Genomic DNA, 57,671 nt, shown 5'->3' with positions numbered 1-57,671 from the left:
GCTTCTGCGATAAGAAGAAGGCGGATCCATAAGGTAATCATAATGGTGGACCTTGGGGATTACAGGGAAGGCATCAGGTACCACAAGGTTCCTGAATTCTGCAGGGAAGCGGTAAGGATAGACGGTATTCAGATAGCGGGCTTCGGTGTCAACCTTACCTGCTTCGGGGGTGTGATTCCGGAAAGTGACACCCTGAAAAGGCTTGTTGAAATTACAGAAGCCATGAAGAAGGAACATGGCCTGAAGATTGAGATAGTTTCAGGAGGAAGCTCCTCAAGTGTATATCTGCTCTATGAGAATGAAGGCTTCCCTGAAGGGATAAACAACCTCAGGCTGGGCGAGGTGATCCTTCTCGGCAAGGAGACAGCATTTGGAAAACATCTTGACGGGCTTCATGATGATAATTTCATACTTAAGGCACAGGTAATCGAGGTGAAGGAGAAGCCATCTGTACCGCATGGCAGGATCGGGATGGATGCATTCGGGAACAAGCCTGTATACCGCGACAGAGGAATAATAAAAAGAGCCATTGTTGCGATCGGGAAGCAGGATGTGGACCCGGCTGCAATATATCCCCTTGAAGCGGATGTGGAGATCATAGGAGCAAGCTCAGACCACATGATCCTGGATGTATCGAGGGCGGTCAGGGAGTATAATGTAGGTGATGTGCTGAGGTTCGGACTCAAGTATGGCGGACTGCTCAGCCTCATGACCTCAATGTATGTGGATAAGGTATATCTTGAGGATGGATCTCCGCTCAGTATCGATGAGATGAGTGTCAATCTCGAGGTTACAGTATGATGTTGTCAGATTTATCTGTAAAACGTACGATTATTTGAAAAAGTGGTTTTACTTTCGTGTATTTGCATGCAATAATAGTAATACGACATTGAATAGTTAAATAATTGTCAGAATTGATTATCAGAAAAGGAGATGCAAAATGACTAGAATCTACAATTTTTCAGCCGGCCCTTCAATGCTGCCAGTAGAGGTCCTCGAGAAAGCTGCATCAGAAATGCTCGATTACAACGGTTCAGGTATGTCCGTAATGGAAATGAGCCACAGGAGCAAGGTATATGACGGTATAATCAAGGAAACCGAAGCGAAATTCAGAAAGATAATGGGAATCCCTGACAACTACAAGGTCCTTTTCCTGCAGGGAGGAGCGACTCTCCAGTTCGCCATGGTCCCACTGAACCTTCTGACAGGCAGCGGAAAGGCTGACTATGTTGTCAGTGGTAACTTCTCGAACAATGCCTACAAGGAGGCTCAGAAGTTCGGAACGATAAACCTTGCCGGAACTTCGAAGGCAGACAATTTTGCCCATATCCCTCAGCAGGATGAGCTGACGCTGGACCCTGAAGCAGATTATGTGCACCTCTGCACGAATAACACCATATATGGAACGACCTGGAAGTACATTCCTGAGACCGGGAACGTACCGATAGTGGCAGACATGTCATCATGCATCCTTTCGGAGCCTGTTGATGTGACGAAGTACGGACTGATATATGCAGGCGCCCAGAAGAACATGGGACCAGCTGGACTTACAGTAGTTATAATCAGAGAGGACCTGGCCGGAAAGACCCAGCCAAAGACCCCTGTTATGCTGGACTACAAGGTGATGATCGACAATGACTCAATGTACAACACTCCTCCAACCTACGGGATATATATACTGAAGCTGGTACTTGAGTGGATAGAGAAGTTAGGCGGCCTTTCAGAAATGGAGAAGATCAACAGGGCTAAGGCAAAGGTGCTGTATGACTTCCTCGATGAGAGCAAGATGTTCAAGAGCACGGTCCTTGAGAGAGACAGGTCAATGATGAATGTAACCTTCAAGACCGGTGATGAAGCTCTGGATGACAAGTTCGTAAAGGAATCGAAAGCGGCAGGATTCGAGAACCTTAAGGGACACAGGGCAGTGGGAGGAATGAGGGCGTCGATATACAATGCGATGCCGACCGAAGGTGTAGTAAAGCTCGTTGAATTCATGAGGGAGTTCGAAGCAAGGAATTCATAAAAATCGAATATTTCCGGAGGGTATGATGATAAGGATACTGGCTGCAGACGGCCTTGAACAAAGCGCTGTCTCAAAACTTGAAAGTCTTGGCATAGAGGTAGTTTCAAAGTTTTATGAACCAGAGGAGCTGAAGGAAAGGATCAAGGAGTTCGATGCTTTGGTAGTGAGGTCTGCAACAAAGGTAAGGCAGAACCTCATAGACGAAGCCCTGACGGCAGGCAGGCTGAAACTCGTGATAAGGGGCGGTGTAGGCGTCGATAACATAGATGTCGCCTATGCTGAAGAACACGGCATTGCGGTGAGGAATACCCCGAAAGCCTCAAGCGTATCTGTTGCGGAGCTTACGATCGCACATATGCTTAACGTGGCAAGATTCATGCACATCTCAAACCATACGATGAGACTTGGCCAGTGGAACAAGAAGAAGTACGAGGGAATTGAGCTTTCAGGTAAGACCCTGGGGCTCATAGGAATGGGAAGGATAGCCAAGGAAGTGGCGATAAGGGCCCGGGCACTTGGAATGGAAGTGGTCTATACCAACAGGACCGGACCAAAACCGGAAAATGAGCCATACACGTATATGGATCTGGAGGAGCTTCTAAGGACCTCCGACTTCATATCGATCCACATGCCTAAGCCATCCGATAAGAAACATATCATTGGAGCTGAGGAGATTGCTCTCATGAAGGATGGGGTTTATCTCGTCAATACCTCAAGGGGTGGACTCATAGACGAGGATGCTCTTTGTAATGCCCTGGATTCAGGGAAGGTATCAGCTGCAGCCCTTGATGTATTCAGCGAGGAGCCGACAAAGAATGAGAGGGTCTATACTCATGACAGGATATCCCTCACTCCTCATATTGGCGGAGCTACAAAGGAGGCGCAGGAGAAGATAGGCGCTGAGATTGTGGCTATAGTAACAGATTTCTTTGCAAAATGACCATGAAAGCGCACGTTCCATAATTGGAGCGTGCGCAAAGTCTAATAGATGAATTTACGGAGGTTACTGAAGAGATATGGCAATAATCAGACCATTTCGGGCGCTTAGGCCCAGAGAAGACCTTGCTGACAAGGTTGCGGCACTTCCTTACGACGTAATGAATTCCGAGGAGGCAAGGGAAGCCGTCAAAGGCAATCCATACTCCTTTTTGCACGTGGACAAGGCGGAGATAGACCTTCCGGTGGGAACAGGCCTTTATGACAGGGCTGTGTACGAGAAGGCCAGGGAGAACCTGTACGGATTCGCAGACAAAGGTGTATTCATCAGGGAAGACAGGAATGCGCTCTACATATACAGGTTAATAATGGATGGCTATGCCCAGACAGGACTTGTTGCATGCACGTCCATTGACGACTATCTGAACAATGTCATCAAGAAGCATGAATTCACGAGAGCAGACAAGGAAGAGGACAGGATAAGGCACGTTGACACTACAAACGCCCACACAGGACCTATCTTCCAGACCTATGTCTCGAAGGAATCAATAACCGGAATCATCGAGGCATACAAGGCGGAAAACAAGCCCTGCTATGACTTCGTGTCCGACGATGGTATAACCCATACTGTCTGGACCATAAGGGATGACGAGACAATAGGAAAACTGGCCGATGAGTTTTCATCAGTCGAATCCCTGTATATCGCTGACGGTCACCACAGGGCAGCTTCAGCAGTAAGGGTTGGTGTAATGAGGAGAAGTGCAAAGCCGGATTATACAGGGGAAGAGGAGTTCAACTATTTCCTCTCAGTACTTTTCCCGAGCAATGAGCTTAGGATAATGGACTACAACAGGGTTGTGAAGGACCTTAACGGAATGTCTGAGGAAGAGTTCATAGCCAGAGTGTCAGAGAATTTCGAAGTGACGAAATTTGAGGGCGAGGGACAGCTGAGGCCAATGAGGAAGCATACTTTCGGAATGTTCCTTGGCGGAAGCTGGTATGAGCTTGAAGCGAAGGCAGGGACATATGATGAGTCGGATCCACAGAAGAGGCTTGATGTGGCGATCATGCAGAACAACCTTCTGCACCCTATACTTGGCATAGAGGATCCCAGGACCGACAAGAGGATTGACTTCGTAGGAGGGATAAGGGGACTTGACGAGCTTGAAAGGCGAGTAGGCCTTGACATGAAGGTTGCGTTCTCGATGTTCCCGACAACCATTATGGACCTGATCGATATAGCTGATGCCGGAGAGGTGATGCCTCCGAAATCCACATGGTTCGAACCGAAGCTGAGGAGCGGACTCTTCGTGCATACACTCGACTGATATAATGCAGGATCTTTATGGTCCTGGCCGCCGTGAAATGTCGGAAAATTCTGATGTTTTTATAAAGAACACAAAACAAGTCCTTCTGTCAACCTGAAGCGGAATGGCAATTCATCTGAGATATTTGGATTTATATGCAAAAATCTGATAAATATCAGAGCAAATTTATGAAAAAGTCAATGTTATAAAATAATATTAATGATTTGATATTATTTAATTTGCGGGAATACCAAATCGATAGCCCGGATTTGTTCACCGTGAATATACATTTGACTTTGGGTTGCGGCAGCATTAGACTTAAATAACAAATATTCAATAGTTTAGTCACTCTTTATTAACAAATACACAATCGACATGGGAGGGAAAAACATGAAAAAGAAGCTTATCGCTGCGGTAATGACGGCAGCAATGGCAATGGCAGTGGCATCAGGCTGTGGAGAGAAGGCACCAACTACCCCGACTACACCGAACACCCCTACAACTGCCGGAGTGATCAAGATCGGCGTATTTGAACCTTTGACAGGCGCAAACGCTGCAGGCGGAGAGATGACACTTGAGGGAATAAAGCTTGCGAACGAAAAGGTAAGCGAGGTCCTTGGAATGAAGGTCGAGCTTGTTGTAGTTGACAACAAATCTGACAAGGTAGAGGCTGCAAACGGAGTATCAAGGCTCATAGAGAGCGAGAAGGTCGTAGCGATAATCGGAAGCTACGGAAGCTCCCTTTCAATGGCTGCAGGAGATATCGTAAAGACTGCAAAGGTACCTGCGGTTGGATGCTCACCCACAAATCCTCTTGTTACACTTAATAATGACTACTACTTCAGAGTATGCTTCATAGATCCCTTCCAGGGAACTGTAATGGCGAACTATGCGATACAGGAGCTTGGAGCAAAGACTGCAGCGATAATACAGGACGTGCAGCAGGATTATTCAGTTGGGCTTTCGACCTACTTCGTAAAGGCGTTCAAGGAGAAGACAGGAGACGCCAACAGCATAGTAGGCACCGCTTCCTATAACACAGGAGACCAGGATTTCACAGCACAGCTTACAAACATCAAGGAAAAGAATCCTGATGTCATATTCGCACCTGGTAACTACGGCGAATCAGCACTTCTCATAAAGCAGGCGAGAGAACTCGGAATCACTACTCCAATACTTGGAGGAGACACATGGGAAGCTCCTGATTTTCTCCAGATCGGCGGAGCAGCAGTTGAAGATGCAGCCTACAGCTCACACTTCACAGCTGCAGCACCTGTAACCGAAGTGTCCAAGACTTTCCTCGCAGACTTCAAGGCAAAGTACAACGAGGATGCAAATGCATTCGCAGCTCTCGGATATGATGCATATATGCTCATTATCGATGCTATAACAAGAGCTAACTCAACTGACTCAGTCAAGATAAGGGATGCCATAGCAGCTACTAAGGATTTTGTAGGCTCAACTGGAAACATCACCCTTGATGCAAACGGCGACGCAGTCAAATCAGCAGTCATCAACAAGGTTGTTGATGGTAAATTCGAGTATTTCACGACAATAGAACCATAGGACTAAATTGGAGGTTGAAAGATGAGTATTCAGGGATTGTTCCAGCACCTGGCAAACGGCATATCCCTAGGGAGCCTTTATGCCCTGATAGCAATAGGCTATACGATGGTGTATGGGATCCTAAGGCTGGTTAACTTTGCGCACGGCGACATTTTCATGCTGGGAGCGTATCTCACATTCTATGGCATGACCTATCTGCCGCTGCCATGGTGGCTGATTTTCATATTAGCTTCCGTGACAACAGGCTTTCTTGGATTCGTCCTTGAAAAGCTGGCCTACAAGCCCCTCAGGGGACAGCCCAGGATAACGATACTCATATCAGCCATCGGAGCTTCGTTTCTTATAGAAAATGTTGCGATACTGGTATTCGGGGGGAGGCCTAAGGCCTTCCCTGTACCTGATGTCTTCAAGGGCGTTCTGGTCATCGGCGGAGTTTCGATTTCAACTGTCACCTTTGTCATACCGGTGGTTACTTTGGTGCTTCTTTTCGCACTTACCTGGTGGATAAACAAGACCAAGACCGGAATGGCCATGAGGGCTCTTTCAAAGGAATATGAGGCGGCAAGCCTCATGGGAATTGATATCAACTCGATAATATCCGTTACCTTTTTCGTGGGCTCATTCCTCGGTGCGGTAGGTGGAATCATGTGGGGCATAAAGTACCCGCAGCTGGTTCCGCTCATGGGTATAATACCCGGGATAAAGTGCTTTATCGCCGCAGTCATCGGAGGCATAGGGAACATCAAGGGTGCGGTTGTCGGGGGCTTCATCCTGGGACTTGGAGAGATACTTATCGTAGCTTTCCTGCCAGCTCTTACAGGGTACAGGGATGCATTCGCATTCATTCTACTCATACTCATCCTCCTCGTGAAACCTACGGGTCTCATGGGTGAAAAAATGGCAGAGAAGGTGTGATGACATGAAAAGAGGCAAATTAACAAAATATGTTGTCATGCTCGTTGTCGCCATAGCATTGCTAATCGCCGCCAACCTCACACTCGACAGCTATCAGCTGAGGATAATAAACCTTTGCGGAATCTACGTGATCCTGGCATTGTCCATGAACCTCATAAACGGTTTTACAGGACTGTTTTCACTGGGACATGCGGGATTCATGGCAGTAGGAGCCTATACGGTAGGACTGCTTACCATGAGTCCGACAACAAAGCAGATGAACTTCTACATGAAGCCTATAGTCCCATGGTTGGCAGAGGTTGAGCTTGGATTCCTTCCTGCACTGATAATTGCGGGAATCATGACAGCGATTGTAGCGCTTCTCATAGGAGCTCCTGTGCTCAAGCTCACAGACGACTACCTGGCCATAGCGACTTTGGGATTTTCCGAGATAATAAGGATACTTCTCACCAACATGCAGAGCGTGAGCAATGGAGCCCTCGGACTGAAGGGTATCCCTAACAGGGCGACAACTCCGTGGACATGGGGGATAGCCATAATTACGATAATCGTGATGACACTGCTCATCAACAGCAGCTATGGAAAGGCCTTCAAGGCAATCAGGGAGGATGACATAGCGGCAAGGTCAATGGGAATAAACATATTCAGCCACAAGCTCCTGAGCTTTGTCATAGGAGCGTTCTTCGCCGGAGTCGGAGGCGGACTTATGGGTTCACAGCTTGGTACGATCTCGCCTGACTTCTTCAAGTTCACCTATACCTTCAACATACTTCTTATTGTAGTTCTTGGTGGAATGGGAAGCATAAAGGGGAATGTGGTCTCTGCCATTGTAATAACAGTGGCCATGGAGGTCCTGAGATTCCTTGACGGGCCGCTGAACCTTGGATTTACTGTTCTGCCGGCACTTCCAGGCTTGAGGATGGTGGTATTCTCCCTGATCCTCATGTTGGTAGTACTTTTCAGGAAGGACAGCAAGATATCTAAAAATATCATGCTGGCGGTGAAGAAGCATGTTAAGACTAAATAATGTAACCATGAAATTTGGCGGTGTAGTAGCCGTCAATGAATTCAATGCGACAATTGATGACGGCTCAATAGTAGGTCTTATCGGTCCCAACGGAGCGGGCAAGACCACAGTATTCAATATGGTAACTGGCGTGTACAAGCCAACCTCAGGCGACATAACCTATGTCAAGGGAGGAAAGGAGCTGAAGGTCGCTGAAAAGAGGCCTGACCAGATAGCTAAGGCAGGCATATGCAGGACTTTCCAGAACATAAGGCTTTTCAAGGAGCTTACTGTCCTTGAGAACGTCTTTATAGGAAACCACCTGAGGATAAAGTCAGATGTGATCTCAGCGAGCCTCAGGCTGCCGAACTACGTCAAGGAAGAGAAGGCGTTTATCGACAAGTCGGAATACCTGCTGAAGAAGGTAGGACTCTATGAGGAAAGGAACGAGCTTGCATACTCGCTTCCATACGGAAAGCAGAGACGGCTTGAGATAGCAAGGGCACTTGCCACAGACCCTGAGCTGCTCCTCCTTGATGAGCCTGCAGCAGGCATGAATCCGCAGGAGACGATCGAGCTCATGGGATTCATATCCGACATACGCAAGGAATTCAACCTTACCATATTCCTTATAGAACACCACATGGATGTTGTAATGGGGATATGCGACAAGATATTCGTGCTCGACCATGGCGTCCTGATCGCTGAAGGCAATGCGCAGGAGATACAGAACAATCCAAGGGTCATAGAAGCTTACCTGGGGGTGGACTAGAATGCTGAAGATAGAGAACCTTAGTGTAAGCTACGGAGGAATCAATGCCCTAAGGGGTGTGAACCTCCAGATCGAAGAGAATAAGATAGTCACACTCATAGGCTCCAATGGAGCAGGCAAGTCCTCCACTCTGAGGGCCATCATGGGACTGGTGAAGAAAGAGGGCAGGATTACCTACGACGGGGAAGACCTGTCATCACTAAAGACCAAGGACATCGTAAAAAAGGGTATCGTCCTTGTTCCAGAAGGCAGAAAGGTGTTCTCGAACCTGACGGTAGAGGAGAACCTGATCCTAGGCGCCTACACAAGGAATGACAAGGACGGAATAAAGAAGGACATGGATAACGTGTACGAACTTTTTCCAAGGCTTAAGGAAAGGTCCTGGCAGAAGTCCGGAACGCTCTCAGGAGGCGAGCAGCAGATGCTTGCAGTTGGAAGGGCCATGATGACAAAGCCGAAGATCCTCATGATGGATGAGCCGTCTCTGGGTCTAGCCCCGATACTTGTCAAGGAGATATTCTCCATAATCCAGGAGATCCACAGGCTTGGCAACACAATTCTCCTCGTAGAGCAGAACGCCAAGAAGGCACTTGAGATAGCTGACTATGGATACGTTCTTGAGACCGGAAGCCTCGTGCTTGAAGGTCCTGGAAAAGAGCTCCTTGTCAACGACAAGGTTAAGGAAGCGTACCTCGGAGAGTCAAAGTAGCATCCTACAGATTTCGCATATGAAATTCAAATAAGACCAGGAATTGAAGCCCTGAGTTCAATGGGACCATTGAGCTCAGGGCTTTGTACTTCAAAATTTTACTTTTTTATCATAAGCCTTCCATCAGATGCTGTAATGCCCACAGCCTGACCATCAGTCACTTCGCCTGATATAAGGGCTCTTCCGAGAAGCGTCTCAAGGCTTGACTGTATGTAGCGCTTGAGAGGTCTTGCGCCATAGACCGGGTCATAGCCCTCCTCGATGATGAGGTCCTCTGCAGCCTGGTCAAGGCTGAGTGTGATATCCCTGCCCGACAGCCTTCCCTGAAGTTCCCTTATCATCAGGCCTGCTATAGTCCTGATTTCGGTCTTTGTAAGGGGCTTGTAGAGGACAATGTCGTCAAGCCTGTTGAGGAATTCCGGCCTGAAGGTAGACCTCAGCTCCCTGAATACCATGTCGGATGCTGACTTTGATATGCTGCCACTGCTGTCTATGCCTTCCATGATATACTGCGAACCCAGGTTTGAGGTCAGTATTATGACGGTATTCTTGAAGTCCACTGTCCTTCCCTGTGAATCGGTTATCCTTCCGTCATCAAGTATCTGCAGCATTATGTTGAACACATCCCTGTGGGCCTTTTCGATTTCATCGAAAAGTATGACCGAGTAGGGCTTCCTTCTTACTGCTTCAGTAAGCTGTCCTCCCTCCTCGTAGCCAACGTACCCCGGAGGGGCTCCTATCATCCTGGCCACGGAATGCTTTTCCATGTACTCGGACATGTCGATCCTTATAAGATTATCCTCGCTGTCGAAGAGAGCCTCAGTAAGTGCCTTTGCAAGCTCGGTCTTTCCTACTCCGGTAGGCCCCAGAAACAGGAAGGAACCTATTGGCCTGTCTGGGTCCTTGATCCCTGCCCTGGACCTGATTATGGCATCTGCAACCTTCGAAACAGCCTCATCCTGACCGATGACCCTCTTGTGGAGTATCTCATCGAGCCTCAAAAGCTTTTCTCGCTCACCCTCAACCATCTTGGATACAGGTATTCCTGTCCATCTTGATACTATCTTTGCGATCTCCTCAGGAGTTACGCTCTCCCTTAGAAGGGCGTTCCCTGAATCCCCTATTTTTTCCTTCTTCTCCGCAAGCTGCTTTTCCAGCTCTGGCAGCCTTCCGTACTTCAGCTCAGCAGCCTTGTTGAGGTCATAGGTCCTCTCCGCTTCAGCGATCCTGTGCATCACATCATCAATTTCTTCCTTGATTGAGCTGAGTCCCCTGATCTTTGACTTCTCGTCCTCCCATTTGGATGTGAGGGCGGCCATCTTGTCCTTTTTCTCTGCAATCTCACGCCTCAGGGATTCAAGCCTCTTTATGCTGTGTGGGTCAGTTTCCTTCTGCATGGAGACCTCTTCGATCTCAAGCACCATGATGTCCCTCTTGATCTCGTCGATCTCGGTTGGCATAGAGTTAAGCTCTGTCTTTATAAGGGCGCAGGCTTCATCGACAAGGTCTATTGCCTTGTCCGGCAGGAACCTCTCCGTAATATACCTGTGTGAGAGGACTGCAGCCTGGATCAGGGCGGAGTCCATGATCGTAACTCCATGGTAGATCTCATATCTTTCCTTGAGCCCCCTCAGTATCGACACGGTCTCCTCGACGCTTGGCTCGTCGATCATCACAGGCTGGAACCTTCTTTCGAGGGCCGAATCCTTCTCTATGTACTTCCTGTATTCGTCAAGTGTGGTCGCGCCAATACATCGTAGCTCACCGCGGGCAAGGAGGGGCTTCAGCATATTGCCGGCATCCATGCTGCCTTCTGCCTTTCCGGCACCTACTATGTTGTGGAGCTCGTCGATGAACAGTATTATGCTTCCTTCGCTCTTCTTTACTTCATCAAGGACAGCCTTCAGCCTTTCCTCGAATTCACCTCTGTACTTGGCACCGGCTACCAGGGCTCCCATGTCCAATGACCATACTGTCTTGTTCTTGAGGTTTTCCGGGACGTCGCCTCTTACTATCCTTTGTGCAAGCCCTTCAACCACTGCCGTCTTTCCGACACCAGGCTCACCGATCATGACTGGATTGTTCTTGGTCTTTCTTGAAAGTATCCGTATGGTATGCCGTATCTCTTCGTCACGGCCGATTACAGGATCCAGCTTGTTGTCCTTCGCCATCCTGACGAGGTCTGTTCCGTACTTGGCCAGAGCATCGTAGGTGCCTTCCGGGTTGTCGGTATCCACTGTCCTGTTCCCTCGTATCTTCCTCAGCATGGCAAGAAAGCTGTCCCTTGATATTCCAAAATTGGCGAAGAGCTTCTTGAGACTGCTTCCGGAATTGTCGATAAGACCGAGCATGATATGCTCGACGCTTATATAGTGGTCGCCCATCTTGTCCATTTCCTTTTCAGCTGCCATAAGGACCTTGTTTGCATCCATTGAAAGCGAGGGTTCACCTGTTGATCCGGACACCTTCGGTATGCGTGACACAAGTTCCTCAGCGGACCTTGTGAATTTCACGACATCTATTTCCATTCCCTTAAGTATGTTGGGTATGAGCCCGTCATTATCGGATAAAAGTGCGGATAGGAAATGTTCAGGCTCGATCCTTGAATTTCCATTGGCTACCGCCGACCTTACGGCTTCCTGCAGCGCCATCATTGCATTTTGTGTATATTGTTCATTGTTCATTTTAATTCACTCCTTCAAAACCTGTACCTGTTGTCCAGGTAATCCAGGATAACCTGGAAATCGTCAGTATCGCGCCTTTCTCCCACATAGCTGTTCATCGCATCCATGATCCAGCTGAAGGTCCTGTACAGGTCATTCGCTATCTGGTCCGCAGAAGCTGATTTAGGATAATCCTTCCTCAATTCGTACTGTCCGATACCCGATTCCGCGATTATGTGCAGGTATTGACGCCCCTTTCCGATTCCGTGTGCCGCTATCTCCCTGAAAAGTCCGGAAAACTTTGTAAGAAGTGGAGCTGATGTAGTCCTCGTGGCAATCCTTATGAATGCTGAAGTGCCGGAATCCGATGTCACAAACCTCACCCTGTAGACGATCTTGGGCTGATATGAGTAGGGTATGCTGGTACGGAACTCGATGGCATCCTGGAGTAGCCTCTGTACAGACACCTGCGCATCCTCGAGGCTCAGAAGTCCTGCCAGGGACTCAAGAAGGTCAGGCAGCCTTGTTGCCGGATGGTCCTTCAGATATGCGGATGACAGTATGCCGTCAATGAGGGATGACCTGCTTTTTCCGCTTCTTCTGCACTCGGCATCGATAAGGTTCATGACCTCTTCCGACAGAAGAAGGCTGTATATCTTTTTGCTCATTAGGATCACTCCTTTGAGAATATGATAGCTCGAGTCGATTAATTTGTAAATTAAATTAATATTAAAACTTGCAAATTTAATGTGCGATTTGGGAAAGATATATTGTGAATTAATGGGAAAAAATAAAAGGCACGGTTACCCGTGCCCTGATTGCTATGCTCTGTTCCTCAGCCTTTTAAGCCTTTCCATTGCTTCAATTGTGTTTTCCCTGTTGCCGAAGGCTGTAAGCCTGAAGAAGCCTTCTCCGTTGGCTCCGAAGCCAGCTCCGGGAGTTCCTACGATGTTTGCCTCCCTTAGCAGGTAGTCGAAGAATTCCCATGAGGTCATGCCGTCAAAGGCTTTGAGCCAGATGTATGGTGAATTCTTTCCGCCTGTGTACCAGACGCCGAGCGAGTCAAGGGTCTCGGCAATGATCCTTGCATTTTCCCTGTAGTACTCGATATTTGCTCGGATCTCCCTCTGTCCCTCCTCCGTAAATACAGCCTCTGCTGCCTTCTGAATGACATATGGAACCCCGTTGAACTTGGTGGTCTGCCTCCTTAACCACAGCTTGTTGAGGCTCACTCCCTCGAAGACAAGGCTGTGGGGGACAATTGTGTATCCGAGCCTTGTTCCGGTGAAGCCTGCTGTCTTGGAAAGTGAATTGAACTCAATGGCACAGGACTTCGCACCTTCTATCTCATATATGGACCTCGGAAGGTCCTTGTCCACTATGTATGATTCGTAGGCTGAATCGAATAGTATAACCGCATTGCACTTGAGGGCATAATTCACCCACTTTTGAAGCGCTTCCCTTGTATATACAGCTCCCGTAGGATTGTTAGGGGAGCAAAGGTAGATTATGTCCGCAGGGATGCTTTCATCAGGCAACGGCAGGAATCCGTTCTCCATGTTGGCATCGATGAAGGTGACGTTCCTTCCGAGCATGATGTTGGTGTCAAGGTATACAGGATACACTGGATTCGGAACCAGCACCCTGTTGTCAATGTGGAATATGTCAAGGATATTAGCCAGGTCGCTCTTGGCGCCGTCGCTTATGAATATCTCGGTGGATTCAAGCTTTGCGCCATAGCTACCGTAGTAGTCCCTTACCGCATCCCTCAGGAATCCGTAGCCCTGTTCAGGTCCGTAGCCCTTGAAGGTGCTCTTGTCGGCCATGTCGTCAACTGCTTTATGAAGGCTCTTTATGACCTCTTCTGCCAGCGGAAGTGTGACATCTCCGATACCGAGCCTTATGATTTTTGCGTCCTTGTTCTCCTTCTGGTACTCTTCTATCTTTCTGGCTATTGTGGAGAACAGGTAGCTCTCCTCAAGGTTTAGGTAGTTGCTGTTTATCTTCATCTTTATCTCCTATATCTCAACATTTCCGTTGAAGGCTTCAACTGCATTTCCTGTCATGAATACCGCATCGTCGGTGTACCTTATGACAAGGTCACCTCCAATAAGTCTTACTGTGACATCCGTATCCTTGTCGCAATGGCCGTTAAGCACAGCTGCGGTAACTGTCGCACATGCACCTGTTCCGCATGCAAGGGTCTCGCCGCTTCCTCTTTCCCAGACCCTCATCTCAAGGGTAGTGCGGTCTATTACCCGCACGAATTCTGTGTTGATCCTTTCTGGAAACAGGGGGCTGTTCTCAAAATGCGGACCTATCTTCATAAGGTCAAGGTCCTTTACCTCAGGAACGAAGGTCACGATATGAGGATTTCCCATGGATACTGTCGTGACATTCCAGGATTTTCCTGCCGCCTCCATCGGATATCCGATGAGGAATTTACCTTTGCCTTCCTCTATCGTAATTTCGTCTGATGTGAGCCCTGCTGCCTTGCCCATGTTCACTGTTGCAGAAGTTACCTTCCCGTTTTCAGCGAACACATGGATCTTCTTGATGCCGCTGAGGGTCTCTACGTTAATGTCATCCTTCCTTGCAATCCCTCTGTCATAGATGTACTTTGCTACGCATCTTATGGCATTTCCGCACATCTTTCCCTCGGAGCCGTCCGCGTTGAACATCCTCATCCTTACGTCAGCGGATTCTGACGGACAAATTAGGACAATGCCGTCACCGCCGATTGAAAAGTGCCTGTCTGAAAGCCTGATGCTCAGGCTTTCAGGGTCTTCAATCATGTTCTCGAGGCAATTGAAGTAGATGTAGTCATTGCCTGCACCGTGCATTTTTGTAAATTCCATGGTAACCTCCCCAAAATAGTTAGTTGGTATAGAAAATATATATTAAAAAAGAAAACGGCGGTGCCTTGGGCCCGCCGTTGGGTAAAACTCACTGATTGCTTCCTATTTGATACATCATCTGGAAACAAATTAGGTATATTTTAAAGCATGTAAGGAGAAATTACAACAGAAAAAAATGGCACTTAAGTATCAAATTTTCCAGTTTCCTGATTTCTCCTGGTCCCTTCAGCTGAGTGCATAGTGAAACCGCCTGAAGATACTCTGGTTTCGGGCTTGTGCAGCCTTCACCCGTATGTCTTTCAGGCGGCCTTTTTGCATGCCAGGGAAGTATTACGGGATACTTAAGACCTTCTTCCCTGACTTGATGCTTTGAAATGTCGGAAGGGCTTTACCTTCTTCTGCAACTTCCAGGCCTTCGCAGCCAATGATCCGCTTCTCCCGGCATCGTGCCTGAGTCAGGATTTATGGGGCGGCTATTCCCGATGGAGCATTGCATTTTTAGAAACATTTCCATAAAGGTACAGATGAAGCCAGAAGCTGTTTCCGGGCAACTCCAGACTTGACATCGACCCTTATGTTTAGTGTATTAATGTTAGCATTAAGGTGTTAACTCATGATGAAGCGGCTCAGAACAAACAGTAGCTTTTCCGTATACGTATTGTAAAGATAGTGTGTCATTTCAGATTCGATTTGATTTGGATGAATAGAGGGTGAACGGATTGGAAATTTTGGGTCAATATGGTGAAGTGTACCTATACAGCCTGAATAGGCAGATATACAATCGAATTGGCGGGAGAACCGTACTATATTCCAAGGAGAATCTAAAATGGCTGTACAGGTATATATCAATTTTGATGGAAATTGCCGTGAAGCTGTCACTTATTATCAGAAGGTATTCGAAACAAACGAGCCGAATTTCATGACATTTGGAAGCATGCCGCCAAGCGAAGAGCATCCGCTCCCGGATGCGGCGAAGGACCTTGTCATGCATACCGAGCTGGTGATCTCCGGTGATACTGTAATGTTCTCGGACACTTGGCCTGGAATGCCTCTTGTTGTCGGAAACAACATAAGCCTTACAGTTGTAGATACGGATATGGACAAACTCAAGGCGTGGTTCGCTGCAATGAAGGTTGACGGAACAGTGGAGATGGACCTTCAGGAGACCTTCTGGAGCAAGTGCTACGGCAGCCTTAAGGACAAGTTCGGCATAATCTGGCAATTCAGCCACAGAGGCGAATAGACATAAAATGACAGGACCGTCTGCTGACGGTCCTGTGTACTTTCTTCAATTGTATCCTCATATTTCAATCAGCGACCTCAGGTCGAAGACATAGGTATCCAGGAGGTATGTTGCTATGAATAGCAAAGTAACAAGGACTAGAAGCCTTATGAGACCTGTCTTCCTGGCTGAAGGTTCCTCCTGGCCTGCAAGTGTGCTCAGCCTGCTGAAGATAAGTACCGATACAAACAGGATTCCTGTGACAAGCGCTGCGATTGTGAGGTAGGCAGCTGCCTTTTCCGCAAATCCAATCAGCCTGAATATCGCTGCTGTGACTGACAGCTCTATGAAAAGTATGAGCAGGACGGATACGTGGTTTCTCTTTTTTCTCTCCAAGGTGCACCTCCAATCTATATCTGAAAGTATAACATAATTGAAGTAATTGGAACACGGAGCATGAAGATGATTATTCAATGCAATATTATTGTACAATGGTTAATATACCAAGACTTTTTTGCGGGGTTCAAAGCATGGACAATGAATTCAGGACGCTGCAGGATATCTCGATAATCAGCTAAGAGCCATACAGGTAGGACACCGAAACTGGACTTTACTATACCCAGTACAGATACTACAATCCGGAGGTAAATCAGATGGATGAGATTAACAGGAACAGCGGAAATTACAGTGATTCAGAGTCAATCGTAAGGGACTGGATGACGAGGGACCCGTTTACAGTAAAGCCTGAATCTACTGTGGAAGAAGCTATAAACATACTTGATATGCATGATATCTTCAGTGTTCCTGTAGTTGACGGCGACGGAATCTATCTTGGCCTAGTGACTAAGACCGTGCTGATGCAGCTATTCCTGAAGGACAAGTCACTTGATACAAGAGTAAATACCGTGATGACGAGAGATGCAACAGTTATTGGGCCTGATGACCCTGTCTCGAAGGCTATGGGAATGAAGGACGGAGCACTGCCGGTAGTGGATGGACTTGGCCATCTTCAGGGGATAATAACAAGGACCGACATCCTCAGTGCAAATTCCGGATACATCAGGAAGGTGAAGGATAAGCTTGATTCATCAGAAACGCTCAAGCATGTGCTGAATTCAGCATATGAGGGTGTGGTGGTAGTAGACAAGAACTGCACCATACTCGAGTTCAACGAAGCTTATGGAAGGTTCATCGGAAAGAGGCCTGAGGATGTCATAGGAAAGAATGTGGAGGATATCATTGAGAACACAAGGCTTCCTGTGGTTGTAAGGACTGGTATTGAAGAGAGAGGTCATATCCAGAGGATAAGGGGGCAGGACATGGTGGTCCATAGGATCCCCATCAAGAAGAACGGGGAAGTCACCGGGGCGATCGGAATGCTGATATTCGCTGATGTCAATGAGCTCTACAATATTATCGGAAGGGTAAATAAGAAGAGGGACCTCGACAAGAAGGGGAAAAATGAGCCTACAAGGAAGGAAAGGTTCCTTCTTGGCAAGATAATAGGAAGCTCCGGACCCATGCAGAAAGCGAAGGACCTGGCGAGGCGAGCTGCAAGGACACCTTCTACAGTCCTCATTACCGGTGCCAGCGGCACCGGGAAGGAGCTTTTTGCCCAGGCAATACACGATATGAGCCTCTTTTCTGAAGGTCCCCTCGTATCTGTGAACTGTTCAGCGATTCCGGGAACACTTCTGGAATCCGAGCTTTTCGGATATGAGGAGGGGGCGTTCACTGACGCAAGGAAAGGGGGAAGGAAGGGAAAGTTCGAGCTTGCCCATAACGGAACCATATTCCTGGATGAAATAGGGGACATGCCTCTCTTCATGCAGGCGAAGATACTGAGGGTGCTTCAGGACAGGATAGTGGAGCCTGTGGGAGGAATACAGAAGCGTAAGATAAACGTGAGGATCATAGCTGCCACTAACAAGAACCTTGAAGAGATGATCAAGGAAGGAACGTTCAGGGAAGACCTTTATTACAGGATAAACATAATCAGGCTGGAGCTGCCTGAACTCAAGGAAAGGAAGGAGGACATAGAGGAACTCCTCCTCGGCTTCATCAGGAGGTTCTGCAGCGAGTTCGGCTTCCATGAGAAGGTGCTGACACCTGAGGCGATGGAGATGCTTGTCTCATACGGATGGCCTGGAAATGTCAGGGAGCTTGAAAATGCCGCAGAGATGCTTGTAAGCCTTACAGAAGGGGATGTCATTGGAGTCGGGGACCTTCCGAAAAAGATATCTGATACCGGCACCAGACAAAATCATGATACATCCTCTGCGTTGAAGGACAGGGCAATGGAGGGTGAAAGGCAGGCTATCAGGGAGATGCTTGAGGAATGCGGCGGAAACAAGGCAGAGGCTGCAAGAAGGCTCGGCATACAACGCTCCACCCTTTATGAGAAGATGAAAAGGCTCGGGATGGATTAGTGTAGTTTTTATTGTACATGTAACGCTACATGCGTATGAAATATTGAACATGTTTAGGGTTGCGGTTGAAGTGACAAATACTTGTCAATCGTTGGGCCGCATGGATTTTGTTGAGGGAAGCGCGTTTTGGAGCTTTTCTCATTTTTTTGGGAAAATGTCCGGGGTGATTTGAAGTTGGCACAGTTCTTGCTTTTAAGGAATCGTATACATCAAAAGGGAGGTAGGGATATGAGTCAGATTTCAAAGTTCGAGCTGCCTGAGAAGATAGTCTATGGACAGGATGCTCTTAGCAAGCTCGGCGAAACAGCCGCTGAACTTGGAAAGAAAGCGCTTGTAGTCAGTGACAGGATAATGGAGAAGGTCGGGTATGTGGCGAGGGTTGAGAAGGAGCTTGCGGACAAGGGTATAGCCTGCAGCTTTTACCTGGATGCCAATACAGAACCGACAGACCTGTTCGTGGATGATGCGCTTAAGATCTGCAAGGACGGAGGGTGTGACCTGGTCGTTGCAATCGGCGGAGGAAGCTGCATAGATACGGCAAAGGCCGTAGCGGCACTTGCCACCAATGGCGGATACATTGGGGACTATATGGGTGGGAAAACCATGGCGAAGGAGCTTCCGCTTCCTCTCATTGCAATTCCGACCACATCCGGTACCGGATCCGAGGTCACCAACGTGACGATAATCGCAAGCACCAAAGACGATGTCAAGATGATGATAAAGCAGAAGGCATTCCTTCCGAGGGTGGCGATAGTCGATCCCCTGCTTACAATGACATCACCAAAGGGAGTCACAGCTGCAACGGGAATAGACGCGCTGTGCCATGCCGTAGAAGCTCATATCTCCAGGAAGGCTCAGCCTATAACAAGCACCTTTGCACTTTCAGCGATTTCACTCATAACCTCAAACCTCAAGGCTGCATATGACGACGGCAACAACCGTGAAGCAAGGGAGAAGATGTCCCTGGCATCCATGGAGGCGGGTACTGCATTCTCAAACGCTTCAGTCACGCTGGTACATGGAATGTCGAGGCCCATAGGAGCACTGTTCCATGTCCCCCATGGAGTGTCGAACGCTATGCTGCTCCCTGCAGTGCTGGAATTCACAAGAACCGAAGCACTTGAAAAGCTGGCCGAGATAGGCAGGCTGATAGCTCCTGAAGCAGACCTCATGACTGATGACGAGTGGGCGGACAAGGCGATATCAGAGATAAAGGCGCTCTGCGGATACCTTGGAATACCAAACATGAAGGGCTGGGGAATCAAGAAGGAAGACCTTGAGAAGTATGTTTCAAAGATGGCGACCGATGCCATAGCGAGCGGAAGCCCTGGAAACACACCGAGGGTCCCGAGCCATGAAGAGGTTGCAGAGCTCTACTGGAAGTGTTTCGACTACGATTTTTCGAAGGAATAGAGGAGGAAAAGAAATGGCAAAGCTAAAGAATTTCATTAACGGGGAATGGGTGGAGTCAACCACCGCAAGATATGACGAGGTTCCAAATCCTGCGACAGGAGAAGTGCTTGCTGAGGTTCCAATATCGACAGCTGAGGATTTTGACAAGGCGGTCGCTGCTGCAAAGAAGGCCTTTGAAGGATGGGGCACCACTCCTGTTCCCCAGAGGGCGAGGATACTGTTCAAATACCAGCAGCTCCTTGTCGAGAACTGGGATGAGCTTGCCCAGTTCATCACAATGGAAAATGGAAAGAGTCTCGGAGAAGCCAAGGGAGAAGTGCAGAGAGGGATAGAGTGCGTTGAGTTCGCATGCGGAGCCCCTACACTCATGATGGGCTCGCAGCTTCCTGATATCGCAACCGGACTTGAATCCGGAATGTACAGGTATCCTCTTGGAGTAATCGGAGGAATAACACCCTTCAACTTCCCAATGATGGTTCCCTGCTGGATGTTCCCTATGGCTATAGCCTGCGGAAACACATTCATACTCAAGCCGTCGGAAAGGACTCCGCTTCTTGCGAACAGGCTCGCTGAGCTTACAGTTGAAGCAGGATTCCCGAATGGAGTATTCAACATAGTCCACGGTGCACATGACGTGGTCAATGGGATACTCAGCCATCCTGATGTAAAGGGAGTATCGTTCGTTGGTTCACAGCCTGTGGCTGAGTATGTATACAAGACAGCCGCTGGAAACGGCAAGAGGGTTCAGGCCCTTTCAGGCGCAAAGAACCACAGCATAGTAATGCCTGATGCTGACCTTGACAATGCAATCAAGAACATCATTAATGCCGCATTCGGTTCCGCAGGTGAAAGGTGCATGGCCGCATCAGTAATAGTTGCTGTCGGAGAAGTTGGAGACAAGCTCGTAGCTGAACTGAAGAAGGCTGCAGATGAGATAAGGATGGGCAACGGACTGGACAAGGATGTTTTCCTCGGGCCGGTCATAAGGGAAGTCCACAAGAAGAAGACGCTCGGATACATTGAATCCGGAGTTGAGTCAGGCGCGACACTTGTCAGGGATGGAAGGCTGGATGAGGCCTGCAGCGGACCCGGATACTTCGTCGGAGCAACCATATTCGACAATGTCAGGACTGACACGAAGATCTGGAAAGAGGAGATATTCGCACCGGTGCTTTCTATAGTCAGGGTTGACACCCTCGAGGATGCGATAAGGCTTACGAATGAATCAGAATTCGCAAACGGTGCCTGCCTGTTCACTGACAGCGCCAGCGCAGTAAGGAAGTTCAGGGACAACATCGATGCCGGAATGCTCGGAATTAATGTGGGAGTACCTGCTCCGATGGCGTTCTTTCCGTTCTCAGGCTACAAGAAGTCGTTCTACGGCGACCTGCATGCAAACGGAAAGGATGGAGTTGAGTTCTACACAAGGAAAAAGATGGTTACTGCAAAGTACTAGAAAAGGGGCCGGGAATCCTCAGATTCCCGGCCTATGCTCTATGTCCTTGCACATTCTCCGTCTTCGCCGCGCATGATCTCTATACCGTGCTTTAGCACAGGTATTATGACATCAAGGCACTCATCCACTGCCTTTCTGCTTCCAGGCATGTTTACGATGAGGGTTCTCTTCCTGATACCTGCTGCAGCCCTTGAAAGCATGGCTCTGTTAGTAACCTCGAGGCTCTTTGCCCTCATTGCTTCAGGGATGCCGGGTACCACCCTGTCGATGACATCCATGGTAGCCTCAGGGGTTATGTCCCTTGGCGACATTCCGGTTCCGCCGGTTGTAAGGATCAGATGAAGCTCAAGCTCATCAGCCATTCGTCTGAGGTTTTCAGAAATTGTTTCACGGTCGTCAGGAACAACGATGTACTCGGCAACCTCGCCGGGAATCTCCCTGACCCTGTCCATGATGAGCTTTCCGCTCTCATCGACCCTCTCGCCCCTGGAGCCCTTGTCACTTGCTGTAAGTATACCTACCCTTATCATATCCAATCCCCCTGTTTGTAAACATAATATACAAGTGTATTCTAACATACTTTATCTGCTGGTGGGTTAGAAAGGGATAAGTGGAAGGAAGAAATAGGGATAAGCAATCGGTTTTTGTATCTAAACAGTACAAATCAAAGTGATTTCTCAGCAATTTGTTAATAGATAGCCAATAATTTATCATTGATATTGATTACAATAAGAAGTAAACTATACATGTAAGCCTCGAGCATACATGCCTAAACCGCTGTGCATGGCTGTATGCCGTTAGGGTGTCTCTGGAAACGGAAGCGCCTTCCATTGTGAAAAGGGGGATAATAATGAAAAATCTAAAGGCCATTAAAGGCACCATTCTCATGTCCTGTGCGCTGTCAGCGGTAATGCTCCTGTCAGCATGCGCAAGTACTCCTGCAGCACCGACAGCTGCTCCGACTGCAGCTCCTACGGCAGCTCCCACAGAGCCTGTCAAACCGACGCTGTCAGATACCAAGATCATACTTTCCACAACTACAAGCGTAAATGACTCAGGACTTCTTGAATATCTGCTGCCAGTACTGAAGGAAGATACAGGGATCGAAGTTGATGTGCTTTCTCAGGGAACTGGACAGGCAATACAGACCGCCGTCGACGGAAACGCCGATGTCATTCTTGTGCACTCGAAAGCGGCCGAGGAGACCTTCGTGAAGGATGGCTTCGGAGTGGAGAGGATAGAGTTCATGTACAACTTCTTTGTGGTTGTAGGTCCCAAGGATGACCCTGCCAAGATTAAGGGTGCAGGACTCACAGCTTCGGAAGCCTTCAAGAAGGTCATGGAAGCAAAAGCACCTTTCCTTTCAAGGGGCGACAAGTCCGGAACACATACAAAGGAGCTTGCACTCTGGAAGACAGCAGGGATTGAACCTGCCGGAGACTGGTATGTTGCAGCAGGAAAGGGAATGGGAGCGCTTCTGACGATGACTTCAGAGATGAAGGGATATACGCTGACTGACAAGGCAACTTATCTGTCAATGAAGGACCAGCTTGACCTTGAGATAGTACTTGAGGAGTCAGCAGACCTTAAGAACCAGTATACTGTCATTTCGGTAAATCCTGAAAAGCATCCTGATACCAATACAGAGGCGGTTGATGTTTTCATCGAGTGGCTCACTTCGGAGAAGACCCTCGACCTCATTGAAGAATATGGAAAAGACAAGTACGGCGAAGGATTGTTCATGATAAACTTCGCAAAATAATGAAAGATTGGTGAGACACAGTGATCGGCATAACAAAGGGACTCGTTGAGGCTTGGAATCTAATAGTTGGATTTGACAGTGAGTTGTATGGGATTATTGGGCTTACTCTCGTCATGACTTTGTCAAGCACTCTGATTTCAACTCTCATAGGGGTCCCTTTGGGAATGCTTGTTGGAACCACTGAATTCAGATTGAAGAGATTCGTCACAAGAGCGCTGAATGCCCTTATGGGACTTCCGCCTGTTGTGGCGGGTCTCTTCGTCTATCTTTTGCTTACAAGGACAGGTCCGCTGGGAGATTTTAGGCTCCTGTACAGCCTTCCTGCAATGGTGATCGCACAGGTTATGATTGTTACTCCAATCATAGCGAGCCTTACGATTTCCGGTATCCGGCTCAAGGTTGTCCCGATAAGGGAGACCTGCAGGGGGCTTGGTCTCGGGAAGGGTAAGACAGACCTCCTGATGCTCTTTGAATGCCGCTATCCTGTCCTTTCCGCTGTAGCTGCAGGATATGGAAGGGCAATAGCAGAGGTTGGTGCGATAATGCTTGTCGGAGGGAACATCCAGTTCAAGACAAGGGTAATGACAACTGCAATACTGCTTGAAACAGGCAAGGGAAATTATGGGATGGCTCTTGCACTAGGTCTGGTTCTGCTCCTGATTGCATTTGCGGTAAACTGGGGCATAAGCCTTATCCAGGAGAGGAGGACCAATGAAGATAGAAGTCAGGAAAGCTAGAAGGCAAAGGAATGGCAGGACCATTCTGGATGCTGAGGGCCTCGTGGTTGAAAGCGGAACAATAGCAGCTGTGATCGGTCTCAATGGTGCTGGGAAGACAACACTACTGAGAGCGGTCTCAGGACTCGAGAGTGAGGAAGGGGACTATATCCTATATGATGGTGAAAGGCAGATACCCCATGACAGGATTGCACATCTAACGCAAAGCTCATACCTCTTTGACATGACTGTCAGGCGGAATGTGCTTCTCGGACTCCATGGGAAGGGATATTCGGAGGCTGAAAAGGAAGCCATGGCACTTGAAGCGCTGAAGCGTGTTGGAATGGAGGCGTTCATCGACAAGAAGACAAGGACACTGTCCGGAGGTGAAGCCCAGAGGGTGACACTGGCCAGGACGCTTGTAATGAAAAAGGACCTTCTGGTACTGGATGAGCCATCATCTGCAACAGACATACAGGGTGCAGAGCTTATGGAGAGCCTGATACGGGATGTCAACAAAAGAAGCGGTGCGACTGTAATAATGACAACTCATAATCCCTCGCAGGCCTTAAGGCTTGCAGACCTTATCGTGTTCATGAGCGGAGGAAGGATACTTGAGTGGGGGCATCCGTCAAGGCTGCTCAAGGACCCGCAGAACGAGGAGACAATGAAGTATTTCAGGAATTGGAGAATTGAGGATGTTTGAAGTAAAGAGCGTCAAAGAGACCTTCGGGATAATATATGACAATTTCAGGGACACTGACCCCGGGAGTGAGAAAGTATCCATACTTGATGCGCTGGGAAGGCTGCTTGATGAAGACCTGGTCTCAGATAGCGACATACCTGCATTTCACAGGTCATCTGTAGATGGATATGCCGTAAAGGCGAAGGATACCTTCGGGGCGAGTGAATCAATGCCATGCCAGCTGAATATCGTCGGAGAAGTCAGGATGGGTGAAAAACCCGGATTCGCGATAAAATCCGATACAGCAGCCTATATACCTACGGGAGGAGAGCTGCCTGAAGGTGCTGATTCAGTGGTAATGGTAGAGTATACCGAGGATTTCGGTGATGGTGACATATTCATAAACAAGCCTTGTGCTCCAGGCAACGGACTTGTATACAGAGGTGATGATGTCAGACAGGGCAGCGTGGTCCTTGAAAAAGGGCAGAAACTCAGGAGCCAGGACATCGGTATGATGGCAGCCTTAGGCTATGAAGAGGTCCTTGTAAGGAAAAAGCTAAGGATCGGGATAATATCCACAGGTGACGAGGTAGTTCCGATCGGAACGATACCAGAGGGCGCCCAGGTTAGGGACATCAACAGCTATGCCGTATACGCGTCGGCACAGAGGATGGGACTTGATCCGGTGCTTTTCGGGATCGTCAGGGATGGATTCGATGAGATCAACGATACAGTCAAAAGGGCAATGGAGGTATGCGACATAGTGGTCGTATCAGGCGGAAGCTCAATGGGAACAAAGGATGTTACCGTGAAGGTCATCGATTCCCTTGGAGAGCCAGGGGTATTGGTCCATGGAATCGCAGTGAAGCCTGGAAAGCCGACAATACTTGGAAGGGTCGGAACAAAGGCTGTGATCGGACTGCCTGGACACCCGGCCTCAGCATATGTCATATTCAATGTCTTTGTAAGAAGACTGGTTGAGGTGATGGAAGGAAGGTCCGGCAGCCTTGAAGAATCTGTCAGAGCTGAAATGGATACGAATTATCCTTCGAACCAGGGCAGGGAGGAATACCTTTCCGTAACGCTCTATGAGAAGGACGGGAAAGCATATGCAAGTCCAGTCTTCGGTAAATCAGGGATGATATCTACACTAACTACCTCGCATGGATACATCCATATCAGCAGGGGCAGCGAGGGTGTGGCAAGAGGCCAGATGGTTGACGTTATGGTGTTTTAGGAGGGCTTACGATGAATTACTCTTATCTTGAAAACAAGGAGCTCGGCGAGGCTCTTGCCTACTACAAGTCCAAACTGCAGATGGAAGGCTTCAGTCTGGGGACTGAAACTGCAGATGTCCCATCCGCTCTTGACAGGATAACCAGCAGTGCGGTTTATGCGAGGATTTCTTCTCCGCACTATAACGCCAGCGCCATGGACGGAATCGCCGTGAACGCCCATGACACCTTCGGGGCTACTGACACGACTCCTGTTGTTCTGAAAAAGGGTAAGGGCTACGAGGTGGTTGATACCGGCGACCCCCTTCCTGATGGACGGGATGCAGTTATAATGGTGGAGGATGTCATTGACATCGATGAGGATACGGTAAGGATTATTGCAGCAGCAGCGCCCTGGCAGCACATAAGGCAGGTGGGTGAAGACCTTTGCCAGGATGAGATGGTCGTCCCTTCAAACACTAGGATAGAGCCCTCGACAATGGGTGCGATGCTGGCAGGCGGAATATCACAGGTTGAAGTCTGGAAGCTTCCGAGGGTCGGGATAATCCCTACTGGAGATGAGATAGTCGCACCTAAGGCTGATCCCCTGCCTGGAGAGATACTTGAGTTCAACTCAACCATATTCTCAGCAATGGTAAGGAGATGGGGAGGGATCCCTGTAACATACCCCATTGTTCCCGACAGGTATGAACTTATCAAGGGGGCTCTGGAGAAAGCTGTTTCCGAGTGCGACATAGTGATACTCAACGCAGGCTCATCTGCCGGAAGGGATGACTATTCATCCATGGCAATAGGTGAGCTTGGTGAAGTGCATGTGCACGGGATAGCTATAAAGCCAGGCAAGCCTACCATACTTGGGACAATATATGGAAAGCCTGTCATAGGTGTTCCGGGATACCCCGTATCGGGTATAATCGTGCTTGAGAAGATAGTGAAGGAGATCCTTGAAACTGTCATAAAATCGCCACTGAGGACATATCCCAAGATAAGGGCGGTGCTTTCCAGAAGGCTGATGTCAACCCTCAAGTATGAGGAATATGTCAGGATGAAGCTTGGAAGGGTAGGCGGAAAGCTTATCGCAACACCTCTAAGCAGAGGTGCGGGAGTTGTCTCATCCTTCGTGAAGGCGGATGCCCTGTTTACAGTACCGATGAACACCGAGGGCATCGAGGCTTCGGAGGAGATCGAGCTTGAGCTTCTGAAGACGGAGAAGGAGATCGAGAATACGCTTGTCATGACGGGAAGCCATGACCCTCTCATAGATGTGGCATACGACCTCATGAGGAAAAGGAATCCCGAGAGGTATGTAAGCTCATCCCATGTAGGCAGCATGGGTGGAATAATGGCGATAAAGCGCGGTGAGGCGCATGTGGCAGGAATCCACCTTCTCGATGAGGAGACCGGAGAATACAACAGGGCATATATCGAAAAGTACCTGAAGGGACAGGATATCGTAAGGATAAAAGGAGTCAAAAGAAGCCAGGGCCTCATGATAGCAAAGGGTAATCCACTCGGGTTGAAGGGAGTGGAGGACCTGTCTAGGGACGGACTCAGGTACGTGAACAGGCAGAAGGGGTCAGGTACAAGGATACTTCTTGATTACCTATTAAAGAACGGCACAATTGACAGGGATAGCATCTATGGCTATGACAGGGAGGAGCTTACGCACATGTCTGTAGCCATCCAGGTTGCGACAGGAAGCGCGGACTGCGGAATGGGTATTTTTTCTGCGGCAAAGATCTACGGGCTGGACTTCATACCGATATGCGATGAGGAGTATGACTTCATAGCTCCTGCAGAATACATGGATTCACCAATAATACGTGACTTCCTTGGTATAATCAAGTCCGGGGAATTCAGGGATAAGCTTATGGAGCTTGGAGGCTACAGCACCGAAGGATGCGGGACCATCCTTTGAAGGGGGAAATAGAATGATAGACCAGTACGGGAGATCTATAGAATACTTGAGGATATCTGTAACGGAGAACTGCAACCTGAAGTGCATATACTGCAATCCTGACGGGAAGCTTCTTTGCGACAAGGGTGCAAACTACCTGTCACCTGTAGAGATCGAGAAGATAGTTAAGGCGATGGCGAAGATCGGCATAAGGAAGATAAGGATAACAGGAGGAGAGCCCCTCGTAAGGCCTGATGTCTGTGAAATCATAGAGCGGATCGCAAAGGTTCCGGGAATCGAGGATATTTCCATGACTACAAATGGGATAAACCTGGACACCATGGCTGAAAAGCTTAAGGCTGCAGGGCTGAACAGGCTTAACATAAGCCTCGATACGCTGAAGGCAGACAAGTTCAGCTATATTACCGGGGGAGGGGACATCACAAGGACCCTCAGGGGGATTGACAAGGCCCTTGAGCTCGGTCTTATACCTGTAAAGCTGAACACCGTGCTGATCAAGGACATCAACGATGATGAGATAGATGACCTGATAGCCCTTGCCAAGGACAAGCCAATAGAGGTAAGGTTCATAGAGCTAATGCCGATAGGCTTCTACGGCGAAAAGAACAAGGACAAGATCATGTACAGCGATGAGGTCATAGAGGCAAGGCCGTACCTCAAATTCCTTAAGAAAACAGACAAGGGCGCCCCGGCAACCTATTACGGCATTGACGGATACCTTGGAAAGGTTGGATTCATATCTCCCATGAGCCACAAGTTCTGCGGAGACTGCAACAGGATAAGGCTCACATCTGATGGTAAGATAAGGCCGTGCCTTGGCCACAACGGGGAAATCGACATCAGGGGATTCCTTGATATGCCGATAGAGGAATTCGATGAAAAGATCGAGGAGATAATATACAGCAAGCCAAGGGGCCACAATTTCGAGGAAGGCTTCTCATCATCAAGAAAAATGAGCATGATAGGAGGCTGACAATGGAACTGAGCCATATAGATGAAAAGGGCAATGCAAGGATGGTTGATGTTTCCGGAAAGGAGCATACCGTAAGGGAGGCAACAGCTTCAGGAAGGGTACTCATGGACAGGAAGACACTTGACCTCATTGTAAGCAACGGGCTTCCTAAAGGGGATGTGCTGTCGACTGCAAGGATAGCCGGAATAATGGCGGCGAAGGATACATACAGACTGATACCAATGTGCCATAACCTGCCTCTGGATGGAGTCACTGTTGAGCTTTATCCGGATTTGGAGAGATGCTCCATAGAGATAAGGGCGACTGTCAGGTGCGTCTGGAAGACCGGAGTGGAAATGGAAGCCCTTACTGCAGCTTCAGTCGCATGCCTTACGGTATTTGACATGTGCAAGGCAGTTGACAAGAACATGATAATAGAGGACATCAAGGTCCTTAGGAAAACCGGCGGAAAATCCGGTACTTTTGAAAGGCAGGGGGAAGACAGATGGCAAGGGTAGTAGCGGTAAACATAAGCGACAGGAAGGGAGTAATCAAGACTCCGGTTGAGATGGGGGAATTTGAAATTGACCTTGGAATGAAGGGTGATGCCCACAGCGGAAACTGGCACAGGCAGGTAAGCCTTTTGGCACAGGAAAGCATTGATAAGATGAGCGCAAAGGGGATACTTGAGCTGACATCAGGAAAGTTCGCGGAAAATCTGACGACTGAAGGTATTGAGCTCTTCACTCTCCCTGTAGGCACCAGGCTGGAGATAGGTGAGGTCCTCATGGAGGTTACCCAGATTGGCAAGGAGTGCCACAGGGGCTGCCAGATAATGAAGATGGTTGGGGACTGCATAATGCCTCGTGAAGGCATATTCGCAAAGATACTTCGAAACGGTGTGATAAGGCCCGGTGATGAAATCAGCCTCCTGGCAGAATAGCCGAAAGGGGATATTATGGTCAGGAGATATGAGCGCAACATAGGTATGCTTTCACTTGAGGAGATGGAAAAGGTCAGGTCAAGCAGCGTCTGCGTGATCGGATGCGGAGGTCTCGGAGGTTATATCATCGAGCTTCTGGCAAGGCTTGGCATCGGGAAGATAACAGCTGTGGACGGCGATGTGTTCGATGAGACCAACCTTAACAGGCAGCTCCTCTCATATCCTGGAAACATAGGGACCGGCAAGGCCGGAGCGGCAGAAGCGAGGGTGAACCTCATCAATCCTGACGTTGCTGTCTATCCTTTGAATGTCTTCCTGGATGAAGAAAATGCCGGTGGAATTGTCCGTGGCCATGACGTCGTAGTTGATGCCCTGGACAGCATCGGGACGAGGCTCATGCTTCAGGAAGCCTGCAAAAGGGAAGAGATACCACTCATCCATGGAGCCATCGCAGGCTGGTATGGACAGGTTTCGACGATCCTCCCCGGAGATGACACCTTAAGTCTGCTTTATCCTGAAAATGCCGGAACGAGCAAGGGAATAGAGAAGCAGCTGGGCAATCCGTCCTTCACGCCTGCCCTTGTCGCCTCAATAGAGGCGGGTGAAGTCCTTAAGGTAATCATAGGAAGAGGAAGTCTCCTGAGGAACAGGATACTGAGGATAGACCTTCTGGAGCAGGAATACGACATAATTGAGATAAGATGAATTAGGGCAGGAAGTTTTGCTTCCTGCCCTCTCTCATCTTTCCTGGAAAAGCTCAACCAGTTCACCGTCAGGCCCCTTGAAGAAGGCAATCGTTATCGGCTTCGGAGGATCGCCTGGAAGAACCATGTCTTCAGGCTCCATGGTTATTTTCATTCCAGAAGCCCTTACCCTTTCGAGTACTGCTCTTGTGTCAGCAGTTCGGAGAGCGATATGAAGCTCTGACCAGCCTGCCTTCTCATCAGGGGTACCTCCTGAAAAAAGCTCAAGGCATGCACCATCCCCTGAATCGAGCATGATGCAGGACCTGTTACCAGAGTTGAACTCCATGACTTTCCTGAAACCGAGCACGTCAGTGTAGAAGGACACGGATCTGTTAAGGTCATATGCGTTGATCGAAACGTGATGGAAGCCTCCACCGCCAAGGATTTCGTTGGTTCCCAATGATATCATCCCCTTTATTCTATTCAGGTTCAATAATTACCGGCTGGTCTGGAGGATATTTGAAATGTGAAAGGAGGCCTTACTTGGATAAGACCTCCTTGATTTTCTGCAGTCCTACCAGATAAGCATCACTATGACGATAAGCACAAGTGTTGCAGCCAGCGAGACTATACCGAAATGCCTAAGCTGCTTCGGATTGGACATTTTAAGTATGTTCACGTTCTTCCTGTTTGCGGGCCTCTGCTCATAGAGCTTCCAGAAAGCAAGGCCTGAGAAGCCTACCCCCATTAGTACTCCGATGAGAAGCAGGTTCCGTATGAGTGTCATTGTATCCATCAGATGCTCCTTTAAATTGTTCTACACTGGATATGATACCACTGTTGAGGAAATAGGTCACTAAATCCTTGCTGAAATGTTACAGGTCATCTGTTCCGAATGTGTCCGATCCGGACAGGTCACCAAGCTTGTATCCCTTGTAGAACCAGTTCACCCGCTGCTCCGATGTGCCGTGGGTGAAGCTGTCAGGTACCGTGTAGCCCATGGACTGCTTCTGAAGGGTATCGTCACCTATTGCGTTCGCTGCCGTGAGGGCTTCCTCGATGTCACCCTCCTCAAGGTAACCCTTGCCCTGGACATGGTTGGCCCAGACTCCCGCAAGGTAGTCAGCCTGCAGCTCGAGCCTCACCGAGTACTCGTTATATTCGGTCTTGCTTACCTGTTGTCTGATCCTTTCCATCTCGTCGAGTATCCCTGTAAGGTTCTGTATATGGTGTCCCACCTCGTGGGCTATTACGTATGCCATGGCGAAATCACCGGGCGCCTTGTACTTGGTCCGTAGCTCCTTGTAGAAGGTAAGGTCCATGTATATCGTCTGGTCTGTCGGGCAATAGAACGGTCCGGAAGACCCACCTGCTACACCGCAGGCCGACTGTATGCTGCCTGAGTATATGACCATCTTTGGCTCGACATATTGCCTTCCGCTGGCTTTGAATACGTCTCCCCAGACAACCTCGGTATCTTTGAGGATGACCGAGAAGAAATCCGCCATGTCCTCTTCCTCAGCAGTCCATTCTACAGACTGGTTTGTGCCTGGATCTACAGCCGAGTTCTGGAACAGTGACCCCAGGTCACCGCCTCCAAGAAGCGTGATGATAAGAAGAAGGATAATGCCGATCCCTCCGCCGGCTGCGACCCTGCCGCCGGATCCCCCGCCGCTGCTTCTTCTGACATTGCCGCTCCCTGACCTGTCTCTCCATTTCATATGGACGTCCTCCTTTCTGAGTTTTCTTCGATTCATAGCATTGCTGCTATCCCTGTGATTAGATTATAGCAATTAAGCGGCAAGTTACTTGTAAACGGGGGGTATCCTTTTTGTTGCAGCCCTATGAACAACCGGTAATAGCCATTTTGCGGCTAATAGTCAAAATTGAGCGCCAATTAACGGATTTTGCAACTTGACATTGCATGCGAAATATATTTCTCAGAAAGCATATCATTGTTCGGATAATACCGGATGAAATGACTTGTATTGAAGAAAAAATTTGGTGAGACTTGTATGAGTTATTGAAATAATGGCATGGATGAAGTATAATTTTGAAATGATTCCATGGTAATTTGGAAAATACCATCCTGTTTTTTTAAAAATGCAGGATTGAAAAAATGAAACTTCATTTATTTCAGATATTTTGGGGAGGAAAAGACATGAGCAAATTCAAAAGGGTCCTGGTTGCAAATCGCGGAGAAATCGCGATAAGGGTATTTAGGGCATGCAGCGAGCTGGGGATAAGGACAGTTGCAATCTATTCAAATGAGGACAAATATTCACTGTTCAGGACGAAGGCTGATGAATCCTATCTGATAGGAGAAGGAAAGGGGCCTGTGGATGCGTACCTTAACATCGAGGAGATAATCAGCCTTGCGCTGAAGAAGGGTGTAGATGCCATCCATCCAGGGTATGGCTTCCTATCTGAAAATCCTGAATTTGCGAAGAGATGCGCAGAGGAGGGAATCGAGTTCATCGGTCCGACATGGGAGATGATGGACAGTCTCGGAGACAAGATAAAGTCAAAAATCGTTGCCAGGAAGGTTGGAGTCGCTACCATCCCAGGCTACGAGAAGGATGTCAAGTCGGTAGAGGAAGCGGCGCTGCATGCCGGTGAAATAGGATATCCGCTGATGCTTAAGGCTGCCGCTGGCGGTGGCGGTCGAGGAATGAGGATAGTCTGGAAGGAGTCCGAGCTTCAGAATGCCTTCACAAGCGCCAAGAATGAAGCAAGGAAGGCTTTCGGTATAGACCATATATTCATGGAGAAGTACCTTGAGAAGCCGAAGCACATTGAGGTACAGGTTCTGGGAGACAAGTACGGCAATATTGTCCACATGTTTGAGAGGGACTGTTCAATACAGAGAAGACACCAGAAGGTTGTGGAATTCACGCCTGCCTTCTCGGTACCTCAGGAGACAAGGGACAGGATATATGAGGATGCGCTGAAGCTTGCAGGCGCCGTCAAGTACAGGAGCGCCGGAACACTCGAGTTCCTTGTGGATAGTGCAGGAAATCATTACTTCATTGAGATGAACCCAAGGATACAGGTTGAGCATACTGTCACAGAGATGGTTACTGGCATCGACATAGTCCAGGCTCAGATACTTATTGCGGAGGGCTTTGCCCTTGATTCCCCTGAGATCAACATAAAGTCTCAGTCTGACGTGAAGCTAAACGGATACTCGATCCAGTGCAGGATAACCACTGAGGACCCATCCCTGAACTTCGCTCCTGACACCGGAAAGATCGAATCCTACAGGACTGGTTCCGGATTTGGAATAAGGCTTGATGGAGGCAACGGATTCACCGGTGCTGAGATCAGCCCGTATTATGACAGCCTCCTGGTCAAGAACATTTCCTGGTCAAGGAACTTCCAGGATGCGATCAGAAAATCAGTAAGGTCAATAACAGAGATGCATATCACGGGAGTCAAGACTAATGTCGACTTCCTCATTAACGTGCTCAACCATCCTGTTTTCCTTGCCGGTGAATGCCATACGGGCTTCATCGAAGAAAATCCTGACCTGATCTCATCTGCGACAAGAGGAGACGAGGAAGGCAAGGTCCTGAGGTTCATAGGCAACATAGTCGTCAATGAGACAATGGGCGTGAAGAAGGCATATGACGTGCCCAAGGTTCCGAAGGTTGAATATGTGCGTGCCGAAGACCTGAGAGGCACAAAGCAGATCCTTGATACCAGAGGACCTGAGGGTCTCGTTAAGTGGATAAAGGAGCAGGACAGGGTACTGCTTACAGACACTACGATGCGAGACGCACATCAGTCGCTGATGGCAACAAGGGTAAGGACCAAGGATATGATAAAGGTCGCGAATGCGGTCTCTGTTTATGGAAAGGACCTGTTCTCCATTGAGATGTGGGGAGGTGCGACCTTCGACGTAGCCTACAGGTTCCTGAACGAATCTCCATGGGCAAGGCTCGAGGAGCTGAGAAGAAGGATACCGAACGTGCTGTTCCAGATGCTCCTTAGAGGCGCGAATGCAGTTGGATACAAGAACTACCCTGACAATGTCATCAAGGCCTTCATAAAGGAGTCTGCAAAGTCTGGCGTGGATGTATTCAGGATATTCGACTCACTGAACGAGCTGAGGGGAATGCAGCTGTCAATAGATGAGGTGGTGAAGAACGGCAAGGTGGCAGAGGCTGCCATATGCTACACTGGCGACATCCTTGACAGCAGGAAGGAAAAGTACAACCTGAAATACTATATCGACCTTGCAAAGGACATCGAGAAGGCAGGGGCACACATACTCGCAATAAAGGATATGTCGGCGCTTCTCAAGCCACATGCTGCATTCAAGCTCGTCACTGAGCTCAAGAATGAGATTGGGATTCCAATACACCTCCATACACATGACACCACAGGAAACGGAGTGGCTACAGTCCTCATGGCTGTTGAGGCTGGAGTGGATATAGTCGATACCGCGTTCAACAGCATGTCAGGACTTACAAGCCAGCCAGCGTTGAACTCTGTAGCTGCTGCGCTGAAGAACACACAGAGGGATACGGGAATCGACCTTAAGGGCATCCAGAAGATATCCGATTACTGGGAGGCGGTAAGGCCTGTATATGGAAAGTATGAGTCAGGCCTGAAGTCAGGGTCTGCTGAGATCTACAAGTACGAGATTCCGGGAGGCCAGTACTCGAACCTGAAGCCTCAGGTTGAAAGCTTTGGCTTAGGCCACAAGTTCACTGACATCAAGGAGATGTTCAAGACTGTCAACGACATGCTCGGTGACATAGTCAAGGTTACACCTTCCTCGAAGGCAGTCGGCGACTTTGCAATATTCATGGTGCAAAACGGCCTGACTCCTGAAAACATCTATGATAAGGCAGCAAACATGGCATTCCCTGACTCCGTGGTTTCATACTTCAAGGGTATGATGGGCCAACCAAAGGGAGGGTTCCCTGAAAGGCTCCAGAAGCTTGTCCTAAAGGGGGAGGAACCGATAACCTGCAGGCCGGGTGAGCTGCTTGCACCGCTTGACTTCGATGCCATCAGCGAAAAGCTTTCGACAAAGTACAGGATCGAACCGACCATGAAGGATATCCTGAGCTACGCACTGTATCCTGAGGTGTTTGAAGGCTACCTGAAGTTCAGGTCCCAGTATGGAGACCTGGGAAGGCTGGGAAGCGATGTTTTCTTCCACGGACTTTCCGAAGGTGAGACCATCGAGGCTGAGGTTGCTGAAGGAAAGACTCTCATGATCAAGCTCCTTACCATAGGAAAGCCTGACCAGGAGGGGAACAGGACTCTTGTGTTCGAGGTGAACAGGAACAGGCGTGAGATAAAGATCAAGGACAAGAACAGCACGATGAGGGATTCCAAGAACGGTGATTTTACAGCTGTAGAGATGGCTGACCCTGACAACATAAACGAGATCGGGTCGCCAATACCTGGAACGGTGATCTCAGTACTGGTAAAGGAAGGCGAGCAGGTCGCTGAAAACCAGGCTATTATCGTAGTCGAGGCCATGAAGATGGAGACCAGGATAACAAGCCCGAAGGCAGGCGCCATAGCTTCAGTCAACGTATCAGTCGGACAGCAGGTAAAATCCGGAGAGCTTCTCATAGTCATAAAATAGCAATGGAAATCTAAGAGACAGGCATTGGCTTCTGGCCATCTGCCTGTCTCTATTTTTGCCTTGTATTGCTTATTTGTAGTCAGGAACCCATCTTGTCGGGTCTACCTCCAGAAATTGCGATCTCTGGAAATTGTCCTTGAGGGCGTAAGGCACTGTACAGTCGAATATGGTCTTGCAGGAGATTCCCTTGTCCTTGATCAGAGGGCTGTATTCCGGGCTCTGTGAAGGATCCAGGGGATGGCACCTGACACCAGGGATGAAGGTCGTGTCCACATTGCCCTGGTACCTTGTGTTGAGTGCCCAAAGCACATCGTTTGAATCGAATATGTCGACATCCTCGTCAACGAGGATCACATGCTTCAGCTCTGAAAATGCTGAAAAGGCAAGGAGCGCAGCCTGACCCTGGCGTCCTTCGTCGCTTGGCTGGCTCTTCTTGAACTGCATAACTGCCATGTACTTGCCGCCGCCTGACGAGTGGGCATAAACGTTAAGGAGCCTGCCGGGCATCGCCTTCTCCACCATCTGGAGGATGCTTGCTTCTGTGGGTATTCCTGCCATGCTGACATGTTCTTCGCTTGGTCCTATGACAGTCTGCATTATCGGATTGGTCCTGTGTGTAACAGCCTTGACCTTGATTATCGGAAGTGATTTGTTGGCTCCGCCTGTATATCCTGGGAATTCCGGCATTGCCTTGCCGGTTCCGGTATTCTGGTCCTCTTCAACCCGTATGCCTGGAAGAAGCTCTCCCTCAACGACATACTCGGCATTTGCTATGGCTCTCCCGTTTACCGTCACGCACTTTACGAGCTCTACCGCCCTGCCTCTTATGGCTCCTGCTATACTTAGCTCGTCGAAGCCTATTGGTGTCGTGGGTGGCTCGAAGCAGGCTGCGATTTCTATTGCAGGGTCAACTCCGATGCTGATCGAGATCGGAAGCGGCTGTGAAAGCTTCTCTGCCTTCTGCCTGAAAACTTCAAGATGCCTTGCGCCAGGTACGAAATACATTGAGATCTCATCCTTGGACTGCAGGCAAAGCCTATGGATAGTAACATCGGATTCCCCGGTCTCCGGATCCGATGCATAGCACATGCCCATGGTTATGTAAGGGCCTGCATCTTCTGGGGTGTTGGTAGGAGCTGGTATAAGCTTCCTTATGTCGAAGCCCTCCTCATTGGAGTAGTGGACTACTTCCTGGCATGGCGCAGAAGCATTCGGAACGACCATAGGGTCGATTGGCTTTTTCACCGCGTCGTTAAGGAGGAATCCTAGCCTTTCAGGCTTGCAGCCCAGCATCAAGCCGACTCTTTCCCTGCTGGACAGAAGGCCGATAAGGGTCCTTGAATCCTCATGGCCGATGACATTGTTGAATAACATTGCAGGGCCTATCCTTGTAGGCCTCATGACTGTGCCGCCGGCACCGATGTACCTGTATACACCTGCAAGCTCGGCATTTGGGTCTACCGGAACATCAGTTTCAATAAGCTGTCCTGGTACTGTTCTAAGCAGTTCAAGCGCTGAACGCAGGTCATTGACTGCTGTCTTTTCGTTTGACATGTTTTACACCTCTTACTATTTATGTTTGAATCCAGTCTAAGGTGTATTTCAGCAATACAGTCAAGGGGTTCCGGTAAGTTAATCTGAAAAAGGAAATGCTACCGCTTAAAATTCAAGTGGCAGCATGAATCATCTTATCCTTATCTGCAGCTGGCAGTAGTCTACATTCCTGTCTGCCCCATAGAATGTCGTGTCGAGAAGGCAAAGGTCAAGGATATCCCCACACATCTCATATCCTTTTTCATTGATATGTCCGAGTAGCCTTGTCAGGGGCTCCGTCTCATAAGGCATGGCGTTCTTGTTCATGCAGACGTATTTACCGGGTTCAATTATGATTTTGCTGTCGATCTCTTCCTTGTAATAAGGAAGGAATGCGATCACTCCAGCTCCCCTGAACCAGTCCCCATCGTTTATGCAGTCCCGCCTGATCATCGTTCCGAATCCGTCAGAGGAAAGCATGTCATGCTTCCACAGGATCTTCCACGCCTTCATCAGGGTCTTATGGAGTTCCTCCCTGCATATGGGATTTTCAAAGGGTACGAAAACGGCATATCTCTCTGGAAACTCAATGATCTCGGGATTATCCAGTTCTTCCTTATACCTGCTCATGTTGCTGTAGAAATCAAGCCTGTGGCTGATGAACTCCCTGGTAAGGGTAAGTCTGGCTATCTCCCTGTCCAGTGCTTCCTTCTGGCTTTTGAGGAGGCTTGCCGCTGAATCCAGGCTCCTGCTTCCAATATGCTTCCTGATCTCCTCAAGGGGTATGCCGACGTTCTTCAGGTAACAGATTTCACGAAGAACAGGGATCTGAAGAGTGTCATATGCCCTGTACCCGTTGCTTTCAGTGTGGTCAGGCTTGAAAAGACCTATCTTGTCATAATAGATCAGCGTCTGACGTGTTATGTTATGAAGCTCCGCCATATCACTAATTGAAAGGTATTCGCTCATAGGTACCCCCAAGGTTGTCAGTTTATTGAAATAGTGTTTTTGTCATGATTTTAGCATATTTTCGCAAAGAATTCCTGAAATCACCCGATTGATTCCGATTTCAACATTGAAAGCCAATTGGACTGGACATGGGTTTTCAATGGAAGAAGAGGTTCAAAAAACTATTGACGTGAAAAAAACTATCCATTATAATTACAATGTTGTTAACGCATGTATGTTTTCAGTAACTTAAGTGTGTTGATTTGATCTGGAGAGGTGGCCGAGTGGTCGAAGGCGCACGCCTGGAAAGTGTGTATTGGGGAAACTCAATCATGGGTTCAAATCCCATCCTCTCCGCCATTCCGTGCTAGATGGGGAACCAGCGGTGCCCTGTAACCTGCAATCCGCTACAGCAGGGTTGAATTCCTTTCCGAGGCCCAAGGCTTCAGGGCCTGACCCATGAAAGTAACGTTGATGGATTGGTCCCACGCAATGTACGGCTATGAACCTCGTCAGGACCGGAAGGTAGCAGCGATAAGTAGTTTGTGCGTGTGCCGTGGTAAACCTGTTCTGAGTTTACTGCTAGGGTAACGCCTGGAACCTTTCTGTCGGAGAAAGGTGCACGGTTTAACTGTATATGTCCACCCATGATGGTGTATGCCATTGCGGGTGGTTTTTTTATTTCCTCTGTTTTCAGGATTGCATAACATTAGCAGCGGTAACAGATCAGTGATACTTCCTGGTCCTGCCATGAATATGGTGTCCGAGCTTCACGGAAACGAAGGATATAAGTACAAGAAGCACCATATAAAGAAGGATCAGCAGATAAAGCTCAGAGAAAAGGAACAGGGTCAGGAACACAATGCCGGGGACGACCAGAAGTATCGCTGCGGTGATATGGATTTCGGAAAAGAAGAAACCAAGCAGCAAGCCGAGAAGTCCGAATATTGCGAGTATGACCGCAATGATCACAAGCCTTTCATCCATGGGTCCATCGGAAAAAACCGAGTTCATGACCCCGAAGAAGCCGAATAGCAGGCCGAGGGCGAGGGAAAGAACTGATCCCAGGATTTTCTTCATTGAGCGACCGCCTTTCAGGAAATATTCACTTCAATTGTAGTATCATTTCAAGCAGGATGCAATTATGAGTATAACCTTCCCTGATTCCTGTCTGCAGGCATATCCATGCAGCTTGAAGTGATGATATAATATAGCTGTTGGAAACGTTTAGATTTCTTGGATTACAAGGAGGGTAACATGAAGGAGAGAATGTTCAAGTCGTTTGACGGTACGGGTCTTTTTGTAAGAAAGGACGAGGTCATGCTCAGGAAGGCTGTGGTGCTGATCGTACATGGACTCTGCGAGCACCTGGGAAGATACGATTATCTCACGGAGAAGCTTAACAGCGGAGGGTATTCTGTCTACAGGTTCGACCACAGAGGACATGGCAGGTCTGAGGGCAAACGTGTATTTTATGGTGCCTACAATGAGATATTCGAGGATGTCAATGCGGTGTTCGAGCTTGTGAAGTCAGAGAATCCGTCAGCAAAGGTATTTGTCATAGGGCACAGCATGGGAGGATATGCATCCGCACTGTTTGGAAGCCATTATCCGGGGAAGGCTGATGGATATGTACTTTCAGGTGCGCTTACACGGAACAATGCGGGAGCTGGTTCTGCCTTACCTCTGGATCTTCCAGCGGACACATATTTCCCCAATGAGCTTGGTGCTGGAGTATGCAGCGACCCGGCAGTGGTAGCCGCGTACCAGGATGACCCTCTTGTAGAGAAGCAGATATCTGCAGGCATGTTCTATACGATCTTCAAGGGGATCGAATACCTGAAGGGAAATCCCGGAAGCTTCACAGACCCTGTATTCCTGATGCATGGCAGTGAAGATGGATTGGTATCCAATTCTGATTCCAGGGAGTTTTTTGGTGAGGCAGCTTCAAGCGACAAGAGCCTCAAGATATACTCGAAGCTTTACCATGAGATATTCAACGAGGTTGAAAAGGATGAGGTCATAGGCGAGGCGATCAGCTGGCTGGACAAGAGGTCCTGAGGTCTGTTTTCGTGGACAAGTGACTTGCAATTACGCACACATCTGATATAATTAAAAAAATCGGAGAGTCGGAAGACCTTCGGTTCCACGTATAAAGCGATAATTAGAATTGATGAAACGTGTGGACATGGTACAGGCAGCGCAAGGTGATACCTTTTGCTGCCTGCTTCTTCATGGCCCTGCGGGATGGGGAGTGTAACATGGATCATGTAAGAGTAGGCCTGGTAGGACTGGGTACTGTGGGAACCGGAGTGTACAAGATGCTCCAGGAGAACAAGGACATCATCACAAAAAAAGTCGGCAAGGAAATCAGGGTCGAGAAGATCCTTGTAAGGAACAAGGATAAGGAGAGGGATCCGGAAATACCTTCAGAGCTCATCACGTTTGACCCGGGTGATATCCTCGAGAATGATGATATCGACATAGTGATCGAGGTCATGGGAAGCGTTGAACTGGCCATGGACTACATCAAAAGGGCTCTTTCAGCAAAGAAGCAGGTGATAACTGCAAACAAGGACCTCATCGCACTTCATGAGGAGGAACTTTCTGAGCTTGCCCATCTGAATGGCAGGGACCTGTATTTTGAGGCTTCAGTTGCCGGAGGCATTCCGATAATAGGGACACTGAAGGAAGATCTGGCTGGAAACAAGATCAGGAAGATAATGGGAATAATAAACGGAACAACAAACTATATTCTTACCAAGATGACCAAAGAGGGTAAGAGTTACGAGGAAGTATTGAAGGATGCCGTGGCACTCGGTTATGCTGAAAGTGACCCAACAGCAGATGTAGAGGGATTGGATGCCGCGAGGAAGATAGCGATCCTTGGCACTATAGCCTTCGATACGAAGATAACCTTCAATGATGTTTACGTCGAGGGTATAACTAAAATAACCAAGGACGACATAAAGTACGCTGATGAGCTTGGCTATATTGTTAAGCTGCTTGGAATAGGCATGAATGTTGACGACAAGGCTGAAGCGAGGGTCCATCCTGTCTTCATATCAAAGGACCATCCTCTGGCAGCTGTAAATGATGTCTTCAATGCCATCTTCGTTGAAGGCAACGCCGTAGGCGAGACCATGTTCTACGGGCGAGGTGCAGGAGAGCTTCCTACAGCTAGCGCGGTCATTGGTGACCTTATGAAGGCCACCAGGGACTTCATCAACGACACCATGGGCTCAAGCTACAGGAAGATAGTGAAGAGGAAGGAGATCAAGGACATTTCTGAGGTTGACACCGCATTCTATACCAGGATGAAGGTAAAGGACATACCAGGTGTATTCGCAAAGATCGCCACTGTATTCGGCGACCACGGAGTGAGCATCGCCCTGGTAAGGCAGCAGTACAGGGATGACAGCGGGGTCGCTGAGATAGTCCTTGTAACCCATAAGGTCCAGGAGAAGAATGTCAGGGACTCACTTGCGGCTATCGAAAAGCTTGATGTTGTTGAGAAGGTGACAAGCGTCATCAGGGTTGAAGAAGGAAAGAGATAAGTTGCCTGTCACAGGTTTATAGATAAGGAAGTAAGATATTTTAGCGGAGCTTTGGAATCTTTTAAGGCTTCGCATGGAGGTAGGAATGGTAAGGGTGATCGTACCAGCTACGACTGCAAACCTGGGGCCGGGTTTCGACACTATGGGACTGGCACTTGACATGTATACGGAAGTAATCATGGAAGCAGGCGGAGAAGGGATAAGGATAATATCAGAGGGTGAGGGCAGTGAAGAGCTCTCGAATTCGGAAGACAATCTTATATACAAGTGTGCAAAAAAACTGTTTGATTCAGTGGAATACGAACCTAAAGGGCTGTCTGTAAGGATAATCAACGGTATACCCCTTTCTAGGGGGCTTGGAAGCAGTGCTTCAGCAATTATTGCCGGGCTGTTGGCTGCAAGGGAGATATCCGCTGCAAATATTTCGGACTATGAGCTCCTTAAGATGGCCACTGAAGTCGAGGGTCATCCTGACAATGTCGCTCCTGCTCTTTTCGGAGGCTTTGTCCTCAGCAGGATGGAAGGCAAGGAGATCATCTACAGGAAGGTCGATGTTGACGACAAGCTTCTTGCTGTGGTTGCAATCCCTGAGTTCGAGCTTCCTACGGAAAAATCGAGGGCGATACTTCCGAGGACAGTAAGCAGGGAGGATGCCATCTTCAACATCGGAAATGCGTCACTCCTCGTATATTCCCTGCTCATGAAGGACTATAGCCTTCTAAGGAAGGCCATGAACGACAGGCTTCACGAACCTTACAGGATACCGCTGGTACCAGGTCTCGAGGAGGTCAAGAGAAAGGCTCTAGGCGCAGGGGCGTTCTCAGCTGCCCTCAGCGGTGCTGGTCCTACGGTAATCGCGTTCGCTGACGAACATAGCTCGGAATCGGTAAGGTCAGCGATGGAAGAGGGATTCAGAAGCGCAGGTATAGATTCTGACGTGAGGATCCTGAACCTTCAGAACAAGGGTGCAATAGTATACAGATGAAAATACCAATGCCGGGCAGACTGATCTGTCCGGCATTGGTATTTTCTTATAGGCTTGCAATTATTGTCATTGCTGACGGAAGGACTATACCGAATGTGCTGATGAATTGCATCACAGCATCCTTGTATGCTGTAACCAAGGTATTTGAGATACCCATGAAGGTTCCGTCTTCAGCCATTTCGTTTGATATGGCTGCAATGACATTTCCCTTCTCGGTGAGTCTCTTGATACCGGTTTTCCTGAGTGCCATGTTGGCGACTGCTGGAGCATCCTTGACTTCAGCTTCCTCTTCCTCGATTGCTTCAGGGGCTTCCTCAGCCTCTTCAGCATCTTCGGTCTTTACTGCTTCAGGGTGTGCAGCGACATATTCGTCAACGAATGCCATGACTGCAGCCTTGTATGCCTCAACGTCTGCCTTAAGGACTCCGTTGAACGATGAGTCTTCACCCATTGCTTCAGATACCGCAGCGATTATGTTGCCGGCATCCCTGAGCTTTTCGATTCCTGCTTCCCTTATGTACTCATTTGCGATTGCGGGGGCTGCCTTCGCAGGCGTCTTCTCTTCCTGCTTCATCACCTTTACAGGCCTGTTCTCATTCTTAACCGTTTTTGCATACGCTTCGATAGTGTTAAGTGACATTGTCGCTCCAAAGGCAAGGAGCGCCAGGAGCACTGCTCCGGCTATCTTCTTCATATGATCATCTCTCTTTCGTTAATTTGGTAACTTAATGATAAACCCCACTTGTGAAATTAGTGTGAAGAAAGGCTTGGAAATGAAGGGGTTCTGCGATGTTTCGTTCATCAATCTTCGACAGCGGGGCGTTCCTGTGCGATATTCTTCGACAATCGAGGTTTGAACTGAATTGGCTCAAGTACGGGATAAACTGCTGAAAAATATAGTATAATATAGGTTGACCAAGTAATAGGGACGAATGGAAGGTGAATCCATGGCATACACGGCGCTGTACAGGGAATGGAGACCGAAGGTCTTCAGCGATGTTATAGGACAGGAACATATAACAACTACACTGATCAATGAGATCAAGGCTGGCAGGATAGGACATGCATATCTCTTCAGCGGAACGAGGGGAACAGGAAAGACAACCTGCGCCAAGATAATGGCAAAGGCCCTGAATTGCATTGACCTGAAGGACGGAGAGCCCTGCAACGTCTGCCACATGTGCAGGAAGATTGACTCTGGCCTTTCGCTTGATGTCATCGAGCAGGATGCTGCGACCAATAACAAGGTCGATGACATAAGGGAGCTTGTGGATGAGGTGCAGTACCCGCCGCATGAAGGAAAATACAAGGTATACATATTGGATGAGGTACATATGCTGTCCACAGGAGCAGTGAATGCATTCCTGAAGACGCTTGAAGAGCCCCCTTCACATGTGGTATTCATATTGGCGACTACAGATCCGCAGAAGCTTCCTGTAACTATTCTCTCGAGATGCCAGAGGTTTGATTTCAAGCGCATCAGGTATGAGGAAATCGGCAGAAGACTAAGGCTTATTGCGGACAGAAAGGGCATATATGCAGAAGACAAGAGTCTCGAGCTGATAGCCCGCGTATCAGATGGAGCCATGAGGGATGCACTCAGCATGATGGACCAGGCGATAAGCATGGGTGAGGGAAAGCTTGACTATGATGAGGTGCTGGACATGCTGGGCCTTTCGGGAACTGAGAACCTGTTCAGGATCTCCGAGGCCATCCTGAAGAAGGATGTCAGGAATGCCATACAGATACTTGATGAGGTTGTGGATGGGGGAAAAGACCCATACAGCTTCACAAAGGACCTGGTGCTTCATTTCAGGAATATACTTGTAGCCAAGATAATGCCTGATCCTGAACAGGTCATCGACATGACAAGGGAAGACATCGAACTTCTGAAGATCCAGGGTGACCTAGCAGGAAATGAGATCATCACCAAAGCGATCAGACTGCTGCAAGAAGCGGAGGAGCAGGCGAAGTTCAGCAAGCAATCCAGGATATATCTTGAACTTGCCATAATAAACCTTACCAAGACAGAGCTTGATTCATCAAGGGAATCGATGCTCAGCAGGATATCCATGCTTGAAGACTATATCAGGAGCGGCAACCTGCAACCTGCAGTGAAAGCCGAATTGAAGCCTGAACCAAAGCAGGGAGCTTCAAAAAGCCAGAAACTGTCGGGTCCTGAAGACCTGAAGGTGATGAAGGAGGCTGTGAGGATAAACGAAGATATCTTCAATGATGACTGTAAGGTTACTCTTGATATGGTCAAGAGAAGCTGGAAGGAAATCATGGAGGCTTTGAAGGCCAGAAGGCAGATGATAATCCAGGCTTCCGTAATCGTCGGAACTCCAATGAAATGCGACAGGGGTGTCATTGAAGTCAGGTTTGCAAAGGAATACTCCTTCAACAAGAAGAGGCTTGAGAAAAAGGAATACAGGGATGTCCTTGAGGACACTGCAACGGCAATACTTGGTGAAAAGGTGAAGTTCAGGTTCTCTGTCGAGGGTGAAAAGGAACGAGATCCGGAGGAAACTGGTAAGGCTACACTCGCTGAGTCACTTCAGGGAACTGGAGTCGAGATTGTAGATGAATAGAAATTTATAGTATAATGTATCGAATGAAATTTTGGAGGTATTGAAATGGCGAAGGGATTCCCGGGAATGGGTGGAGGAAATATGAACGCGCTGCTCAAACAGGCGCAGAAGATGCAGAAGCAGATAGAGGATGCCCAGAAGGAACTTGAAACAAAGGAGTATGAGTTTTCAATAGGCGGAGGGGCATGCTCAGTAAAGGCGAACGGCAAGAAGGTAATCACTGAAATCAAATTGCTGCCGGAGGCAGTTGATCCAGAGGATGTGGAAACACTTGAGGACATGATACTGGCAGCTGTCAACAATGTGCTTCAGATGGTCGACGAAGAAAAGGAAAAGGTAATGGGCAAACTGACCGGAGGCATGCCTGGAATGTTCTAGGCTGAGGTGACTGATGGATTTTTACCCAATCGCGATCGAGAAGCTTATCGAGGAATTCGCGAAGCTTCCCGGTATAGGCTACAAGACAGCGCAAAGGCTAACGCTTTATGTTCTCAATCTTCCCCAGGAAGAGGTAAGGGAATTTGCGGAGGCGCTTATCAAGGCAAGGGGGACGATCAAATACTGCTCTACCTGCGGTAACTTTACCGACAAGGATCCCTGTGCGATATGCAGCAATCCCAGCAGAGACCACGATACCATATGCGTCATCGAGCAGCCAAAGGATATAATGTCCCTTGAAAGAGTGAGGGAGTTCAATGGAGTCTATCATGTGCTCCATGGCACCATTAGTCCCATGGCCGGCAGAGGGCCGGAGGATATCAGGATCAAGGAGCTCGTCAGAAGGATGTCTGGAAACATCAAGGAAGTCATCGTAGCGACAAACCCTACAATAGAAGGCGAAGCTACGGCGATGTACATCTCAAGGGTCCTGAAGCCGCTTGAAGTGAAGGTTACTAGGATAGCTTCCGGAATGCCTGTTGGCGGGGACCTTGAATATGCTGATGAAGTCACATTGTCAAAGGCGCTGGAAGGAAGAAAAGAGATCTGAAAGCCCATAAAATTGCATAGGGAGACTAAGTTGTCATCATTAATGGCAAGAGTAGTGGATATTAGAGCGGTAGACCGGTTGGTCCGCCGCTTTTAATTTTGAATTCGCAAAAATATAGTTCGGTAATCAATAAATATACTTACATCCTAATACGATAATTTAATTATATGAATTGTCTGATAAATTATTTCGACTAATTATACAAATATTCGGTGACAAAATTCGCGTGACACTTGAATGGTTAAATTTTAAGGCTGAAGTCCTCTGATAATCTGTGTGATTCTGTCAAAAAAGCTGAAAATGTTTTTGCGGACATGACGAAATGTTTGATTTGCACGTTCTGAAGGATTCAGTAGTGTAGTTTTTTGTAGAATCATGTGATTTGACGTTAAAATGTCTAGCATTTAACATTGGGTCTGTATAACAATAAGTGAATTATCAGAAGTCTTCCGTATGCATATTACAAAGTTATAATATGCAGCAGCAGTGGTTGATTATTGTCTGATGGATAGGATGGGTATGGATAATATTTTTGTGAAAATAGGCAAAGTGATTGCAATAGGTGTAATAGGAGCGGCGATGATTCCAGTGACAGGAGCTGTCAAGTCCACCGGTGCGGGGGATGCTGCAATGACAGTACGTCCTCAAGTGATGGTCGAGGCTGACTGGTCTGGTACCACAGACAACCTGGATGAGCTTCTGACATGGAAAAAAGATGCAAGAAAAGCTGAGATAAGGGAGATTGCGGTCGCGGAGACGGATCCTGAGGTTCCTGACACGGCAACCTACAATGCAGGTCTGACATACAATACCGTGTCATATTACAGATGGACAAAGTCATCCCTTAACCTTAGAAAAGGTCCTTCAGCTGGATACAGCAAGCTTGCATCCATACCAGCAGGCACCAGGCTTAAGGTTACGAGGGTAGCGAGCAACGGATGGTCGAGGGTATCTTATGGAGGAAAGACAGGATATGTTTCAGGAACATATCTCTCGAAGACTGAGATACTTCCTGCGACAAAGGCTTCCGCATCAGCAGGAAGCTCATACAGTCCATACAGGATGTACATTGCCGGGAAAACCCTGGTTTATAAGAATGGCGGAAAGTCATCAGGTCAGAGCATCATCGATTCCAACAGGAATGTGATCTCAACCTGGGGCGGTGCAACCCCATGGTCCGGCACGGATGGGGCCAACACTCACTTCATCGGGCATAATGACGGAGCTTTCAGGGGAATATGGAACCTTGCCATCGGAAGCACAATAGTCGTCACTGACGGATCTGGAAAGCCAACCACTTACAGGCTCACGAAAAAATTCATTGTCACTGACAGTGCTGTTGGTGTAAATGACGGGCAGAAATACTTCAGCTACATAACATCAACCTCCGGAGGAGAGGTAATCACACTCCAGACCTGCAAGACCTCCACGACAAACTGGATCCTAAGAGCTGAAAAGGTCAACTGAATACGGACCATTGCGGTAACCCATGAGGGTTGCCGTTTTTTGTCATTAAAAGTTAATTGGTTGGAAATATCTGATACATCGATGCGTGGGATGCTTGGGAGTATAATGCAAAATGTTGAGGTGAAAATCATGAAAAAAAGAGAGGCGGTAGTATATATCGCACAGAGCCTGGATGGCTTCATAGCAAGGGAGGATGGCGATATTTCCTGGCTCGACATGGTGGCATCAGAGAGTGAAGACTATGGATATGGAGAGTTCTTGAAGTCTGTTGATACAGTCGTACTTGGAAGGAAGACGTATGAGAAGGTCAATTCAATGAGTCCGGAAACTCCTTATATTGGAAAGAGGGTATATGTACTGACCAAAGAAATCCTTAAGGATGACGATGACGTCGTCTGCTGCAATGATGCAGAGAAACTATTCAATGAACTTAATGGTACTGAGGGAAGAAGGATATTCATTGATGGAGGAGCGCTGACAATAAAGAGCCTCAGGGACATTGACATGATTGACCGTTATGTCATATCAATAATACCTGTTATGATAGGGCGAGGGATCCGTCTTTTTCTGGACCTCGAAGAATCCGTTATAGCCGGGATGAAGCTTGTATCCTGCAGCAGGTACGAATCAGGGCTGGTTCAGCTTGAGTACGCGAAGGCCTAAGTATGGACATGCAAAATTAAATTTGACAAAATTTAATTACATGGTATAATATAGCCATAAAATACCTGAAATTTGGGGATTGATTTAATTGATTATGCCGTATGGCAGGAGGGAAATCAGATGAGAGAGATAAGCGATGCAACATTTGAAAGTGAAGTGCTGAACAAGAAGGGTATGGTCCTGGTAGATTTCTGGGCTCCATGGTGCGGACCATGCAGAATGGTGGCGCCGGTAATGGAGGAGCTTTCCAGGGAATACGAAGGCAGGCTTGAAGTAGTGAAACTGAACGTGGATAACAATCCAAAGGTTTCACAGTCACTAAGGATAACGAGCATACCTACCATAATCCTTTTCAAGGACGGGAAGGCTGTGGATGGAACCGTTGGAGTAAGACCCAAGGAATTCTTCCAGGATATCATAAAGAAGAACAGCTGATGAATATGGCACCTGCAAACCAAGATTTGCAGGTGCCTTTTAGATTCCTGTGCTTCCAAATCCGCCGCCGCGGTCTGTGCCGATGGATGCGACTGAGTCAACTACAATGAACTCAGCGCTTCTGTATTCATTGAACACCAGCTGCGCGATCTTCATTCCCTTTTCAATGTAGATGGTCCCGTATGGATTGCCTCTTTTGTCGATAATAAGCGGACTGATGCAGGATATTGCCTCCAATATATGGTCATGTGCCGGATCGGCTGTTAGAACGTGATCCTTGATATGGCTGTTTAGCTTAAGGATCTCATATTCCGACGCAATAACATCAGTTATCGATGGATTGGAAAAAACCTCATAAGGAAGATTAGCAATATTGTAGGTATTCTGCGCTATTATCCCGACTATATCCCTGTAGCCTGCATCAACAGTTCCCGGACTGTTCGGTATCCTCAGGTCTGTCTTCAGTGAAAGACCGCTTCTCGGGCGTACCTGCATCTCGATATCGTCTGGCAGTGCCACCCTTATGTTAAGTGGGATGACAACTGATTCCATGGGCCTTATCGCGATGTCACATGATGCGAATACATCAGCGCCGGCGTCATTGAAGTTTGCATATGCCGGAACTGCGCCATTCTCCATGATCTCTATGTATACCTGGACCTTATCCAAATTACTCACCTCTCCTGAAAATTATACTTGAACATCATTTGATGCACAACCTGACTGCCATTTCAAAATTTCCCTGCCGACAAAATAAGCCTATAGATGTATAATCAAGTTGAGAAGAGGTGATGATATGATAGTTGAAATTGGAAAGCTAAGAACCCTTCCTGAGCTTGAGAGGGCGATCACACTCGCGGCAATCTGCCATGTGGGGCAGGTCGACCTTATGGGGACTCCATACATACTGCATCCGTTGAGGGTGATGGGTGGTGTAGCAACCTACGATGAAAAGGTAGCTGCAGCGCTTCACGACCTGGTAGAGGATACGGACATCACGCTCCAGGACCTTAAGGACCTTGGATTCAAGGAAGAGATCGTATCAGCAGTTGATGCACTGACCAAACGGGATGAAGAGAAATACATGGATTATGTAAAACGTGCTACTGAAGACCCTATCGCAATCAGGGTAAAACTGAGTGACCTGATAGATAATCTGGGGAAGACCGAAGAGCTTCCGGATGATGAGGTAAAGGACAAGCGAAGGAAGAAGTACACAAAGGCGCTTAAGTTCGTAGAGGATGCCATCAGCAGGTCCGGAAAATAGGAATCATGTGAAAATTAGTCCTGGAAATTTTAATGGCTTCCGTACAAGTACGGAAGCCATGGCCATTATTAAAGCAATTCGAGGTATCCCTCCGGGATTCCTTTGGTCCCGTTTGGTTTATCACTTGCAAGCACAGTGAGAACTTTCTGTACTTCCAATTATGATTATACCAAAAATGTCCCCCTGTAAACAGATAAAATCAAATACAATAATAAATTTTCAGTGAACATGAGTGTTATTGGGAGTCGGAAAACTCACCCGATGCGGATTGCGCCAAGATTTCCATGCTATGACATGACTGGCTTTGGCGTTGACCAAAACATAAAACGGCGGAGCTTGATGCTCCACCGCCCATCTTCATACTATACTGATTTTCCTGTGACTCTGGCTGCCACATCCACTGCTCTCTTTGCCTGGAATTTGACTGCATCCTCGATATCGTTGACTATCTTTCCGTCAAGGACCTGCGCAGTTGTCCCGTATGGATTTCCACCGGCCTTGTAGACAGAAGGGTCGATATACCCTGGTCCGACTATTATTGCTCCGAGGTGGAAGAATACGGTGTGGAAGCTTCTGACAGTTTCCTCAACTCCTCCGTGAAGATTCATTGCCGAGCTCATTGCGCTCATTACCTTGTCCACGAGAAGTCCCTTTGACCACACTCCGCCTAAGGTATCAATGAACTGCTTCATCTGTGAAGCCATCACACCATATCTTGTCGGGCTTGAGAATATGATCGCATCAGCCCATACCAGGTCATCCGGAGTTACGACCGGAACATCTGAAGTGGCATCGTGGTTTGCCTGCCAGAGAGGATTGGCGGCTATCGCATTTGCCGGAGCCAGTTCAGGAACCTTCAGGAGCCTTACCTCTGCTCCTGCCGCCTCACCGGCTTCCTTTGCCCAGTTTACCATCTGAGTGTTGCCGCCTGTCGAGCTGTAGTATACTATTGCGAGTTTGACTTTATCCATTTAATGAACCATCCTTTATAATAGATTTTATGTGATTGAATCTTGTACTATATTTATAACGCACACATGTGAACATACAATGTGTAAAGTGTGTCTAAAATGTTAATTATACTAATTAGTAAGAAATTATGAGGTAATTTTTATCCTTCTGATTTTCTGAAAAGTGTTGACTGCATGAAATAACAATGGTAATATGATTAAGTCACATTGGTTGTGACAAATCCGGCCCCATGGTCAAGCGGTCAAGACGCTAGCCTCTCACGCTGGAAACAGGGGTTCGATTCCCCTTGGGGTCACCATTCACACCAGATTTCGATAAGAAGTCTGGTGTTTTTGCTTTGTGCGGATTTTGTGGATAATTCCACGAAGAACGTATTTCAAATCAATAATATGACATTATATGTAAAAAATGTGATAGAAAATACTATAAACATATTAAGAACGTATGGTTAATAATGGTTTAACTCTTGTGAAAAGAGTTGAATATGATATCGAAAGGGAACATAATTTAAATACGAGGGAGAGCAACTAGGCTTCTCCTGGTTTGGTGTTGAATAAACTCTGAATTCCTGCACAACTGATCTGAATGACGTAAAGCTTCTCCATGATGCAATAGAGGTGCATAAGGATGGATAATAAAAAGATGGAACTGCATAGGCTGCAGTCGAAGATAAAGGGCAGGCTGATATTTCCTGAAGACGGTGATTATGGTTCGGCGAAAGCGACATGGGACACGGTCACCGATCATAGCCCCTCGGTAATTGTTGAGGCAGTGAATGCCAAGGATGTCATTGAAACTATAAAGTTCGCAGGTGAGGAAAGTCAGAAGGTCACCGTGATTTCCACCGGACATGGTCCGACAAGGGCGGCTGACGGCGAGATAATGCTGAAGCTTTCCAGGATGGATGCTGTAAGGATTGACGAGGATGCTGGGACTGCATACGTTGAAGCTGGTGCGAAATGGGCAAAGGTGCTTGAAGAGGCAGCGAAGTTCGGGCTTGCGCCGCTTATGGGCTCTTCCTCTGATGTCGGTGCCGTAGGATATACTCTTGGTGGCGGACTGGGGTGGCTAGCCAGGAAATACGGAATGTCACTTGACATGGTGAACTACTTCGATATCGTGACGTCCGACGCTGAACTGAGGCGAGCAGCAAGAGATACCTGTGATGACCTTTTCTGGGCATTATCTGGAGCGGGAGGTGCTTTCGGTGTAGTCACTTCCATGGAAATAAGGCTTGTTCCTGAGATCGCTGTCTATGCAGGGAATCTGGTCTATGGACACGAAGATGCAGCCATGCTGCTTGAAAAATATGCTGAATGGACGGAATCGCTTCCTGATGAAATGACATCGGCATTGGTGCTTGCAAACTTTCCGGATCTCCCGATAGTGCCGGAACCTCTTCGGGGGAAATCTGCCGCAATGGTGAGAGGCTGCTTTGCTGGAAATGCTGAGGATGGGGAGAGGATAGTGAATGACCTTCGTGGATGGAAGAGTCCTGTCATTGACATGTGGTCGAAGATTCCGTTCAGCGCTGCTGATACCATCAGCAACGATCCGAAGGAGCCGATTCCTTTGACGATAACAAACGTGACCGTTGATGAACTGAGTGACAAGACGAAAGCCGCTCTTCTTAAAATGACATTCAAGGATACAGGTAATTCACCGATCCTCTTCACTGAGGTCTACCACATGGGCGGGAAGATATCTTCATCTGACAGAAGTGAGAGTGTATTTGCAGTCCGTGATGCAAAATATGTGATAAAGGTCATGGGACTGGTACCTGCAGAAGAGTCAAGGCATTCCTTCACTGCGGCTGTTATAGGACTTAAGGATGAGCTGAAGGATGAGCTGAACAATGAAGCGTATCCGAACTTTCTTGAAGGGCTTGAGAAATTCAATCACCCGGGAAGGCTTTATCCGGCCGAAATCCTGGATAAGCTTGGCAGGCTGAAGGTGAAGTTAGATCCTGACAACATGTTTGAAAATGGACTTGATATAGTACCTGTTCCGTAAGTTGAATCTGCAGCTCGGTTACCCTGAAGTGCCTCGCGTAAGCGGGGCACTCTTATTTACGAATGTTATCATATGGATTGATGAGAATGTTCATGTCAAGGCTCTGCATGTACATTCAAGGATTGGCAGGTAAATTTACAAGATTTGTATTTTCGTGATAAGCTGTTGACAGTAGGTGCATTGGGTATCAATTAGACTTATCCACATTGCCTGTTGGTAAGATGCATTTTTTGTGGATAACTTTCCGCTTGATTCTTAAGGGTAAATGAATGTTATAAACATTATCCACAGAAAAGGGATAAAAATACTGGTTAAATGTGGATAGTTAATGTAATCTTTACAATGTAAAAAAGGATTATCCACAAGTGAGGAGAATTTATGAGATTCGCAAAAGAAACAATAACTGCAAAATTCATTGACAGACCGAACAGGTTCAAGGCTTTCGTGGAACTTGACGGGGAGACTGTTGAAGCACATGTCCCTAACACTGGAAGGAACCGGGAGATACTCATACCTGGCTGCACTGTGGTACTCAGAAAAGAGGATTCTCCAGCGAGGAAAACGAAATACAGCCTTATTGCAGGCTATAAGGGAGACAAGCTGATCAACATAGATTCGCAGATTCCAAACCATGTTGTGGAGGAAGCATTATATCTGGGACTTATAGATGAGCTCAGGGGTTACGGCAGTGTAATGAGGGAAAAGACATTTGGGAAGAGCAGGTTTGATTTCCTTCTTGAGGATCCTGAAAGGAAATTCTACCTTGAGGTAAAGGGTGTTACGCTTGAGGCTGACGGCGTCGCGAGTTTTCCCGATGCACCTACCGAGAGGGGGGCGAAGCATGTCAGGGAACTGATGGATGCCCTTGCCGAAGGGCATGGTGCAGGGATCCTGTTCCTCATTCAGATTGAAGATGTCCATATGTTCACACCGGCGTACAGCCTGGACCCGGAGTTCTCGGAAGTGCTGAAGGAAGCCATGGACAAGGGAGTGAAGGTTATGGCCTACAGGTGCAGGGTAACCGAGAGCTCACTGGAGGTCATCGGGAGCATACCTGTACTCATATAGGAAATGCGCAAAATAACCATTGCTGATACAATATACTGGAAAGAGCAGGTGAGGAAGAATGAAAAAGATACCTGAGATAATGGGAACCTTCAGGAGCCACATCATTGAGGCTCCCGAAGTGATCAGGAAATGCAGCGGGTTGAGGGTTTTCGGTAAGAGGGTCAAGAGCTTCATATTCACGACAGATGTGGCGATAATAAAGAATACTGATGCTGATGCGGTGATGAGCGTATACCCCTTCACACCTCAGCCAATAATAACCCAGAGCCTTGTCAGCGCATCGGATGTACCGGTCTTCTGCGGAGTTGGCGGTGGAACAACTACCGGGAGAAGGGTGGTAAACCTTGCGCTTGATGCTGAGTTCAAGGGTGCGATGGGAGTGGTGCTGAACAGCCCTACATCCAATGAGACTATCAGGGCAGTCAGGGAGGTCATAGACATACCCATAGTCATTACGATCATCTCAGACAAGGATGACTTTGAGGGCAGGCTTCAAGCGGGAGCTACAATATTCAACGTGTCCGGAGCGAGGGATACGGCAAGGATTGTGAGGGTGATCAGGGAAAGGTATCCTGACCTGCCGATAATTGCTACAGGAGGACCTTCTGATGAAAGTATAATGGAGACGATTGAGGCGGGAGCGAACGCAATAACCTGGACTCCGCCTTCAGGAACTGAGATTATGAGGAGTCTGATGGAAAAGTACAGGGGGGATTATTAGTGGCCGTACTCGGAGAAAACTGCAAACATTGTCCTGAGTTCAAGGTTAACTGTGACGGAAACGATACAGGATGCATCTGCTACAGATGCCCTAGAAACCTGGGACAGTGCATAATAGTGAAGTACTGCAGGGAAACTGAATCTGTGCTCGAGCTGGCTGACAGGCTTGATGCCGGTACAGAGCTCATGATAGAAAGGTATTACAGAGACAAGAATATGGAATGAGGAGTTGCAAAATGGAGAACATCAGAGAAGCCTTCGGGAAGTTCCTCGACTACCAGCTGAGACTTTCCAACCTTTATCATGCTATGAACCTTCTGCACTGGGACATGTCGACAATCATGCCGCCAAAGGACGCTGAAAGGCGGTCTGAGGTAGTTGGTTTCATGTCACAGGAAGCCTTCAGGATCGAGACCGACAAGGACTTCATCGAACTGACTGACAGCCTGTTCGAGGTCAGGGATGGGCTTTCCGACCAGGAAAAGGCCATGGTTGAAAAACAGAAGAAGGAGCAGGACTTCAAGAAGAAGATTCCTGAGGCGGAATACCTTGAGTACAGCATACTTGTCTCAAGAGGAGAAAAGATCTGGGAGGATGCAAGGAATGCCGATGATTATGAGGCATTCAGGCCTACCCTTGAGAAGATCGTGCAGTTCAACAGGAAGATCGCCGATTATATCGGCTGGGAAGAGACGAGATACGATGCGCTTCTGGACCTGTACGAGCCTGGGATGAAGGTAAGCGACATTGACAAGGTGTTCAGCGAAGTGAGGGACGGACTCGTCTCGATACTCGACAGGATAAGGGCAAAGGGCGTAGTTATCGATGACAGCTTCCTCCATGACAAGTTTGACAAGAGGCTTCAGGAGGAATACAACAGGGATCTGGCAAAGAGGCTTGGATTTGATTTCGAGGCAGGTGTCATGGCGGTTAGCGCACATCCATTCACGACCAATTTCGGGAACAAGGATGTGAGGATCACCACAAGATACGATGAGAATGACCTGATGATGAGCGTATACTCGACGATCCATGAAGCGGGACATGCTATTTATGAGCAGAACATACCTGACGAGCTGGCGAAGACCAACATCGGAGGCGGAGTCTCCATGGGGATCCACGAGTCGCAGTCCAGGTTCTACGAGAATATCATCGGGAGGAGCAGAGGCTTCATAGGTTCAGAGCTTCCAAGGCTTGCCGAAAGGTTCCCGAACCTTTCGGATGTATCACCTGATGACTTCCACAAGGCAGTCAACAAGGTCATGCCTTCTCTGATAAGGATAGAGGCGGACGAGCTTACATACAGCCTCCATATCATCATAAGGTACGAGATTGAAAAGGCTTTCATCAACGGTGAAGTTGACTTCAATGAGCTGCCAAAGCTTTGGTCAGACAAATACAGGGAGTATCTGGGGATAGAGCCATCAAACTTCAGGGAAGGCGTACTGCAGGATGTCCATTGGGCAGGGGGAATGATAGGGTACTTCCCGAGCTATGCCCTTGGGAACCTTTATGGAGCCCAGATGCTCTACAAGGGGATAATGAGGGACCTGCCTGACTATGATGAGATCGTCGCTTCGGGAGACCTGACGAGGGTTACTAGTTGGCTTAAGGACAACATCCATACACACGGGGGCACCTACAAGCCTTCGGTGCTGATCGGGAAGGTTACGGGAGAAGCCCTGAGCGCAGAATACTTCCTGAGATACATAGAGGACAAGTATTCAAGGCTTTATGGAATATAGGGCTAAAAGCAGGACAGAGGTGAGTTAAGTGGTCATAAGGAAGGTCAAGGGAGATACCTACATAATAGAGACGAGCTTTCAGACTATCCCGTTCGTAAGGATAGAGGGAGGAAAGATCATAATGATCGACTGCGGTCTGGTCGAGGAGAGGGAAGGCATACTTAATCTTCTTGATTCTGAAGGGCTTAAGCCTGCTGCGGTTCTGGCCACTCACGCGCATGTGGACCATATCGGGAATGCCGCATATTTCCAGAAGGAGTTCGGAGCGAAGATTATCATGAATGAGGTCGAGGCTGCGGTGGCAAACTCCGTCAGAGGTCTGAAGACCACGTACTCGACACTATCTGTTACTGACATCATGAAGCACTTTGGGAATATGGTCGTTGAAGCGGATGAAAAGTTTGGTATGCATGAAGACCATGTTGAAGTGTTGGGTGCAGAATTTGGGATAATTGCCTCACCTGGACATTCTCCTGGACATATTGCGGTGCTGACTCCTGACAATGTGGCATGCATCGGAGATGCCCTTGCGAGCTGCGATGTCCTTGGGGGCTCGAGGATGATGTACTCCTTCGCTATCTCAAAGGACCTGGAAAGTAAAAAGTCATTGATGGATATCGAGGCTGATAAGTTCATACTTTCACATAAAGGTGCCTTTGATGAGATAAGGAGCATTATACCTGCCAATATTAAATACTTTGAGGATTCAGCGGAGGAGGTCCTTAATCTCATCGATACTCCTGTTGGATTTGAAGAGCTGCTCGACAGGGTCATAAGGCTTAAGGGCACAAAGGTCGCATCGCTCTATAAATACAACAGGATGGAGAGGATGACAAGACCGCTTCTGGAATACCTCATAGATACCGGCAGGCTGAGATGCACGATAATTGACTCAAGGCTGTATTACGTAAAATAAAGTGGCGCTTCGCTGTTTTAAGT

54 protein-coding genes, 2 tRNA genes, 1 other RNA gene and 1 riboswitch (1 of these 58 running past the window's edge) are annotated in these 57,671 nt (G+C 48.1%); of the genes, 42 read left to right on the top strand and 15 right to left on the bottom strand.

The window, feature by feature from the left end:
* From T472_RS16625 to T472_RS16585, 9 genes are all read left to right on the top strand, one after another.
* Window positions 1-801: the 3' portion of an alanine/ornithine racemase family PLP-dependent enzyme gene (locus tag T472_RS16625; protein WP_023384504.1), read on the top strand. Its footprint begins 318 nt before the window's first position; 801 of the gene's 1,119 nt are visible here — the last part of the coding sequence; the start codon falls outside the window, past its left edge; it ends in the stop codon at window positions 799-801.
* Between the two features lie 139 nt (window positions 802-940).
* Window positions 941-2,023 (top strand): 3-phosphoserine/phosphohydroxythreonine transaminase, encoded by a 1,083-nt coding sequence (gene serC / locus T472_RS16620; protein WP_023384499.1) that lies wholly within the window; start codon window positions 941-943, stop codon window positions 2,021-2,023.
* 25 nt (window positions 2,024-2,048) lie between these two features.
* Window positions 2,049-2,963 carry a D-2-hydroxyacid dehydrogenase gene (locus T472_RS16615; protein WP_023384497.1) on the top strand — a complete coding sequence of 305 codons (915 nt, stop codon included), beginning with the start codon at window positions 2,049-2,051 and terminating at the stop codon, window positions 2,961-2,963.
* Between the two features lie 76 nt (window positions 2,964-3,039).
* Window positions 3,040-4,287: a DUF1015 domain-containing protein gene (locus T472_RS16610; protein ID WP_023384494.1), complete on the top strand. Its 1,248-nt coding sequence runs from the start codon at window positions 3,040-3,042 to the stop codon at window positions 4,285-4,287.
* A gap of 369 nt (window positions 4,288-4,656) precedes the next feature.
* Window positions 4,657-5,832, top strand: coding sequence for an ABC transporter substrate-binding protein (locus T472_RS16605; protein ID WP_023384492.1), 1,176 nt, complete (start codon window positions 4,657-4,659; stop codon window positions 5,830-5,832).
* A gap of 21 nt (window positions 5,833-5,853) precedes the next feature.
* Window positions 5,854-6,747 (top strand): branched-chain amino acid ABC transporter permease, encoded by an 894-nt coding sequence (locus tag T472_RS16600; protein WP_023384489.1) that lies wholly within the window; start codon window positions 5,854-5,856, stop codon window positions 6,745-6,747.
* 4 nt (window positions 6,748-6,751) lie between these two features.
* Window positions 6,752-7,774 carry a branched-chain amino acid ABC transporter permease gene (locus T472_RS16595; protein ID WP_023384486.1) on the top strand — a complete coding sequence of 341 codons (1,023 nt, stop codon included), beginning with the start codon at window positions 6,752-6,754 and terminating at the stop codon, window positions 7,772-7,774.
* The gene (locus tag T472_RS16590; protein WP_023384484.1) at window positions 7,758-8,525 is read left to right on the top strand and encodes an ABC transporter ATP-binding protein; all 768 of its coding nucleotides are present in this window, start codon (window positions 7,758-7,760) and stop codon (window positions 8,523-8,525) included. The genes T472_RS16595 and T472_RS16590 overlap by 17 nt, the downstream gene beginning before the upstream one ends.
* A 1-nt stretch (window position 8,526) precedes the next feature.
* On the top strand, window positions 8,527-9,234 hold the full coding sequence (locus T472_RS16585) for an ABC transporter ATP-binding protein (protein ID WP_023384481.1): 708 nt from the start codon (window positions 8,527-8,529) through the stop codon (window positions 9,232-9,234).
* Between the two features lie 98 nt (window positions 9,235-9,332).
* Here the strand turns inward: T472_RS16585 and clpB are convergent, their stop codons facing one another.
* The 4 genes from clpB to dapF all read right to left on the bottom strand — a co-directional run bounded on the left by clpB (window position 9,333) and on the right by dapF (window position 14,755).
* Window positions 9,333-11,918 carry an ATP-dependent chaperone ClpB gene (clpB, locus tag T472_RS16580; protein ID WP_023863727.1) on the bottom strand — a complete coding sequence of 862 codons (2,586 nt, stop codon included), beginning with the start codon at window positions 11,916-11,918 and terminating at the stop codon, window positions 9,333-9,335.
* 14 nt (window positions 11,919-11,932) lie between these two features.
* The gene (locus tag T472_RS16575) at window positions 11,933-12,565 is read right to left on the bottom strand and encodes a hypothetical protein (protein WP_023385443.1); all 633 of its coding nucleotides are present in this window, start codon (window positions 12,563-12,565) and stop codon (window positions 11,933-11,935) included.
* A gap of 153 nt (window positions 12,566-12,718) precedes the next feature.
* Window positions 12,719-13,906: an LL-diaminopimelate aminotransferase gene (locus T472_RS16570; protein ID WP_023385440.1), complete on the bottom strand. Its 1,188-nt coding sequence runs from the start codon at window positions 13,904-13,906 to the stop codon at window positions 12,719-12,721.
* A gap of 9 nt (window positions 13,907-13,915) precedes the next feature.
* Window positions 13,916-14,755 (bottom strand): diaminopimelate epimerase, encoded by an 840-nt coding sequence (gene dapF, locus T472_RS16565; RefSeq protein WP_023385438.1) that lies wholly within the window; start codon window positions 14,753-14,755, stop codon window positions 13,916-13,918.
* 826 nt (window positions 14,756-15,581) lie between these two features.
* On the opposite strand from dapF, the gene T472_RS16560 reads away from it, so the two are divergent.
* Complete coding sequence (locus tag T472_RS16560) at window positions 15,582-15,998, top strand: VOC family protein (RefSeq protein WP_023385436.1); 417 nt, start codon at window positions 15,582-15,584, stop codon at window positions 15,996-15,998.
* A gap of 57 nt (window positions 15,999-16,055) precedes the next feature.
* Here the strand turns inward: T472_RS16560 and T472_RS16555 are convergent, their stop codons facing one another.
* Window positions 16,056-16,373 (bottom strand): hypothetical protein, encoded by a 318-nt coding sequence (locus tag T472_RS16555; protein ID WP_023385434.1) that lies wholly within the window; start codon window positions 16,371-16,373, stop codon window positions 16,056-16,058.
* Between the two features lie 257 nt (window positions 16,374-16,630).
* Between T472_RS16555 and T472_RS16550 the strand changes: the two genes are divergently transcribed.
* The 3 genes from T472_RS16550 (at window position 16,631) to T472_RS16540 (ending at window position 21,275) form a co-directional block, all read left to right on the top strand.
* Window positions 16,631-18,406, top strand: a complete 1,776-nt coding sequence (locus tag T472_RS16550; protein ID WP_023385431.1) for a sigma-54-dependent Fis family transcriptional regulator — start codon at window positions 16,631-16,633, stop codon at window positions 18,404-18,406.
* A gap of 228 nt (window positions 18,407-18,634) precedes the next feature.
* Entirely contained in the window at window positions 18,635-19,819 is a 1,185-nt protein-coding gene (locus T472_RS16545) for an iron-containing alcohol dehydrogenase (protein ID WP_023385429.1), read from the top strand.
* Window positions 19,820-19,832: 13 nt separating this feature from the next.
* A complete protein-coding gene (locus T472_RS16540; RefSeq protein ID WP_023385427.1) occupies window positions 19,833-21,275 on the top strand; it encodes a CoA-acylating methylmalonate-semialdehyde dehydrogenase in 1,443 nt (480 codons plus the stop codon).
* 38 nt (window positions 21,276-21,313) lie between these two features.
* On the opposite strand, the gene T472_RS16535 is transcribed toward T472_RS16540, so the two are convergent.
* Entirely contained in the window at window positions 21,314-21,805 is a 492-nt protein-coding gene (locus T472_RS16535; RefSeq protein ID WP_023385425.1) for a MogA/MoaB family molybdenum cofactor biosynthesis protein, read from the bottom strand.
* Window positions 21,806-22,016: 211 nt separating this feature from the next.
* Window positions 22,017-22,134, top strand: a riboswitch (molybdenum cofactor riboswitch).
* On the opposite strand from T472_RS16535, the gene T472_RS16530 reads away from it, so the two are divergent.
* The 9 genes from T472_RS16530 to T472_RS16490 all read left to right on the top strand — a co-directional run bounded on the left by T472_RS16530 (window position 22,126) and on the right by T472_RS16490 (window position 30,191).
* On the top strand, window positions 22,126-23,037 hold the full coding sequence (locus T472_RS16530; RefSeq protein ID WP_023385423.1) for an ABC transporter substrate-binding protein: 912 nt from the start codon (window positions 22,126-22,128) through the stop codon (window positions 23,035-23,037). (Overlaps the previous riboswitch by 9 nt.)
* Window positions 23,038-23,057: 20 nt before the next feature.
* Window positions 23,058-23,774: an ABC transporter permease gene (locus tag T472_RS16525; protein WP_023385421.1), complete on the top strand. Its 717-nt coding sequence runs from the start codon at window positions 23,058-23,060 to the stop codon at window positions 23,772-23,774.
* Window positions 23,749-24,459: an ATP-binding cassette domain-containing protein gene (locus T472_RS16520; RefSeq protein ID WP_023385418.1), complete on the top strand. Its 711-nt coding sequence runs from the start codon at window positions 23,749-23,751 to the stop codon at window positions 24,457-24,459. Before T472_RS16525 ends, T472_RS16520 begins: the two co-directional genes overlap by 26 nt.
* The gene (locus tag T472_RS16515; RefSeq protein WP_023385416.1) at window positions 24,452-25,675 is read left to right on the top strand and encodes a molybdopterin molybdotransferase MoeA; all 1,224 of its coding nucleotides are present in this window, start codon (window positions 24,452-24,454) and stop codon (window positions 25,673-25,675) included. The genes T472_RS16520 and T472_RS16515 overlap by 8 nt, the downstream gene beginning before the upstream one ends.
* 11 nt (window positions 25,676-25,686) lie before the next feature.
* The gene (locus tag T472_RS16510; protein ID WP_023385414.1) at window positions 25,687-27,591 is read left to right on the top strand and encodes a molybdopterin biosynthesis protein; all 1,905 of its coding nucleotides are present in this window, start codon (window positions 25,687-25,689) and stop codon (window positions 27,589-27,591) included.
* 13 nt (window positions 27,592-27,604) lie between these two features.
* Window positions 27,605-28,564, top strand: a complete 960-nt coding sequence (gene moaA, locus T472_RS16505; protein ID WP_023385412.1) for a GTP 3',8-cyclase MoaA — start codon at window positions 27,605-27,607, stop codon at window positions 28,562-28,564.
* Between the two features lie 2 nt (window positions 28,565-28,566).
* A complete protein-coding gene (moaC, locus tag T472_RS16500; RefSeq protein ID WP_023385410.1) occupies window positions 28,567-29,061 on the top strand; it encodes a cyclic pyranopterin monophosphate synthase MoaC in 495 nt (164 codons plus the stop codon).
* A complete protein-coding gene (locus tag T472_RS16495) occupies window positions 29,049-29,486 on the top strand; it encodes an MOSC domain-containing protein (protein ID WP_023385408.1) in 438 nt (145 codons plus the stop codon). The genes moaC and T472_RS16495 overlap by 13 nt, the downstream gene beginning before the upstream one ends.
* A gap of 15 nt (window positions 29,487-29,501) precedes the next feature.
* A complete protein-coding gene (locus tag T472_RS16490) occupies window positions 29,502-30,191 on the top strand; it encodes a HesA/MoeB/ThiF family protein (RefSeq protein WP_023385406.1) in 690 nt (229 codons plus the stop codon).
* 33 nt (window positions 30,192-30,224) lie between these two features.
* Here T472_RS16490 and T472_RS16485 read toward each other — a convergent pair whose 3' ends face one another.
* The 3 genes from T472_RS16485 to ypfJ all read right to left on the bottom strand — a co-directional run bounded on the left by T472_RS16485 (window position 30,225) and on the right by ypfJ (window position 31,893).
* Window positions 30,225-30,632 carry a VOC family protein gene (locus T472_RS16485; protein ID WP_023385403.1) on the bottom strand — a complete coding sequence of 136 codons (408 nt, stop codon included), beginning with the start codon at window positions 30,630-30,632 and terminating at the stop codon, window positions 30,225-30,227.
* A 114-nt stretch (window positions 30,633-30,746) separates the two neighbouring features.
* Window positions 30,747-30,968: a hypothetical protein gene (locus tag T472_RS16480; protein WP_023385401.1), complete on the bottom strand. Its 222-nt coding sequence runs from the start codon at window positions 30,966-30,968 to the stop codon at window positions 30,747-30,749.
* A 79-nt stretch (window positions 30,969-31,047) separates the two neighbouring features.
* Window positions 31,048-31,893 carry a KPN_02809 family neutral zinc metallopeptidase gene (ypfJ, locus tag T472_RS16475; RefSeq protein WP_023385398.1) on the bottom strand — a complete coding sequence of 282 codons (846 nt, stop codon included), beginning with the start codon at window positions 31,891-31,893 and terminating at the stop codon, window positions 31,048-31,050.
* A 440-nt stretch (window positions 31,894-32,333) separates the two neighbouring features.
* On the opposite strand from ypfJ, the gene T472_RS16470 reads away from it, so the two are divergent.
* Window positions 32,334-35,780, top strand: coding sequence for a pyruvate carboxylase (locus tag T472_RS16470; RefSeq protein ID WP_023385396.1), 3,447 nt, complete (start codon window positions 32,334-32,336; stop codon window positions 35,778-35,780).
* Between the two features lie 69 nt (window positions 35,781-35,849).
* Here T472_RS16470 and T472_RS16465 read toward each other — a convergent pair whose 3' ends face one another.
* Entirely contained in the window at window positions 35,850-37,334 is a 1,485-nt protein-coding gene (locus T472_RS16465) for a UbiD family decarboxylase (RefSeq protein ID WP_023385394.1), read from the bottom strand.
* Window positions 37,335-37,463: 129 nt separating this feature from the next.
* A complete protein-coding gene (locus T472_RS16460) occupies window positions 37,464-38,282 on the bottom strand; it encodes a MerR family transcriptional regulator (RefSeq protein ID WP_023385392.1) in 819 nt (272 codons plus the stop codon).
* A 249-nt stretch (window positions 38,283-38,531) separates the two neighbouring features.
* Here T472_RS16460 and T472_RS16455 point away from each other — a divergent pair.
* Together T472_RS16455 and ffs are read left to right on the top strand one after the other, a co-directional pair.
* A tRNA-Ser gene (locus T472_RS16455) sits at window positions 38,532-38,621 on the top strand.
* A gap of 2 nt (window positions 38,622-38,623) precedes the next feature.
* Window positions 38,624-38,887, top strand: an RNA gene (ffs, locus tag T472_RS19425) — signal recognition particle sRNA large type.
* A gap of 100 nt (window positions 38,888-38,987) precedes the next feature.
* Here ffs and T472_RS16450 read toward each other — a convergent pair.
* Window positions 38,988-39,341 carry a DUF6954 family protein gene (locus tag T472_RS16450; protein ID WP_023385390.1) on the bottom strand — a complete coding sequence of 118 codons (354 nt, stop codon included), beginning with the start codon at window positions 39,339-39,341 and terminating at the stop codon, window positions 38,988-38,990.
* A 177-nt stretch (window positions 39,342-39,518) separates the two neighbouring features.
* Between T472_RS16450 and T472_RS16445 the strand changes: the two genes are divergently transcribed.
* The 3 genes from T472_RS16445 to thrB all read left to right on the top strand — a co-directional run bounded on the left by T472_RS16445 (window position 39,519) and on the right by thrB (window position 42,803).
* Window positions 39,519-40,322 (top strand): alpha/beta hydrolase, encoded by an 804-nt coding sequence (locus T472_RS16445; RefSeq protein WP_023385387.1) that lies wholly within the window; start codon window positions 39,519-39,521, stop codon window positions 40,320-40,322.
* 200 nt (window positions 40,323-40,522) lie between these two features.
* Window positions 40,523-41,818 carry a homoserine dehydrogenase gene (locus tag T472_RS16440; RefSeq protein WP_023385385.1) on the top strand — a complete coding sequence of 432 codons (1,296 nt, stop codon included), beginning with the start codon at window positions 40,523-40,525 and terminating at the stop codon, window positions 41,816-41,818.
* Between the two features lie 85 nt (window positions 41,819-41,903).
* Complete coding sequence (thrB, locus tag T472_RS16435) at window positions 41,904-42,803, top strand: homoserine kinase (protein WP_023385383.1); 900 nt, start codon at window positions 41,904-41,906, stop codon at window positions 42,801-42,803.
* A gap of 46 nt (window positions 42,804-42,849) precedes the next feature.
* Here the strand turns inward: thrB and T472_RS16430 are convergent, their stop codons facing one another.
* Window positions 42,850-43,497, bottom strand: coding sequence for a hypothetical protein (locus T472_RS16430; RefSeq protein WP_023385381.1), 648 nt, complete (start codon window positions 43,495-43,497; stop codon window positions 42,850-42,852).
* A gap of 253 nt (window positions 43,498-43,750) precedes the next feature.
* Between T472_RS16430 and dnaX the strand changes: the two genes are divergently transcribed.
* The 6 genes from dnaX to trxA all read left to right on the top strand — a co-directional run bounded on the left by dnaX (window position 43,751) and on the right by trxA (window position 48,947).
* Complete coding sequence (dnaX, locus tag T472_RS16425; protein WP_023385378.1) at window positions 43,751-45,394, top strand: DNA polymerase III subunit gamma/tau; 1,644 nt, start codon at window positions 43,751-43,753, stop codon at window positions 45,392-45,394.
* A gap of 45 nt (window positions 45,395-45,439) precedes the next feature.
* The gene (locus tag T472_RS16420) at window positions 45,440-45,772 is read left to right on the top strand and encodes a YbaB/EbfC family nucleoid-associated protein (RefSeq protein WP_023385376.1); all 333 of its coding nucleotides are present in this window, start codon (window positions 45,440-45,442) and stop codon (window positions 45,770-45,772) included.
* A 13-nt stretch (window positions 45,773-45,785) separates the two neighbouring features.
* Window positions 45,786-46,382, top strand: coding sequence for a recombination mediator RecR (gene recR, locus T472_RS16415; protein WP_023385374.1), 597 nt, complete (start codon window positions 45,786-45,788; stop codon window positions 46,380-46,382).
* Window positions 46,383-46,916: 534 nt separating this feature from the next.
* Window positions 46,917-47,849 (top strand): SH3 domain-containing protein, encoded by a 933-nt coding sequence (locus T472_RS16410; RefSeq protein WP_160319150.1) that lies wholly within the window; start codon window positions 46,917-46,919, stop codon window positions 47,847-47,849.
* A 129-nt stretch (window positions 47,850-47,978) separates the two neighbouring features.
* Window positions 47,979-48,512: a dihydrofolate reductase family protein gene (locus T472_RS16405; protein ID WP_023385372.1), complete on the top strand. Its 534-nt coding sequence runs from the start codon at window positions 47,979-47,981 to the stop codon at window positions 48,510-48,512.
* 120 nt (window positions 48,513-48,632) lie between these two features.
* Window positions 48,633-48,947: a thioredoxin gene (gene trxA / locus T472_RS16400; protein WP_023385370.1), complete on the top strand. Its 315-nt coding sequence runs from the start codon at window positions 48,633-48,635 to the stop codon at window positions 48,945-48,947.
* A gap of 39 nt (window positions 48,948-48,986) precedes the next feature.
* Here the strand turns inward: trxA and T472_RS16395 are convergent, their stop codons facing one another.
* Window positions 48,987-49,625, bottom strand: a complete 639-nt coding sequence (locus T472_RS16395; RefSeq protein ID WP_242864823.1) for a dUTP diphosphatase — start codon at window positions 49,623-49,625, stop codon at window positions 48,987-48,989.
* A 118-nt stretch (window positions 49,626-49,743) separates the two neighbouring features.
* On the opposite strand from T472_RS16395, the gene T472_RS16390 reads away from it, so the two are divergent.
* The gene (locus tag T472_RS16390; RefSeq protein WP_023385366.1) at window positions 49,744-50,214 is read left to right on the top strand and encodes an HD domain-containing protein; all 471 of its coding nucleotides are present in this window, start codon (window positions 49,744-49,746) and stop codon (window positions 50,212-50,214) included.
* A 362-nt stretch (window positions 50,215-50,576) separates the two neighbouring features.
* Here T472_RS16390 and wrbA read toward each other — a convergent pair whose 3' ends face one another.
* Window positions 50,577-51,185: an NAD(P)H:quinone oxidoreductase gene (gene wrbA / locus T472_RS16385; protein WP_023385364.1), complete on the bottom strand. Its 609-nt coding sequence runs from the start codon at window positions 51,183-51,185 to the stop codon at window positions 50,577-50,579.
* Window positions 51,186-51,409: 224 nt separating this feature from the next.
* Between wrbA and T472_RS16380 the strand changes: the two genes are divergently transcribed.
* From T472_RS16380 to T472_RS16350, 7 genes are all read left to right on the top strand, one after another.
* A tRNA-Glu gene (locus T472_RS16380) sits at window positions 51,410-51,484 on the top strand.
* 329 nt (window positions 51,485-51,813) lie between these two features.
* A complete protein-coding gene (locus T472_RS16375; RefSeq protein WP_023385361.1) occupies window positions 51,814-53,199 on the top strand; it encodes an FAD-binding oxidoreductase in 1,386 nt (461 codons plus the stop codon).
* A gap of 378 nt (window positions 53,200-53,577) precedes the next feature.
* Window positions 53,578-54,267, top strand: coding sequence for a DNA/RNA nuclease SfsA (gene sfsA / locus T472_RS16370; protein ID WP_023385359.1), 690 nt, complete (start codon window positions 53,578-53,580; stop codon window positions 54,265-54,267).
* 58 nt (window positions 54,268-54,325) lie between these two features.
* Window positions 54,326-54,988, top strand: coding sequence for a beta/alpha barrel domain-containing protein (locus T472_RS16365; protein ID WP_023385356.1), 663 nt, complete (start codon window positions 54,326-54,328; stop codon window positions 54,986-54,988).
* Entirely contained in the window at window positions 54,988-55,212 is a 225-nt protein-coding gene (locus T472_RS16360) for a hypothetical protein (RefSeq protein WP_023385354.1), read from the top strand. The genes T472_RS16365 and T472_RS16360 overlap by 1 nt, the downstream gene beginning before the upstream one ends.
* A gap of 11 nt (window positions 55,213-55,223) precedes the next feature.
* Window positions 55,224-56,732: a carboxypeptidase M32 gene (locus T472_RS16355; protein ID WP_023385352.1), complete on the top strand. Its 1,509-nt coding sequence runs from the start codon at window positions 55,224-55,226 to the stop codon at window positions 56,730-56,732.
* 28 nt (window positions 56,733-56,760) lie between these two features.
* Window positions 56,761-57,648: an MBL fold metallo-hydrolase gene (locus T472_RS16350; protein WP_023385350.1), complete on the top strand. Its 888-nt coding sequence runs from the start codon at window positions 56,761-56,763 to the stop codon at window positions 57,646-57,648.
* Window positions 57,649-57,671: the final 23 nt, after the last annotated feature.

The organism is Youngiibacter fragilis 232.1, assembly GCF_000495435.3.
Lineage (GTDB): Bacteria > Bacillota > Clostridia > Clostridiales > Clostridiaceae > Youngiibacter > Youngiibacter fragilis.
Note: the sequence above shows the minus strand (reverse complement) of the source record. Positions and strands in the feature narration are given on the sequence as shown.

Excerpts from the sequence above, each read along its gene's own strand:
- serC (WP_023384499.1), top strand. The coding sequence starts at position 941 with ATGACTAGAATCTACAATTTTTCAGCCGGCCCTTCAATGCTGCCAGTA.
- T472_RS16615 (WP_023384497.1), top strand. The coding sequence starts at position 2,049 with ATGATAAGGATACTGGCTGCAGACGGCCTTGAACAAAGCGCTGTCTCA.
- T472_RS16610 (WP_023384494.1), top strand. The coding sequence starts at position 3,040 with ATGGCAATAATCAGACCATTTCGGGCGCTTAGGCCCAGAGAAGACCTT.
- T472_RS16605 (WP_023384492.1), top strand. The coding sequence starts at position 4,657 with ATGAAAAAGAAGCTTATCGCTGCGGTAATGACGGCAGCAATGGCAATG.
- T472_RS16600 (WP_023384489.1), top strand. The coding sequence starts at position 5,854 with ATGAGTATTCAGGGATTGTTCCAGCACCTGGCAAACGGCATATCCCTA.
- T472_RS16595 (WP_023384486.1), top strand. The coding sequence starts at position 6,752 with ATGAAAAGAGGCAAATTAACAAAATATGTTGTCATGCTCGTTGTCGCC.
- T472_RS16590 (WP_023384484.1), top strand. The coding sequence starts at position 7,758 with ATGTTAAGACTAAATAATGTAACCATGAAATTTGGCGGTGTAGTAGCC.
- T472_RS16585 (WP_023384481.1), top strand. The coding sequence starts at position 8,527 with ATGCTGAAGATAGAGAACCTTAGTGTAAGCTACGGAGGAATCAATGCC.
- clpB (WP_023863727.1), bottom strand. The coding sequence starts at position 11,918 with ATGAACAATGAACAATATACACAAAATGCAATGATGGCGCTGCAGGAA.
- T472_RS16575 (WP_023385443.1), bottom strand. The coding sequence starts at position 12,565 with ATGAGCAAAAAGATATACAGCCTTCTTCTGTCGGAAGAGGTCATGAAC.
- T472_RS16570 (WP_023385440.1), bottom strand. The coding sequence starts at position 13,906 with ATGAAGATAAACAGCAACTACCTAAACCTTGAGGAGAGCTACCTGTTC.
- dapF (WP_023385438.1), bottom strand. The coding sequence starts at position 14,755 with ATGGAATTTACAAAAATGCACGGTGCAGGCAATGACTACATCTACTTC.
- T472_RS16560 (WP_023385436.1), top strand. The coding sequence starts at position 15,582 with ATGGCTGTACAGGTATATATCAATTTTGATGGAAATTGCCGTGAAGCT.
- T472_RS16550 (WP_023385431.1), top strand. The coding sequence starts at position 16,631 with ATGGATGAGATTAACAGGAACAGCGGAAATTACAGTGATTCAGAGTCA.
- T472_RS16545 (WP_023385429.1), top strand. The coding sequence starts at position 18,635 with ATGAGTCAGATTTCAAAGTTCGAGCTGCCTGAGAAGATAGTCTATGGA.
- T472_RS16540 (WP_023385427.1), top strand. The coding sequence starts at position 19,833 with ATGGCAAAGCTAAAGAATTTCATTAACGGGGAATGGGTGGAGTCAACC.
- T472_RS16535 (WP_023385425.1), bottom strand. The coding sequence starts at position 21,805 with ATGATAAGGGTAGGTATACTTACAGCAAGTGACAAGGGCTCCAGGGGC.
- T472_RS16530 (WP_023385423.1), top strand. The coding sequence starts at position 22,126 with ATGAAAAATCTAAAGGCCATTAAAGGCACCATTCTCATGTCCTGTGCG.
- T472_RS16520 (WP_023385418.1), top strand. The coding sequence starts at position 23,749 with ATGAAGATAGAAGTCAGGAAAGCTAGAAGGCAAAGGAATGGCAGGACC.
- T472_RS16515 (WP_023385416.1), top strand. The coding sequence starts at position 24,452 with ATGTTTGAAGTAAAGAGCGTCAAAGAGACCTTCGGGATAATATATGAC.
- T472_RS16510 (WP_023385414.1), top strand. The coding sequence starts at position 25,687 with ATGAATTACTCTTATCTTGAAAACAAGGAGCTCGGCGAGGCTCTTGCC.
- moaA (WP_023385412.1), top strand. The coding sequence starts at position 27,605 with ATGATAGACCAGTACGGGAGATCTATAGAATACTTGAGGATATCTGTA.
- moaC (WP_023385410.1), top strand. The coding sequence starts at position 28,567 with ATGGAACTGAGCCATATAGATGAAAAGGGCAATGCAAGGATGGTTGAT.
- T472_RS16495 (WP_023385408.1), top strand. The coding sequence starts at position 29,049 with ATGGCAAGGGTAGTAGCGGTAAACATAAGCGACAGGAAGGGAGTAATC.
- T472_RS16490 (WP_023385406.1), top strand. The coding sequence starts at position 29,502 with ATGGTCAGGAGATATGAGCGCAACATAGGTATGCTTTCACTTGAGGAG.
- T472_RS16480 (WP_023385401.1), bottom strand. The coding sequence starts at position 30,968 with ATGGATACAATGACACTCATACGGAACCTGCTTCTCATCGGAGTACTA.
- ypfJ (WP_023385398.1), bottom strand. The coding sequence starts at position 31,893 with ATGAAATGGAGAGACAGGTCAGGGAGCGGCAATGTCAGAAGAAGCAGC.
- T472_RS16470 (WP_023385396.1), top strand. The coding sequence starts at position 32,334 with ATGAGCAAATTCAAAAGGGTCCTGGTTGCAAATCGCGGAGAAATCGCG.
- T472_RS16465 (WP_023385394.1), bottom strand. The coding sequence starts at position 37,334 with ATGTCAAACGAAAAGACAGCAGTCAATGACCTGCGTTCAGCGCTTGAA.
- T472_RS16460 (WP_023385392.1), bottom strand. The coding sequence starts at position 38,282 with ATGAGCGAATACCTTTCAATTAGTGATATGGCGGAGCTTCATAACATA.
- T472_RS16450 (WP_023385390.1), bottom strand. The coding sequence starts at position 39,341 with ATGAAGAAAATCCTGGGATCAGTTCTTTCCCTCGCCCTCGGCCTGCTA.
- T472_RS16445 (WP_023385387.1), top strand. The coding sequence starts at position 39,519 with ATGAAGGAGAGAATGTTCAAGTCGTTTGACGGTACGGGTCTTTTTGTA.
- T472_RS16440 (WP_023385385.1), top strand. The coding sequence starts at position 40,523 with ATGGATCATGTAAGAGTAGGCCTGGTAGGACTGGGTACTGTGGGAACC.
- thrB (WP_023385383.1), top strand. The coding sequence starts at position 41,904 with ATGGTAAGGGTGATCGTACCAGCTACGACTGCAAACCTGGGGCCGGGT.
- T472_RS16430 (WP_023385381.1), bottom strand. The coding sequence starts at position 43,497 with ATGAAGAAGATAGCCGGAGCAGTGCTCCTGGCGCTCCTTGCCTTTGGA.
- dnaX (WP_023385378.1), top strand. The coding sequence starts at position 43,751 with ATGGCATACACGGCGCTGTACAGGGAATGGAGACCGAAGGTCTTCAGC.
- T472_RS16420 (WP_023385376.1), top strand. The coding sequence starts at position 45,440 with ATGGCGAAGGGATTCCCGGGAATGGGTGGAGGAAATATGAACGCGCTG.
- recR (WP_023385374.1), top strand. The coding sequence starts at position 45,786 with ATGGATTTTTACCCAATCGCGATCGAGAAGCTTATCGAGGAATTCGCG.
- T472_RS16405 (WP_023385372.1), top strand. The coding sequence starts at position 47,979 with ATGAAAAAAAGAGAGGCGGTAGTATATATCGCACAGAGCCTGGATGGC.
- trxA (WP_023385370.1), top strand. The coding sequence starts at position 48,633 with ATGAGAGAGATAAGCGATGCAACATTTGAAAGTGAAGTGCTGAACAAG.
- T472_RS16390 (WP_023385366.1), top strand. The coding sequence starts at position 49,744 with ATGATAGTTGAAATTGGAAAGCTAAGAACCCTTCCTGAGCTTGAGAGG.
- wrbA (WP_023385364.1), bottom strand. The coding sequence starts at position 51,185 with ATGGATAAAGTCAAACTCGCAATAGTATACTACAGCTCGACAGGCGGC.
- T472_RS16375 (WP_023385361.1), top strand. The coding sequence starts at position 51,814 with ATGGATAATAAAAAGATGGAACTGCATAGGCTGCAGTCGAAGATAAAG.
- sfsA (WP_023385359.1), top strand. The coding sequence starts at position 53,578 with ATGAGATTCGCAAAAGAAACAATAACTGCAAAATTCATTGACAGACCG.
- T472_RS16365 (WP_023385356.1), top strand. The coding sequence starts at position 54,326 with ATGAAAAAGATACCTGAGATAATGGGAACCTTCAGGAGCCACATCATT.
- T472_RS16355 (WP_023385352.1), top strand. The coding sequence starts at position 55,224 with ATGGAGAACATCAGAGAAGCCTTCGGGAAGTTCCTCGACTACCAGCTG.